This is a genomic window from Vibrio sp. AK197 (assembly GCF_053903115.1).
This window is the reverse complement of sequence record NZ_CP096429.1, coordinates 1,384,116-1,441,786: the sequence shown is the minus strand read 5'-3', so window position 1 is coordinate 1,441,786 and position 57,671 is coordinate 1,384,116. Positions and strand designations below refer to the sequence as shown.

At 46.0% G+C, this 57,671-nt stretch carries 53 protein-coding genes and 1 pseudogene (1 of these 54 only partly in view); 35 read left to right on the top strand and 19 right to left on the bottom strand.

What is annotated here, in order from left to right:
• Positions 1-1,021 carry the 5' portion of a PEGA domain-containing protein gene (locus tag M1D72_RS06580; protein WP_390192292.1) on the bottom strand. The gene continues 80 nt to the left of window position 1, outside the view, so 1,021 of the gene's 1,101 nt are visible here — the first part of the coding sequence; it begins with the start codon at positions 1,019-1,021; the stop codon falls past the left edge of the window.
• Positions 1,022-1,445: 424 nt separating this feature from the next.
• On the opposite strand from M1D72_RS06580, the gene M1D72_RS06575 reads away from it, so the two are divergent.
• The 4 genes from M1D72_RS06575 to putP all read left to right on the top strand — a co-directional run bounded on the left by M1D72_RS06575 (position 1,446) and on the right by putP (position 7,836).
• On the top strand, positions 1,446-2,270 hold the full coding sequence (locus tag M1D72_RS06575) for a helix-turn-helix domain-containing protein (RefSeq protein WP_456294997.1): 825 nt from the start codon (positions 1,446-1,448) through the stop codon (positions 2,268-2,270).
• Between the two features lie 184 nt (positions 2,271-2,454).
• Positions 2,455-5,574, top strand: coding sequence for a bifunctional proline dehydrogenase/L-glutamate gamma-semialdehyde dehydrogenase PutA (gene putA, locus M1D72_RS06570; RefSeq protein WP_456294996.1), 3,120 nt, complete (start codon positions 2,455-2,457; stop codon positions 5,572-5,574).
• Positions 5,575-5,597: 23 nt separating this feature from the next.
• Positions 5,598-6,287 carry a 1-pyrroline-5-carboxylate dehydrogenase gene (locus M1D72_RS06565; RefSeq protein WP_456294995.1) on the top strand — a complete coding sequence of 230 codons (690 nt, stop codon included), beginning with the start codon at positions 5,598-5,600 and terminating at the stop codon, positions 6,285-6,287.
• 67 nt (positions 6,288-6,354) lie between these two features.
• Entirely contained in the window at positions 6,355-7,836 is a 1,482-nt protein-coding gene (gene putP / locus M1D72_RS06560; protein WP_456294994.1) for a sodium/proline symporter PutP, read from the top strand.
• A gap of 185 nt (positions 7,837-8,021) precedes the next feature.
• On the opposite strand, the gene M1D72_RS06555 is transcribed toward putP, so the two are convergent.
• Positions 8,022-8,285, bottom strand: a complete 264-nt coding sequence (locus M1D72_RS06555) for a hypothetical protein (RefSeq protein WP_456294993.1) — start codon at positions 8,283-8,285, stop codon at positions 8,022-8,024.
• A gap of 81 nt (positions 8,286-8,366) precedes the next feature.
• On the opposite strand from M1D72_RS06555, the gene M1D72_RS06550 reads away from it, so the two are divergent.
• A complete protein-coding gene (locus M1D72_RS06550) occupies positions 8,367-8,843 on the top strand; it encodes an Lrp/AsnC family transcriptional regulator (protein ID WP_093270211.1) in 477 nt (158 codons plus the stop codon).
• A gap of 60 nt (positions 8,844-8,903) precedes the next feature.
• On the opposite strand, the gene M1D72_RS06545 is transcribed toward M1D72_RS06550, so the two are convergent.
• A complete protein-coding gene (locus M1D72_RS06545; protein WP_456294992.1) occupies positions 8,904-9,671 on the bottom strand; it encodes a siderophore-interacting protein in 768 nt (255 codons plus the stop codon).
• 93 nt (positions 9,672-9,764) lie between these two features.
• Positions 9,765-10,352 (bottom strand): LysE family translocator, encoded by a 588-nt coding sequence (locus M1D72_RS06540; protein ID WP_456294991.1) that lies wholly within the window; start codon positions 10,350-10,352, stop codon positions 9,765-9,767.
• A gap of 136 nt (positions 10,353-10,488) precedes the next feature.
• Between M1D72_RS06540 and M1D72_RS06535 the strand changes: the two genes are divergently transcribed.
• Positions 10,489-10,929 carry an Lrp/AsnC family transcriptional regulator gene (locus tag M1D72_RS06535; protein ID WP_456294990.1) on the top strand — a complete coding sequence of 147 codons (441 nt, stop codon included), beginning with the start codon at positions 10,489-10,491 and terminating at the stop codon, positions 10,927-10,929.
• Positions 10,930-10,931: 2 nt separating this feature from the next.
• On the opposite strand, the gene M1D72_RS06530 is transcribed toward M1D72_RS06535, so the two are convergent.
• From M1D72_RS06530 to M1D72_RS06520, 3 genes are all read right to left on the bottom strand, one after another.
• Positions 10,932-12,272, bottom strand: a complete 1,341-nt coding sequence (locus M1D72_RS06530) for an MATE family efflux transporter (protein WP_390192272.1) — start codon at positions 12,270-12,272, stop codon at positions 10,932-10,934.
• A gap of 215 nt (positions 12,273-12,487) precedes the next feature.
• The gene (locus M1D72_RS06525) at positions 12,488-13,111 is read right to left on the bottom strand and encodes an HAD family hydrolase (protein ID WP_456294989.1); all 624 of its coding nucleotides are present in this window, start codon (positions 13,109-13,111) and stop codon (positions 12,488-12,490) included.
• A gap of 33 nt (positions 13,112-13,144) precedes the next feature.
• Positions 13,145-13,504 carry a glutaredoxin family protein gene (locus tag M1D72_RS06520; RefSeq protein ID WP_456294988.1) on the bottom strand — a complete coding sequence of 120 codons (360 nt, stop codon included), beginning with the start codon at positions 13,502-13,504 and terminating at the stop codon, positions 13,145-13,147.
• Positions 13,505-13,902: 398 nt separating this feature from the next.
• On the opposite strand from M1D72_RS06520, the gene galE reads away from it, so the two are divergent.
• The 4 genes from galE to galM all read left to right on the top strand — a co-directional run bounded on the left by galE (position 13,903) and on the right by galM (position 18,310).
• The gene (gene galE / locus M1D72_RS06515) at positions 13,903-14,913 is read left to right on the top strand and encodes a UDP-glucose 4-epimerase GalE (protein WP_456294987.1); all 1,011 of its coding nucleotides are present in this window, start codon (positions 13,903-13,905) and stop codon (positions 14,911-14,913) included.
• Positions 14,914-14,941: 28 nt separating this feature from the next.
• Positions 14,942-16,003 carry a UDP-glucose--hexose-1-phosphate uridylyltransferase gene (locus M1D72_RS06510; protein WP_456294986.1) on the top strand — a complete coding sequence of 354 codons (1,062 nt, stop codon included), beginning with the start codon at positions 14,942-14,944 and terminating at the stop codon, positions 16,001-16,003.
• A 121-nt stretch (positions 16,004-16,124) separates the two neighbouring features.
• Complete coding sequence (galK, locus tag M1D72_RS06505) at positions 16,125-17,237, top strand: galactokinase (protein ID WP_390193265.1); 1,113 nt, start codon at positions 16,125-16,127, stop codon at positions 17,235-17,237.
• Positions 17,238-17,251: 14 nt separating this feature from the next.
• A complete protein-coding gene (gene galM, locus M1D72_RS06500) occupies positions 17,252-18,310 on the top strand; it encodes a galactose-1-epimerase (RefSeq protein ID WP_456294985.1) in 1,059 nt (352 codons plus the stop codon).
• 77 nt (positions 18,311-18,387) lie between these two features.
• Here the strand turns inward: galM and M1D72_RS06495 are convergent, their stop codons facing one another.
• The 3 genes from M1D72_RS06495 to M1D72_RS06485 all read right to left on the bottom strand — a co-directional run bounded on the left by M1D72_RS06495 (position 18,388) and on the right by M1D72_RS06485 (position 20,996).
• The gene (locus M1D72_RS06495; RefSeq protein ID WP_456294984.1) at positions 18,388-19,392 is read right to left on the bottom strand and encodes a substrate-binding domain-containing protein; all 1,005 of its coding nucleotides are present in this window, start codon (positions 19,390-19,392) and stop codon (positions 18,388-18,390) included.
• 161 nt (positions 19,393-19,553) lie between these two features.
• Entirely contained in the window at positions 19,554-19,958 is a 405-nt protein-coding gene (locus M1D72_RS06490) for a hypothetical protein (protein ID WP_456294983.1), read from the bottom strand.
• Between the two features lie 138 nt (positions 19,959-20,096).
• Positions 20,097-20,996 carry a LysR family transcriptional regulator ArgP gene (locus M1D72_RS06485; RefSeq protein ID WP_456294982.1) on the bottom strand — a complete coding sequence of 300 codons (900 nt, stop codon included), beginning with the start codon at positions 20,994-20,996 and terminating at the stop codon, positions 20,097-20,099.
• 110 nt (positions 20,997-21,106) lie between these two features.
• On the opposite strand from M1D72_RS06485, the gene M1D72_RS06480 reads away from it, so the two are divergent.
• Entirely contained in the window at positions 21,107-21,724 is a 618-nt protein-coding gene (locus M1D72_RS06480; RefSeq protein ID WP_456294981.1) for a LysE/ArgO family amino acid transporter, read from the top strand.
• A gap of 91 nt (positions 21,725-21,815) precedes the next feature.
• Entirely contained in the window at positions 21,816-22,535 is a 720-nt protein-coding gene (locus tag M1D72_RS06475) for an SGNH/GDSL hydrolase family protein (protein ID WP_456294980.1), read from the top strand.
• 110 nt (positions 22,536-22,645) lie between these two features.
• Here M1D72_RS06475 and M1D72_RS06470 read toward each other — a convergent pair whose 3' ends face one another.
• Both M1D72_RS06470 and M1D72_RS06465 read right to left on the bottom strand, forming a co-directional pair.
• The gene (locus M1D72_RS06470; protein WP_456294979.1) at positions 22,646-23,869 is read right to left on the bottom strand and encodes an aldose 1-epimerase family protein; all 1,224 of its coding nucleotides are present in this window, start codon (positions 23,867-23,869) and stop codon (positions 22,646-22,648) included.
• Between the two features lie 295 nt (positions 23,870-24,164).
• Complete coding sequence (locus M1D72_RS06465; protein ID WP_390192239.1) at positions 24,165-24,599, bottom strand: hypothetical protein; 435 nt, start codon at positions 24,597-24,599, stop codon at positions 24,165-24,167.
• A 163-nt stretch (positions 24,600-24,762) separates the two neighbouring features.
• Here M1D72_RS06465 and M1D72_RS06460 point away from each other — a divergent pair, with 163 nt between their 5' ends.
• Positions 24,763-25,188 (top strand): GNAT family N-acetyltransferase, encoded by a 426-nt coding sequence (locus tag M1D72_RS06460; protein ID WP_390192237.1) that lies wholly within the window; start codon positions 24,763-24,765, stop codon positions 25,186-25,188.
• 68 nt (positions 25,189-25,256) lie between these two features.
• Here M1D72_RS06460 and M1D72_RS06455 read toward each other — a convergent pair whose 3' ends face one another.
• Positions 25,257-26,966, bottom strand: coding sequence for a phospho-sugar mutase (locus M1D72_RS06455; RefSeq protein WP_456294978.1), 1,710 nt, complete (start codon positions 26,964-26,966; stop codon positions 25,257-25,259).
• Positions 26,967-27,314: 348 nt separating this feature from the next.
• Between M1D72_RS06455 and M1D72_RS06450 the strand changes: the two genes are divergently transcribed.
• The 8 genes from M1D72_RS06450 to M1D72_RS06415 all read left to right on the top strand — a co-directional run bounded on the left by M1D72_RS06450 (position 27,315) and on the right by M1D72_RS06415 (position 36,615).
• Positions 27,315-27,797: a MarR family winged helix-turn-helix transcriptional regulator gene (locus tag M1D72_RS06450; protein WP_456294977.1), complete on the top strand. Its 483-nt coding sequence runs from the start codon at positions 27,315-27,317 to the stop codon at positions 27,795-27,797.
• A 2-nt stretch (positions 27,798-27,799) separates the two neighbouring features.
• Positions 27,800-29,251, top strand: coding sequence for an efflux transporter outer membrane subunit (locus tag M1D72_RS06445; protein ID WP_456294976.1), 1,452 nt, complete (start codon positions 27,800-27,802; stop codon positions 29,249-29,251).
• A 15-nt stretch (positions 29,252-29,266) separates the two neighbouring features.
• Positions 29,267-30,457 (top strand): efflux RND transporter periplasmic adaptor subunit, encoded by a 1,191-nt coding sequence (locus tag M1D72_RS06440; protein ID WP_456294975.1) that lies wholly within the window; start codon positions 29,267-29,269, stop codon positions 30,455-30,457.
• Positions 30,458-30,468: 11 nt separating this feature from the next.
• Entirely contained in the window at positions 30,469-31,968 is a 1,500-nt protein-coding gene (locus M1D72_RS06435; protein WP_456294974.1) for a DHA2 family efflux MFS transporter permease subunit, read from the top strand.
• A gap of 377 nt (positions 31,969-32,345) precedes the next feature.
• The gene (gene coxB, locus M1D72_RS06430) at positions 32,346-33,464 is read left to right on the top strand and encodes a cytochrome c oxidase subunit II (RefSeq protein WP_456295613.1); all 1,119 of its coding nucleotides are present in this window, start codon (positions 32,346-32,348) and stop codon (positions 33,462-33,464) included.
• Positions 33,461-35,116, top strand: a complete 1,656-nt coding sequence (ctaD, locus tag M1D72_RS06425; protein WP_456294973.1) for a cytochrome c oxidase subunit I — start codon at positions 33,461-33,463, stop codon at positions 35,114-35,116. Before coxB ends, ctaD begins: the two co-directional genes overlap by 4 nt.
• A 9-nt stretch (positions 35,117-35,125) precedes the next feature.
• Positions 35,126-35,734, top strand: a complete 609-nt coding sequence (locus M1D72_RS06420; protein ID WP_456294972.1) for a cytochrome c oxidase assembly protein — start codon at positions 35,126-35,128, stop codon at positions 35,732-35,734.
• A complete protein-coding gene (locus M1D72_RS06415; RefSeq protein ID WP_456294971.1) occupies positions 35,731-36,615 on the top strand; it encodes a cytochrome c oxidase subunit 3 in 885 nt (294 codons plus the stop codon). The genes M1D72_RS06420 and M1D72_RS06415 overlap by 4 nt, the downstream gene beginning before the upstream one ends.
• Before the next feature lie 5 nt (positions 36,616-36,620).
• Here the strand turns inward: M1D72_RS06415 and M1D72_RS06410 are convergent, their stop codons facing one another.
• A complete protein-coding gene (locus M1D72_RS06410; RefSeq protein WP_456294970.1) occupies positions 36,621-36,848 on the bottom strand; it encodes a DUF2909 family protein in 228 nt (75 codons plus the stop codon).
• A gap of 46 nt (positions 36,849-36,894) precedes the next feature.
• On the opposite strand from M1D72_RS06410, the gene M1D72_RS06405 reads away from it, so the two are divergent.
• Genes M1D72_RS06405 through cyoE form a run of 4 tightly spaced genes read left to right on the top strand, consistent with a single transcriptional unit; the run spans position 36,895 to position 40,073 of the window.
• Positions 36,895-37,572: an SURF1 family protein gene (locus tag M1D72_RS06405; protein WP_456294969.1), complete on the top strand. Its 678-nt coding sequence runs from the start codon at positions 36,895-36,897 to the stop codon at positions 37,570-37,572.
• Positions 37,565-38,113, top strand: coding sequence for a hypothetical protein (locus M1D72_RS06400; RefSeq protein ID WP_390192210.1), 549 nt, complete (start codon positions 37,565-37,567; stop codon positions 38,111-38,113). Before M1D72_RS06405 ends, M1D72_RS06400 begins: the two co-directional genes overlap by 8 nt.
• Before the next feature lie 41 nt (positions 38,114-38,154).
• A complete protein-coding gene (locus M1D72_RS06395) occupies positions 38,155-39,186 on the top strand; it encodes a COX15/CtaA family protein (RefSeq protein WP_456294968.1) in 1,032 nt (343 codons plus the stop codon).
• Complete coding sequence (gene cyoE, locus M1D72_RS06390; RefSeq protein WP_456294967.1) at positions 39,183-40,073, top strand: heme o synthase; 891 nt, start codon at positions 39,183-39,185, stop codon at positions 40,071-40,073. The genes M1D72_RS06395 and cyoE overlap by 4 nt, the downstream gene beginning before the upstream one ends.
• A gap of 3 nt (positions 40,074-40,076) precedes the next feature.
• Here the strand turns inward: cyoE and lpdD are convergent, their stop codons facing one another.
• Positions 40,077-40,454, bottom strand: a complete 378-nt coding sequence (gene lpdD / locus M1D72_RS06385) for a prenylated flavin chaperone LpdD (RefSeq protein WP_456294966.1) — start codon at positions 40,452-40,454, stop codon at positions 40,077-40,079.
• Positions 40,455-40,849: 395 nt separating this feature from the next.
• On the opposite strand from lpdD, the gene pncA reads away from it, so the two are divergent.
• The 3 genes from pncA (at position 40,850) to M1D72_RS06370 (ending at position 45,391) form a co-directional block, all read left to right on the top strand.
• On the top strand, positions 40,850-41,467 hold the full coding sequence (gene pncA, locus M1D72_RS06380; protein ID WP_456294965.1) for a bifunctional nicotinamidase/pyrazinamidase: 618 nt from the start codon (positions 40,850-40,852) through the stop codon (positions 41,465-41,467).
• Positions 41,468-41,759: 292 nt separating this feature from the next.
• A complete protein-coding gene (locus M1D72_RS06375) occupies positions 41,760-42,527 on the top strand; it encodes a DUF1266 domain-containing protein (RefSeq protein ID WP_390192197.1) in 768 nt (255 codons plus the stop codon).
• Positions 42,528-42,529: 2 nt separating this feature from the next.
• On the top strand, positions 42,530-45,391 hold the full coding sequence (locus M1D72_RS06370; protein ID WP_456294964.1) for a J domain-containing protein: 2,862 nt from the start codon (positions 42,530-42,532) through the stop codon (positions 45,389-45,391).
• On the opposite strand, the gene M1D72_RS06365 is transcribed toward M1D72_RS06370, so the two are convergent.
• On the bottom strand, positions 45,372-47,048 hold the full coding sequence (locus M1D72_RS06365) for an Hsp70 family protein (RefSeq protein ID WP_456294963.1): 1,677 nt from the start codon (positions 47,046-47,048) through the stop codon (positions 45,372-45,374). The two genes, M1D72_RS06370 and M1D72_RS06365, sit on opposite strands and share 20 nt — an antisense overlap.
• Before the next feature lie 500 nt (positions 47,049-47,548).
• On the opposite strand from M1D72_RS06365, the gene aroG reads away from it, so the two are divergent.
• Positions 47,549-48,601: a 3-deoxy-7-phosphoheptulonate synthase AroG gene (gene aroG / locus M1D72_RS06360; RefSeq protein ID WP_456294962.1), complete on the top strand. Its 1,053-nt coding sequence runs from the start codon at positions 47,549-47,551 to the stop codon at positions 48,599-48,601.
• A 65-nt stretch (positions 48,602-48,666) separates the two neighbouring features.
• On the opposite strand, the gene M1D72_RS06355 is transcribed toward aroG, so the two are convergent.
• Entirely contained in the window at positions 48,667-48,942 is a 276-nt protein-coding gene (locus M1D72_RS06355) for a nitrogenase-stabilizing/protective protein NifW (RefSeq protein ID WP_456294961.1), read from the bottom strand.
• Between the two features lie 167 nt (positions 48,943-49,109).
• Positions 49,110-51,164, bottom strand: coding sequence for an alpha-amylase (locus M1D72_RS06350; protein ID WP_456294960.1), 2,055 nt, complete (start codon positions 51,162-51,164; stop codon positions 49,110-49,112).
• A 301-nt stretch (positions 51,165-51,465) separates the two neighbouring features.
• Here M1D72_RS06350 and M1D72_RS06345 point away from each other — a divergent pair, with 301 nt between their 5' ends.
• The 6 genes from M1D72_RS06345 (at position 51,466) to M1D72_RS06320 (ending at position 57,407) form a co-directional block, all read left to right on the top strand.
• Positions 51,466-51,819 (top strand): helix-turn-helix domain-containing protein, encoded by a 354-nt coding sequence (locus tag M1D72_RS06345; RefSeq protein WP_390192183.1) that lies wholly within the window; start codon positions 51,466-51,468, stop codon positions 51,817-51,819.
• 83 nt (positions 51,820-51,902) lie between these two features.
• Positions 51,903-52,118, top strand: coding sequence for a DUF3820 family protein (locus tag M1D72_RS06340; protein WP_045974132.1), 216 nt, complete (start codon positions 51,903-51,905; stop codon positions 52,116-52,118).
• 186 nt (positions 52,119-52,304) lie between these two features.
• Complete coding sequence (hxpB, locus tag M1D72_RS06335; RefSeq protein WP_456294959.1) at positions 52,305-52,946, top strand: hexitol phosphatase HxpB; 642 nt, start codon at positions 52,305-52,307, stop codon at positions 52,944-52,946.
• 271 nt (positions 52,947-53,217) lie between these two features.
• Positions 53,218-56,040: a PAAR-like domain-containing protein gene (locus tag M1D72_RS06330; RefSeq protein ID WP_456294958.1), complete on the top strand. Its 2,823-nt coding sequence runs from the start codon at positions 53,218-53,220 to the stop codon at positions 56,038-56,040.
• Positions 56,041-56,052: 12 nt separating this feature from the next.
• Positions 56,053-56,796 (top strand): AHH domain-containing protein, encoded by a 744-nt coding sequence (locus tag M1D72_RS06325; protein WP_456294957.1) that lies wholly within the window; start codon positions 56,053-56,055, stop codon positions 56,794-56,796.
• Positions 56,772-57,407: an imm11 family protein gene (locus M1D72_RS06320; protein WP_456294956.1), complete on the top strand. Its 636-nt coding sequence runs from the start codon at positions 56,772-56,774 to the stop codon at positions 57,405-57,407. Before M1D72_RS06325 ends, M1D72_RS06320 begins: the two co-directional genes overlap by 25 nt.
• An 80-nt stretch (positions 57,408-57,487) precedes the next feature.
• Here the strand turns inward: M1D72_RS06320 and M1D72_RS06315 are convergent.
• Positions 57,488-57,667: pseudogene (locus M1D72_RS06315) on the bottom strand (GreA/GreB family elongation factor); the annotation flags it as partial.
• Between the last annotated feature and the right edge of the window lie 4 nt (positions 57,668-57,671).

The following is a 57,671-nucleotide window of genomic DNA, read 5'->3' as shown; positions in this document are numbered from 1 at the left end:
ACCCGTCTTTGGAAACCGTCACTTGATGGCGTCCTTGTGGCAATACTACTTCAACCGGCGTACTACCGTAATCGACGCCATTGATGACCACGTCATCGTTGTATTGGTCGGAACGAACAGTGACATTGGCCCATGCTGGATCTTTGGGTTTGTTATCGTTCGCCTGACCTTTTAAACAGTAGCGATTTTCAACGTTCAGTAATTGGCAGGCAGCCACTGCTTCAGGCTTCGCTTGCAGTTGTGCCTGCATTTGAGTGAAGTAATTATTATTGCCTTCAAATCCTGAGCGAATAAATTGGCTTTCTTGAATATGAATATTGAGTTCAACACCCTGAGCGTTGCGTTTCGCAACCGTTGACTCCGTCAAGCTGTCCATTAAATTTTCGCGAAATGCTTTCACCGCTTTTTGTTTCGTCAGGTGTTTCCCTTGATTAGAACATTGGCCTAATGTCATGGTCGAAGAACAGGCGGTTTGATACTGGGTTTCGACAACTTGGCTTTCACGAAGCTCGGCATCTAAGCGTTTAACACGGGCTTCTACCTTTTGCTCTTTCAGGTAAGAGTGCTCAGAGTTCAAGCGAGCTTGTTTTTGTTTGATTTGCGACAGCCGCATTTCGCTTTCTGTCATTGCCTGCTGATTCTCAAGTTGCTGCGCTTGGTTATCTTTAACCGCTGCCCATGCTTCTTGATAGCTTTTTTGGAATGAAACTAAGTCGATATCAGGGTCGTCGAGTAAACGACTGTACTGCTTGTCTAAGGCGGATTTAGCTCGATTCCGTTTTGCATCCAAATCTTGCCCTTCGCGCTTGAGTTTGGCTTGGTCATTCTTTAGTTGCTGAAGTTGATCGGCTTCAAGATGATACTCTTGGGCCATCGCATCCAATTCTGCTTGCTTGTTTGAGAGTTTGGAGTCGATCGCGGAAATCGGATCCACAGGTGTGACTTCTTCCGCTGAAATCGCTACCGATACCCAAAGAGGGCATAGCGCCAACAAGAGCGCTGGGGTTCGACGTAATATCATAGTTCCCTGCAATCAATTAACGTGGTTACATCACCAATGTGAAAAGACAATATTTTGACGGTCCTCACAATGAAAACGGTCTATTTATAATTTTTTAATAGCTCGGTAGCACTTTTTTGCGGTCTCAGAACTTAACCGTTTGTATGTCATATGAAAGTGCTATTTCTCATTTTGAGCAGATTACTAAATTATGCAAGAACATATACGGAACTACGTGCGTGATCTTAAGCAGAAATCGCATTGACCGTAATTTCTGTGCGCTTGATCATTGTTCCAAAGTATCGAGTTAATCTAATTTCATATGAGTGCAATTCCATATATAACCAAGGCATATACAATCAAATGCTAACTGGCTCACAAAGTTTCGAGTTCTGGCGATTTTGGTATACCATCGCAGAAAGTGAAACTCAGGCAGATGGCATGAATGAAAACCCCACTCGATACCATGAAACCCAGGCATAATGATGCCAAAGTTTTGTCGCCTCGCCCGGCAGAGCTGATTACGTTACCTTCTCATATGGATTGCCATGATCACCAATACACTCAGATTGTGATTGGGCTTAAAGGTCAGGCGGAATTTGACGTGCGTGGCATTGGTAATCGAGTTGGCCCGGGGCAGGGATGTGTGGTGACGCCTTCGACCAATCACGCATTTGGTGGTGTAGAAAGCCAGTCTGATATTTTGGTGTTGAACCTACAAACGCCTACCCAAGATGACCCGTTGATGTTGCAAAAGATCAATGACCTGAGTGAATGCGATGTCTACTTTAAGCTCGATAACCAAATTCAGCGCATTATTCACTTACTGGTTGGCGAGATGGATGCGCATCCTGATGATTTGCTTTTGAGCCGTGCTTGCAATGACACCGTGATGGCACTTTTGCAACGTCATATTTCTGCATTTCAGACCCCCCGCAAGGATTCCCGGTTTGATCTCGATGTCATTGATCGTTATATCGAGCGTCATATCGGTCGCCGAATCAGTGTTGCTCAATTGGCTGGCAGTGTATTTCTTGGGGAAAGTCAATTCCACATGCTGTTCAAAGAACAGATTGGTATTACGCCCCATCAATATGTTTTGAATAAACGCATCGATCTGGCAAAAGCCTTAATAGAGCAAGGCGAGCTTACCATTGGCCAAATTGCAGAGCTAACGGGCTTTTCAGGACAAAGCACTTTCACCCATACCTTTTCACGTCTTCAGGGCTTGTCACCAAGCCAGTATAAAAAGCAATATTCTGTTAAATAATCAAAATGTAGTGAATTAAATATTATCAACTGTGCGTGAGATTGTTTTTAGTTTGTTAATAAGCAGAGGAAATAGCAAAAAGCTCGGAGTTTTTGACAAGTATTCAGCCTGCGCTCACAATACACTGCAAGCCATTGTAGGAAATCTGAAAAATTTGTTCAGATGTTGAGATTGAGGAACGCGCATGTTTACTGCGACCGATGTGTTGAAAACCGAGTTTGTTGAGCAGCCGCTTGAACAGCTTTGGTCACTGATCTCACCACTATATATGGTGGATGAATCACAATGGCTTGAACAGCTATTACCCCTTGCGACTTCCAGTGAGGCTGAGAAAAATCAGATCACTGAGCAAACCACTGAATTAATTCATGCGATCCGTGCCGATAAAAAGTCGATTCAGATGATCGATGCGCTGCTATTAGAATACAGCTTGGATACGCAGGAAGGCATTTTATTGATGTGTTTGGCTGAAGCCTTGATGCGAGTCCCCGATGCCGCGACCGCTGATGCGCTAATCAAAGACAAACTCAGTGTTGCTGATTGGAAGTCACACCTGAAGAATTCAGACTCGGTTTTCGTTAATGCGTCTACTTGGGGATTGATGCTAACGGGTAAGGTGATTGGCCTTTCTGATACACAACCGCCAAGCCCGGCTCAAGCGGTCAATAGCTTAGTTAATAAGTTATCTGAACCTGTGATTCGTAAAGCGATGCACCAAGCGATGAAAGTCATGGGGTATCAATTTGTGCTGGGACGCAGCATTGAAGAAGCACAGAAAAATGGTCGCAGCATGCGCGATAAAGGATTTACCTATTCGTATGATATGCTCGGTGAAGCCGCATTAACCCGTGATGATGCGCACAAATACTTTCAAGATTATCTCACCGCTATCGATGCGGTAGGGCGCAATCGTTACGGTGATAGTACCAGCCCTGCTGCTTCGGTTTCGATTAAGTTGTCGGCGCTTCATCCCCGTTACGAAGTTGCGAATGAAGCGCGTGTGATGACTGAGCTTTATGACACGTTACAAAAGCTGCTTGAGCGAGCCATTGACGTTGATGTTGCCATTACTATTGACGCTGAAGAAGCGGACCGTTTAGAGCTTTCTCTTAAACTATTTGAAAAAGTTTACCGTAGCGATTTGGTGCGGGGGTGGGGTAAGTTTGGCCTGGTGGTTCAGGCATATTCGAAACGTGCCCTGCCTGTATTGATGTGGCTAAATGGGCTTGCGAAGCAACAAGGTGACTTGATTCCACTGCGCTTAGTCAAAGGGGCATATTGGGATAGCGAAATCAAATGGTCACAACAAGCAGGCTATGATAATTACCCAGTTTACACCCGCAAAGAAGCGACCGATGTTTCTTACCTGGCGTGTGCGCGCTTTTTACTAAGTGAGCATGTCCGCGGTAATATTTTCCCACAATTTGCGAGCCATAATGCACAAACGGTCACCTCGATCGCGGTGATGGCCCAGCACAAAGATTTTGAATTTCAGCGCCTACATGGCATGGGCGATTCACTTTATAACCATGTAATGGCCACGCATCATCAACCCGTTCGCATTTATGCGCCGGTGGGTAGCCACAAAGATTTGCTGCCTTATCTGGTGCGTCGGTTGCTTGAAAATGGTGCCAATAGCTCGTTTGTGCATCGCTTAGTGGATGCACGCTGCCCTGTCGAGACATTAACTCAAAATCCGGTCGATGTATTACAAAGTCACACGACGCTGAGTAACCCGCAAATTTCGCTTCCACCCAATATTTTCCCTGAGCGTAAGAACTCAATAGGGGTAAACATTGATATTGAAAGTGAAGCATTGCCGTTCGAACGCCTAGTTGCTTCATTTATGGATAAGCAGTGGCGAGCGAGCCCGATGATCAATGGGATATGGCAAAGTGATGATCCTTCCGCTCAAACCTGTTATGTCGAAACCATTACTGCGCCTTATGACCGTGATGTGACCGTGGGGACGGTGGTTCACGCAAGCCTTGATCATGTTTCCGCAGCCATTGATGGCGCGCAAGCGGCATTTGATGCATGGAACCAAACCGATAAACAGCAGCGAGCAGCTTGTTTAGAGCGTCTTGCCGACCTATTGGAAGAGAACTTGGCAGAGCTTGTAGCACTGTGTCATAAGGAAGCGGGTAAAACTATCCACGATAGCATCGATGAAGTGCGTGAAGCGGTTGATTTTTGTCGTTACTACGCCAAGCAAATTACTCAATTTTCCTCGCAAAGCATTACCGATTTCTCTGGAGATACTCACCAAGTGACTCGCGAAGGACGTGGTGTGTTTGTGTGTATTAGCCCTTGGAATTTCCCATTAGCCATTTTCCTTGGTCAGATAACCGCAGCGTTGGTGGCAGGGAATACCGTTGTTGCTAAGCCTGCAGAGCAAACTAGCTTAATTGCTGCTCGAGCGGTTGCTTTAATGCAGCAAGCTGGCTTTGCGCAAGGCACGATTCAACTGTTGACAGGCCGTGGCGCAGACATTGGTGCGGCTTTGACATCTCACCATGCGATTGCTGGTGTCGCCTTTACTGGGTCAACCAATACCGCTCAGCGGATTAATTTGTCATTGACTGAGCGCGAAGCGGCGCCAGTGCCGTTTATTGCTGAAACGGGCGGTCAGAACGCGATGATCGTTGATAGCACCGCGCTGCCAGAACAAGTGGTTCGTGATGTGCTTCGTTCGGCATTTGCGTCAGCCGGGCAACGCTGTTCAGCACTGCGAGTCTTATACGTTCAAGAAGACATTGCTGATCGTATCATTGGGCTGATACTGGGGGCGATGCAAGAGTTACAAGTAGGTTTGCCTTACTTGCACGCGACGGATGTGGGGCCTGTTATTGACGCGAATGCCCGTCATAAGCTTCAGGCGCACATTGACCGCATGACCAGCACCGAAAAGAAAGTGGCGCAATTAGAATTACCTGAAACCTGTAAAAATGGCGATTTTGTCGCGCCTTCTGCATTTGAAATCAGCAGTATCAATAGTTTAACGGAAGAACATTTTGGTCCTATTCTTCATATCGTTCGCTATAAGGCCAAAGATTTGGCACAAGTTGTGAATGATATCAACCAGACGGGTTTTGGTTTAACGATGGGAGTTCATAGCCGAAATGAAACCACTTACCGGTGGATAGAGAAAAACATTCGAGTCGGTAACTGTTACATCAACCGTGACCAAGTCGGTGCGGTGGTCGGTGTACAACCCTTTGGTGGTCAGGGGCTATCAGGCACAGGTCCAAAAGCGGGTGGCCCGCATTACCTGTATCGGTTCACTCAGCCCCAATTTTCTTAATTCGGTAAGTAAGGAGAAGGTTTATGGTACATCACGTGACTCGTTTTTCAGATGCTTACTCGGCATGGGAAAATTGGAATCAAACCAGTTTTGACGCTCGTAAAGAGAGTATCTTGACGCTATGCAGTCAACTGTCTGCGCCTGTGTTGTCGGCATTTAATTATCAGATTACTCACGCCAGTCAGCATTTGGCTCAAACACATCAGCTCGTCGGGCCAACTGGTGAAACAAACGAACTTTATACCGCAGGGCGCGGTGTTGCCGTCATCATTCAAGATGAACTCAGCACTCGTGCCCAGCAGTGTGCTGCTGCTCAAGTGGCCGCGGCTATCATCGCAGGAAATGGTGTTATTCTCTGTAGCGATGACACGGCGTTTTCATCGCTACTTGAAAACGCATTTATGCAATCAGCATTGCCCGCGAACCTCATTCAGTTTGCTTCTAATGACGCTTATCAGCAGCTTTTAGAATCAGATGTGCGAATCGTGGGGTATGTCGGTAACAGCGCGGTTGAAATGCAACTTAACCGCCAACTGGCCAAGCGTCACGGTGCCATCGTGAGTTTGATTTCTGAAACGGATACCACCAACATGCCTGTTGCGTTGGATCCACAACTTTCGCTTCGCTTTATCACCGAGCGTACCAGAACCATAAATATTACCGCTGTCGGTGGCAACACCACCTTATTGGAACTGGGTAGCGAAGCTCATTAAGCTTCCCATTTGATGCCCCAGTTGGGGCATCCAAGGAAGAAAGTTTATAATTAAGAGGATAAAACATATGGAAAATAGCTTTGCTATTACCTCAACGTTTATTGCGTATCTGATAATGATGCTCGCAATCGGCGTTATTGCATACCAACGAACGAAAAACTCGTCCGACTATTTTCTAGGGGGGCGTACATTAGGACCTTGGCCTTCAGCGCTTTCTGCTGGTGCATCAGATATGAGTGGCTGGCTATTATTGGGTCTTCCTGGCTATGCTTACGCGGCTGGTCTCGAAGCGATTTGGTTAGCTGGCGGTCTGTTAGTGGGAACATGGCTGAACTGGTTGATTGCTGCGAAACGTCTTCGTACGTACAGCATTACCACCGACGCCCTCACTTTGCCTGAATTCCTTTCTCGTCGCTTTAATGATAAATCGAAATTGATTCAAATTATCTCTGCGTTCTTTATCCTGCTGTTTTTCTTGTTCTATACCAGTTCAGGTTTAGTAGCTGGTGGTAAGTTATTTGAAACTGTATTTGGTCTTGATTATACCCTTGCGGTGATTGTTGGAACGGTGTGTGTGGTTTCTTACACCCTGTTTGGCGGCTTCTTGGCGGTCTCTTGGACTGACTTAGTGCAAGGTTTACTGATGTCTGCAGCACTGGTGATTGTTCCTCTCGTTGCAATGGAAGGTGATTTGTCGACGCAGCTTGAAAACATTAACCCACAACTGCTGACGATTTGGAACGATGTGAAAGGGGAGCCGTTATCCGGCATCGCCATCATTTCTTTGGCCGCTTGGGGCTTAGGTTACTTCGGACAACCCCATATTTTGGCGCGTTTTAAAGCGGCTCGTTCGAATAAAGATTTAGGGACCGCTCGCCGCATTGCCGTACTGTGGACGGCGATTTCTATGGCTGGTGCTCTATTGGTCGGGCTTGTTGGTCTGGTATACGTGACCAATACAGGCAGCTTGTCTCTTGATGACGGTGAAAAAATCTTCATGCTACTGGTGAATGCCATGTTCCACCCAGTGGTTGCGGGTATCCTCTTAGCAGCCATTCTCGCCGCCATCATGAGTACCGCTGATTCACAATTGCTTGTGTCTTCGTCTGCGCTGGCGGAAGACTTCTATAAGCAAGTTATCAAAAAAGACGCAACATCCGAGGAAATCGTTGTAGTTGGCCGCGTGGCTGTTGTCGGTCTATCGATTGTTGCTCTAATTCTTGCAATGACACCGGATAGCTCTGTGCTTGGCCTTGTTTCCTACGCATGGGCTGGATTTGGTGCAGCGTTTGGTCCTGCCATTTTGCTTAGCCTGTTTTGGTCACGCATGAATCGTAACGGCGCATTAGCCGGTATTGTTGTCGGTGGCGTTACCATCGTAGTTTGGAAGCAGCTTTCTGGTGGTTGGTTTGACCTTTATGAAATCGTTCCTGGATTTATTCTTGCTACTCTGGCGATTGTGATCGTGAGTTTAGTCAGCGGTGAACCTGAAGAAGCGGTGAAGGCTCAACACAGAACGTATGAGAAAAATCTCGCTGAACTTGATTAAACAAGTCATGTATTTTCTCTGTAAAATTTTGCCCTGCTATGTAGCAGGGCTTTTTTATTTATACCAGTATTAGTTTCGGAATAAATATTCCAAATTTTTCAGCAAAATTTGATCAACTGGAACTATTTTGCACATTATTGGTCAATATCCGTTGTTGTATGGATTGTAAACAGAGGAGGATTCCGTCATGCCACGAGCGTATTGTCAACGTTGTCACCGTGAAACCAGTCATAAGGTGGTTTTACAACGTTGCATAGCCGAGGACCATTCGCTTGCTCAGCGATTCTTCCATTCTCTCGCCATGTTGCTTCATGGGGATCACTACGTGAAGATGGAAGAGCAAAGTATTTGCCGTGAGTGCAATACGCCTTCGCCGCACAAACGGATTGCGATGTCAGATATACACCCTGTGTGACCGCTGCTGAATCACGAAACCCATATTCTTCCATAGGCGACGACCTCCAACTCCGTTACTATCTATTTTGTTTTGTGATCTTTTCTCTAACGATGATGGTTGGAATGAACGCTTCATGGATCTAGATAGAATTGACAAAGAAATCTTACGTTTGCTGCATATGAAAGGGCGTCTGCCCCTAGTTGAGCTAGCAAAACAGGTGAATTTAACCACATCACCATGCTCTGATCGCGTTAAGCGGTTGGAAAAAGAAGGTTATATCAAGGGTTACCACGCAGAGCTCAATGCTGAAAAGCTCGGACTGGATGTTCAAGTGTTTATCCATATCCGCCTTGATCAGACCAGTTTTTCAATTTTCGAAAAATTTGCCGATGCGGTGGCAGATATGCCTGAAATTGAAGAGTGCTATTCACTTTCCGGTGATTTCGATACCATGATTAAAGTGCGAGTCAAAGACATGAAGTCCTATCAGCATTTTATGGCGCGCAAACTGGGGACCTTGCCTGGTGTTATTCAGACTCGAAGCGAAGTTGTGATTGAAGAGCACAAGACTAATTTTGGGTTAAATCCAGAGTTAATTTCAACGCTTTAACGGGCGGTGTTGTGCAGAAAAAAGCCACCATGTTTAGGTGGCTTTTTTATTCGGATTCGCTCAATTTTGGGTTTCCATATCCTGGCGTTTAATCACCTTGTGCCCATCTTCGGTGACACCTCGTTTCCAATAGCTGCTGAGGTAAATATTTTCGCGTCCCACTTCTCTTTCGTTACGGAAATATTTTCGCATCGCGCGCATTGAATCAAATTCACATGCACACCAGACGGATGTGGTGCCTGCCAACCATTCGAGATCTGGCACAACTTGGTTGATGCTTTGCTCGGTTAGCCAGATAACCTGCATGTTTTCTGGCGCGTCTAAAGGTTGCGTATCTTGTTCATCCTGTACTTGAATCACAGCATACCCTTTTGCATCGCGAGGTAGACGGCGAATTTTGGCTGAAAGGGCGGGCAGCGCTGTCATATCGGCGACCATAAAAAACCAGTCGGCGTCGATATTCATATTTTGGATGGTGCCAGGCCCAGCAATATGAATCTTTTCACCAATCGAGACGGTCATCGCCCAACGAGCAGCAAAGCCACTACTGAGATCATCGGTTTCATGGCGAACAAAATCGATTTCAATCTGGTTTTGTTCAGGTAGATAACGACGAATTGTGTAGGTTCGCATTGACGGTTTTTCATCGACAGTGAGTGAGTCAAGATCAGTGGCACCCTGAGAATTGAACAGCAGCTTAACGTATCCGCCTTCACAGTCACTTGGGTAATCAGCAAAACCATCACTTTGCAGTAGGATACGTTGCATATTCGGCGTGATGGTGTCACTGCTAACCACGGTGGCGACATTGGGTTTTGGCTTATTCATAGATTACTTTCTCACGATAATTATTCTTGTTCTCACTAAGGTTACCACCTTCTTCAACGCTGCGAAAAGCGTCTTTAAGCAAATTTACATTGCTTAATGGAGCATAGGAAAGGTTGATCCAATGAGCAATAGAGCCATTACATAGTTAAAGCTTTTCACACGCTTAGGTGTGGTCAACCAGGTTTGTAAATGTTGACCAGCGACGACCCAAATACTGGTCGACGGCAAATTGGCAAAAATAAACACGGTCGCGATAATCAGTAAATTGAGCCAAGACGAGCTCGGGTTATAGACACTGACAGCGGTTAACGCCATCGTCCATCCTTTAGGGTTCATCCACTGAAACATAGCGGCTGAAAAGAAATTCATCGGTCGATAACCATCTGTATTTTGTGTTGGCTTGCTGGTGGCGATCTTAACGGCTAAATAGAGCAAGTAAATTAAGCTAATCACTTTGAGTACGGTGTGCAGAAAAGGATAACTATTAAATGCACCAGTTAAACTAGCCCCTACGATCATTAACATCGCCGAAAATCCAAATGTGACCCCCAGCAAGTGAGGAATGCTCCGGGCGAAGCCAACATTGGCTCCCGAGGTCATCAGCATAATATTATTCGGTCCTGGGGTAAAAGTGGTAACAAAGGCGAACAGAGCCAAGGCGCTTATGTGAGCGAATTCCATAATATGTCTCTCTAATGACAGTGAAAATCAGGGTGAGTAGGCTGTTTAACTAGCTGAAAATATAATAGATAGAATTATGCTCAATTTTGTGCTTTTATTTGTTGTTAATGAGCTATTTTTGCAATGGAATTGAGCAATGGATAAATTTGACGAAATAATATTGCGCGAGCTGAAGAGTAACGGAAGAATCCCCAATGTAGAGCTTTCTGAGCGCGTTGGGCTTTCGCCATCGGCTACGCTACGCCGTGTACAAGAACTCGAAAAACGCGGTGTGATCAGTGGTTACCGTGCGGTGCTTAATCGTAATGTGATGGGGGTTGGTTTTATTGCCTATGTGTCGGTTGGGTTATCGAGCCACGGTAAAAAAGCGCAAAAAGAGTTTGAACAGCATGTTCAGTTTGTTGATGAAGTGGTTGAATGCCACAACATCACAGGGGCTAACGAATACTTGCTGCGAGTTGAGACCAATGATTTGGTCGGCTACAAGCGATTCCACGCAGATGTGTTGGGGGAGTGCCAAGTGGTGAATGCCATCACTACCATGGTAGTGATGGATTCGTCGAAAGATGAGCGTTGAGCTTAGTTTTGTTGGGCTAATTTTGCTTCGACTTGAGTCAGTGCTCGGCGATACATGAGCCAAGCACAAAGTCCAGCAAAGAGGTTGCCGACAAGAGCGCCGATAAACAAGCCTTGTAATCCGTCCAATTGAGCACCGAGCCACAAGCAAGGCAGGAAGAAAACGAACAGACGCAGCGCCGAAATGGTTAACGCGGTATACGATTTACCTAATGCGTTGGACACCGATACCATCATCATACACACGCCAAGCGGTCCAAGGCTCAAAGGCACAATCATCAAGTGCCAATTTAAAATCGACTCAACACTGTGCTCACTGGTCATGAGTTGAGCCAGTGGTGTTGCGGCAAGCCAAGTGATGATCGCAATCACCAGCTGTAAGCCAAGTATGAACTTGACGGCAATGTTAATGAGTTGGCGAATATCCTGTATTTTCCCGGCCCCCAGTAAGCGACCAATCATTGGAGGCATGGACATGGTTAACGCCAATACCGCAACAATAGCAAAAAACTCATAGCGAGAACCCAATGCCCAGGCAGCCACTGCGGCGGTGCCGAACGTGGCAAGCAACTTGGTGGCTAACATTGATGAAAGCGGAGGAAGAAGCTGGCTTATCATCGCTGGCCCCATGATATTGCTGATCGAACCTACGCTGCGCACGATATTGAGATCATGCCAATCAAAGCTTACCCAATGGCGTGACATGACTTTTGGGGCAACCACTAAAATACCGATACCAAACGCGAGTATCGTTGCAATCGCAGCGCCGTTAATGCCCAAATCAAGGGTAAAAATGAAGATAGGGTCAAGCGCCAGGTTGAGTACGCTGGTGACCATCATCATGGTGCCTGGCAACATGGTATTGCCGTTTGAGCGGCAGAGGCTGTAGAAAAAGTAAAGTACAGCGCCCGTCCAAGAGCTGACTAACCAGTATATCCAATAACTGTCTATGATTGGCATGACGCTGTCTGGGGCACTAAGCAGAGACAGTAAAGGTCCGCGCAACAGGTAAATCAGCACGGAAAACAGCGCAATTCCAATGCTCCCGATGGCAATCACCAAGCCGCCAAGTTGTTTGGCATAGCGTGTTTGTCCGGCGCCTAACGCACGAGAGATAACCGCCGTGGTTGCGATGCCTAGGCCCACTTGAAGTCCAATGATCACCATCTGAATTGGTAAGGTGAACCCTTGTGCAGCTAACGGTAAAACGCCAAGTTGACCGATAAAAGCACTATCCACCAATTGAAAGCTCATGAGCGACAGCACGCCGAATAACATCGGCCAAGTCATGGTAAACAATTGGCGGCTTAAAGAGTTGGGTGGAGCGGAAACAGTATCAGACATAATTCTCGAACTTGTGTAATAAAGAAAAGTAAACCGAGGTGTGGTTAACCTCGGTTTAGCTGCTAGAGATTATTGGGGATGAAAGCCAACTAATCAACCGTCACCGCGTAAGGTTACTGCGATTTTATATGGCACCGTAGTTTGGCATTGACGGTGTGGATTCACCAATGCTTTGATATCAAGAGATCGAAGTTGGTAAGCGGTTACTTCACTCACTATTGATGTTTACTGATATACGGAATTAATTGATCAAGTGAGTTGACGGTAAGCGAAGCATACGCGGAAAACTCTCGATGCATCGGATGGTTAGTGACGAGGCAACTTGGCGTCTTTGCATTCATCGCGGTATGTAAATCATGCACGTAGTCGCCAACATAAATCAGCTCCTCTGGCATCAGTTGCCAGCGCTCAAGGAGGGCATTTAACGCGTCTGGACTAGGCTTGGCGGCGTAGTGTTCTCGGCTAATGACGGGCGAAATCGTCAACCCATGCTGCTCAAGTTTTTGCTTCGCGGCTGCTTGGCAATTACGAGTAATGATCGCCACATGATGCTGCTCGCGAGCTAATACGTTGAGCAGTGCTTTGGCCCCTGGCATCAGTTCGCTGTGCCGAGCATCGTCAAGTTCATGATCGACCACAATTTGATGGGCTTTTTGTGCTTGTTGATGCGGAAGTTCGTCGATGTAGTTAAGAAGATCCCGTTTAGGCGGGCACCCGATTTGTTCACGAAGCCAGACAAAGTTCAGTTGCGAGCTAATCAGAGTATTATCCAAATCAAACACCATGGCTTTGATTTTGGTCCAATCGAGCTTTACTGGATGTGAAGCAATCCGCGTCATACTCTTTCCTATGGCTGCCTATCAGAGATCAGTTTAAGCGAACTCTTTTTCTAAGTACGCGACAATGTCTGAAGATTCATACATCCATTGAGTTTGACCATTTTTCTCAATGCGCAAACATGGCACTTTGATTCGTCCACCACCTTGCTCCAACTCAGCTCGATGCTGTGGATTGTTCTTCGCGTCTTTTAATGCAACATTCACGGATTGACGTTTCATCGCGCGGCGAACTTTCACGCAAAATGGGCAGGCTTCGAATTGGTACAGCGCTAAATATTTCGCCTTTTCATCAACTTGACGCTGATCTTGGGGATTGCGTTTAATGCCTCTGGGAGAAAATACCGCATTTAGTACCAAAATGAGTTTTCCTAATAACCAGCGAATGACTTTCATATTGTTTTCCAATATTGCAGTTTGAATGAATGGCCTAATACTGAGGCCCAATGAATCGGTGCTACTTTGCCAATCCTTAATTTGATAATCAACCGTCGATGCGCCAAAGCGCGATGTTTTCTGATTGTTTTTGACGTTCCTTAGCAGATCAAAGGGCTTCTCCGAGCCGCGAATGTTGTATTTGGATTAGCCTTATAATGGTGCTTTTTTGTAAACGTTTACTTCTGGTCATTAATTTATTAACTCGTGCTTTATTAACAGGGAAATTAGTACCTCTTAAATTTTTAATGAAAATTAGTGGAAACGTTTACATGTTGTGCTTTTTATCACAGAAACGATCTTCGTCGTACTGCTAAACTCAGCGCTACTAATTTGGGTAATCAACAGAGAGGTTAGTCGTGAACGTTCTCATTACCGGTGGCATGGGGTATATCGGCAGTCACACTTGCGTTGAAATGTTAGAATCGGGTTTAACACCCATCATCATTGATAACTTATGTAACGCCAAATCTGAAGTACTCAATCGCATTGAGCACTTGACTCAACAACGCCCGGTTTTTTTAGAGGGTGATGTCCGTGATGAAGCCTTTATGGACTCCGTATTTGCCCAATATGATATCGATTCGGTGATTCATTTTGCCGGATTGAAAGCGGTGGGGGAGTCAGTCAGGAAGCCTCTTGAGTATTACGACAATAACGTAAATGGTTCGTTGGTACTCACCCGCTGTATGCGCAAAGCGGGCGTCACAAGTCTTGTCTTCAGCTCTTCAGCAACGGTTTATGGCGATCCTCAATCTGTGCCAATTACTGAACAGGCCCCTACTGGAGCGACAACAAACCCCTATGGTACCAGTAAATACATGGTGGAGCGGTGTCTCATGGACTTGGTTCATGCCGAACCCGAGTGGAGTATTACGTTGCTACGCTATTTTAATCCGGTTGGTGCACACCCTTCAGGATTAATGGGAGAAGACCCACAAGGCACGCCCAACAATTTGATGCCTTTTATTGCGCAAGTTGCCGTCGGGAGACGCGAAAAGCTGTCTATCTTTGGTGATGATTATCAGACAAAAGATGGTACGGGTGTACGGGACTACATCCATGTGCTCGACTTGGCCGATGGGCATATCGCGGCGCTACAACAAGTGGGTGCAAAGCCGGGACTGCATATTTTTAACCTTGGTACGGGACAGGGCTCCAGTGTACTGGATATGGTGAATGCATTTTCTCAAGCAAGCGGTCAATCGATTGCTTATGAGCTGTGTCCGCGGCGGCCAGGAGATATTGCGAAGTGCTGGGCAAGTACTGACCAAGCTCAGCGTGAGCTTGGTTGGAAAGCCAAACGCAGTGTTACCGAAATGACCGCCGATACATGGCGCTGGCAGTCTAACAACCCTCAGGGTTATTAAGTTTTTAACAATTTGGGTAAATACGATTATGGCGAACAAACAATTTAATCCGGTTGATCATCCCCACCGACGCTTCAATCCATTGACAGGTCAGTGGGTTCTTGTTTCTCCCCATCGCGCTAAGCGCCCTTGGAGTGGGCAAGATGAAACCCCTGCACTCGAGCAGTTACCAAGTTATGAGCCTACGTGCTTTTTGTGTCCAACGAATCCACGGATTTCTGGCGATGTGAACCCGGATTATCATGGCACTTATGTGTTTGACAATGATTTTGCGGCATTGATGATCGACTCACCGGATACGCCGCCGTCAGAAGACCCATTATTTCAAGCGCAGGGGGTTCGTGGTTTAAGTCGAGTCATTTGCTTCTCACCCGATCACAGCAAAACCTTACCTGAACTCTCGGCTCACGCCATTCGACAAGTGGTCGATACCTGGAGTGAACAAGTCGCGGAGCTAGGCAAAGAGTATATATGGGTTCAGGCGTTTGAAAATAAGGGAGAAACCATGGGGTGCTCTCAACCACACCCCCATGGGCAAATTTGGGCAAATAGTTTTTTGCCCAATGAGATCGAACGAAAAGACACTAACCTGAAACAGTACTACCAGCAGCATAACCGCAACTTATTGACTGACTACGTCGAGGCAGAATTAAAGCATGGTGAGCGTGTTGTCGTCGAAACCGAACATTGGGTGGCACTCGTGCCTTATTGGGCTGCGTGGCCATTTGAAACCATGTTGCTGCCAAAAGCGGCGGCTCGGCGTTTCAGTGACTTAAACGAAGCACAGCGTGATGATCTTGCTTTAGCACTGAAAAAGCTCACGAGTCGCTATGACAACTTGTTCCAATGTTCCTTCCCGTATTCGATGGGATGGCATTATGCGCCATTCTTTGAGCAAGGAATCGATATCGAGCATTGGCAGTTACATGCCTTGTTTTATCCACCACTGCTGCGCAGCGCCAGCGTGCGTAAGTTTATGGTCGGTTATGAAATGTTAGCGGAAACGCAGCGTGATTTAACGGCGGAACAAGCCGCTCAAAGGCTACGTGATGTGTCAGATGTCCACTACAAGTCCGAACACAATGACTAACAACGGCGTAACCCAATCCGTTTTTAGTGCGCTTTCTTTAGGCTAGAGCGCTAAATAACCAAAATTGAAGAGAAATAACATGAGTGATCCAGTAAGCAACGTGTCGGCGAGTTTTGAAACGATGTTTGGCGCAAAACCGCAGTTCTTGGTCCAAGCTCCAGGGCGAGTTAACTTGATTGGCGAACATACCGATTACAATGACGGTTTCGTTCTGCCGTGTGCGATTAACTATCAGACTGTGGTCGCTGCGAGTCGACGTGAAGACAGCCTTGTACGAGTGGTGTCGGCCGATTACCAAAACCAGTTGGATGAATTTGACTTAACCCAGCCGATTGAATTTCAAGCCGATAAAATGTGGGCCAACTATATCCGTGGTGTGGTGAAATGCTTGCTTGAGCGTGATTTGACGTTAGGTGGATTAGATCTGGCTGTGAGTGGAAACGTACCGCAGGGCGCAGGGCTTAGTTCTTCTGCCGCGTTGGAAGTGGTCATAGGGCAAACGTTTAAAGAGCTTTATCAACTTAATCTATCTCAAGCTGAAATTGCACTCAACGGGCAAAAAGCAGAAAACGAATTTGTGGGCTGCAACTGCGGTATTATGGATCAGCTGATTTCTGCTGAGGGCGTTGAGAACCACGCCTTGCTGATTGATTGTCGAACCCTAGCCACCAAGCCGGTTTCTATGCCAAAAGAGTTGGTGGTCGTTATCATTAACTCGAATAAACAGCGGGGGTTAGTTGACAGCGAATACAACATGCGTCGTGAGCAGTGTGAGCAAGCAGCACAAGCGTTTGGCGTGCCCGCCCTTCGAGATATCAGTTTGGCGCAGTTCGAACTGAATAAAGCGAGTTTATCGCCAGTGGTGGCGAAACGCGCTCGCCACGTGATTACTGAAAATGCACGAACGATTGAGGCAGCAAAAGCGCTCGAAGAGGGGAATATCGCCCATTTAGGCGCCTTGATGGCGCAATCTCATGCCTCTATGCGAGATGATTTTGAAATTACAGTACCGGAAATTGATACCTTAGTTGAAATTGTTCAAGGTGTGATTGGTGACCAAGGTGGTGTGCGGATGACGGGTGGTGGCTTTGGGGGCTGTGTCGTATCATTGGTGGTGCCTGAGTTAGTGGAAGCGGTTACATCTGCTGTTGCTGAGCAGTATCAAGCTGCAACTGGACTCAAGGAAACTATCTATGTCTGCCAAGCCCATACAGGGGCTGGCCTCGTCAACTGATCAAGGAGCACAGCGTGACCCATCCACTATTTGAAACAATGACAACTGAGCCTGCGTATGATGGCAAGCCGGCGACATTGGTTGAACTTAAGAATGCCAAAGGCATGCGTTTGGTATTGATGGATATCGGTGCAACCTGGCTGAGCTGCAGTTTACCCTTGGCAAGCGGTGAGCAACGGGAAGTACTGCTGGGTGTCGACACCCTAGCGAACTTCAAGCGCCAACAAAGTTACATGGGGGTAACGGTTGGGCGTTATGCGAACCGTCTTGCTAAAGGGGCTTTTAACGTTGATGGCCAAGCGTATATCGCTGACCAAAATCAGAAAGGAAATTGCTTGCACGGTGGTGATGGTGGGTTTCATAGTTTGCGTTGGGAAATTGAATCGCACTCTGACTACCATGTTACTTTCAAGATAGTTTCCGCTGACGGCGACCAAGGTTTTCCAGGTAATGTAACCATGCGTGCTACTTATACCCTGACAGATGACGATCAAGTCTTGATTGATTACCAAGGGGAAACTGATAAAGCAACGCCGCTCAACATGACCAACCATGCGTATTTCAACTTAAATGGCGCCGAGTCTCAAACTGATACTCTTGCGCATGAATTATGGATTGATGCGCCATGGTATTTACCCATTGATGATGCTGGCATTCCAAATGCGGACTTAACGGCAGTCATTGAAACTGGATTCGATTTTCAGGAGCCGAAAACGCTTGGTCAAGATTTACTTAAAGATGAGCAGCAAAAGCCGCATCAAGGTTATGATCATGCTTACTTTTTTTCTGATCAGCGTGATGTCGCGAAGCCGATTGCGCGTCTTGTCAACCAAGACCAAAGCATTCGGATGGACGTGTTAACCGATAAGCCTGCCATTCAGCTCTATGGTGGGAACTGGTTGGAAGGCACACCGGCACGTAACGGGCAATATTATAAAACTTATGCTGGCGTGGCACTGGAAACCGAGTTTCTCCCTGATTCTCCGAATCATCCAGAGTGGCCTCAACCCAGCTGTATCATCGAACCTGGACAAACGTACCGCTTTCATACTGGCTATCATTTTCACTATTAAGTCAGTGACAACCCCAATAAGGCTTACGCAAGTAAGCCTTATTGCTATGTGCTTATTGCTGTGTGTCTGCAGGGGAATTAATCGAGCGCTTTTACCGAGTCGCGTTTGACCATGGTTGGTGAATAGCGCATGACCTCTGGCTCGGTAGGGGCATCACCTGCTGCGAGTTCCAGTGCGAGATTCGCCGCTTTTTCCGCCATCATTTGTATTGGATAACGTACGGTGGTAAGCCTTGGTTTTACGTAGCGGGCAATAAACCCATCATCGAAACCCACGATGGAAACTTGACTCGGTACGTCAAGACCATTTTCATCCAAAATAGATAATGCGCCTGCCGCCATATAGTCGTTGTAGGCGACAACACCGGTAAACTCAATTCCTTTGGTTAAAAGGTGCATCATCGCATCTTCGCCGCCGTCATTGTCGGGTTCACCACTTTCAATATAAGCATCTGACAGCGGTATTTGATGATCAGCCAGAGCTTGGCGATAGCCTCCAATACGTTCATTAGCATCTTCTATATCGTGGCTAGAAGTGATACAGGCAATTTTTTCGTGGCCCTGGCGAATGAGAAACTCGGTCGCCAAATAGGCCCCTTTGTGGTTGTCAAGATATACGCAGCGATCTTCTAATTCAGGAACATGGCGATTAATGATCACTAGGCCTTGAACTTCCTTAGAAAAATCAATCAGCTCTTGGTCTGAAAGGGCTTTAGCGTGAATCACCAATGCGTCACAGCGGTTATTGATCAGTAATTCTATCGCCCGGCGTTCATCATCGGCGCTGTGGTAGCCATTTCCTACCAGTAAATGTTTACCGTTTTGGTGGGCTACCTTATCTATCGCTTTTACCATCGTGCCAAAGAAAGGATCGGAGACATCACCTACTAATACCCCGATTGTATTGGTGCTTTGACTGACTAAAGCCCTCGCTGCGGCGTTTGGCCGATAACCCAACTCATTCATGGCTTTGGTTACAGAATCGATTGAGCTCTGGCTCGCTTTTGGAGATTTGTTGATAACTCGAGAGACAGTAGCAACAGAAACGCCAGCGGCTTTCGCTACATCTTTGATAGTAGCCATGAAATTTGAGTTCCTCAGTTAGACATTTAGGAAATTAAACACTGGATGTTTGGCTAAAGCAAACATTGAATTCCCAATCATACTCAAATGCGAATTAAGCCATCACATTCATTAACATAGTCCTGCTGTTTTAACCCGTTTGGTTAATTTATGGGCTTGATTTACGCCGAATCAGCGAGCGACTCAATGGCGACGAAATTCAGGTCGCTCGGTGGCGTAATAGTAACGCCCGACACAGCCTGTTGTGAGTAGGTTTGCCGCGCGAGTTTGGGCGATAAGAAGGTGATCGTGGCGTTTGCCAAATCGAGTACACCTAAGGCCACGTTTTTGACCTCGACGCCTGATTCGCCCGCAGGCTGATCCGTAAACTGACGCAAAATCAGCAATCGTTTCACCTTTTCCATCTCACCACGCTTTTGAGCCCAGAGCTCAAAGTCGTGGGCGTTTTCTGCGTGAAAATGAATGTTCATTTGTGGGCTACTGATAAACAGCCGGTTACTTAGGCTATTTGCTTCAAAATAGCGGGCAAAATCGCTGATTGAGCACGCGACATCGGTCGTTAACATCGGCATATCCTATGACCATTGATGGTAAGTGTTACTCGGTGTTGTTTGTTTCCACCAAGCTATGGCTAGTATATCCAGCCTTACGAGTTAACGCTTGCGCCAAGCGCTCAATGTAAGATTGCACCAATATTCAGCGAATTAGCTTGAGCGATGTAACTCACTCGTTGAGGCGTCAAATAACACGTTGGTCACCCTATCGAGTAATTTGGATTGGACTGCTGCATGTTGCCAATAAAGCGGTTCATCAAGCCACATCTCAGGGGCAAGATACACCAACTGTTGATGTTTTATGGCGTCGCCAAGTAGACCCTCAGCGACCATACACCAACCCATGTGTTGAGTCGCAGCCGTCACTAATCCGGAAGAGTTGGGCATAAAGTGGACGTTATTGGGAGAAAGTGCCTGGTGGGTGACTTTTTCCATAAAGCGGTGTTGTAAGGGGTCTTTACGGTTATAAGCAATGAGCGGCGCTTGAATAAAGGCTTGTGGTGTAAGCCCGTTTGCAAAGTACCGTTTGGCAAATTGCGGAGAGGCCACGGCATAATAGCGCATGTTGCCCAAGTTATGACAAGTGCAGCCTTGGAGCGGCGTTTTCTCCGAGGTCAACGCACCAATCGCTGTGCCATTTTTGACGTAGTCGAGGGTATAGTCTTGGTCATCAACGCACAGGTCAAAGAGATGACCATGCTGTTGGTGAAGTGCGGTTAAGGTGGGAATAAGCCATGTCGAGAGCGAATCTTCATTAACCGCAAGCGTAAAGCGCTTGGCCTGCGTTGACGCTCGAGGAACAAACTCCGCCATGACTTCGGTTTCGAGTAGGGCCATAGGTTTGACTTTCGCGAGCAGTTTTTCACCTGCAGGTGTGGGTTGGCAAGGTGACTGGCGAATCACCAGCAACTGTCCTATGCGATCTTCTAAGGTTTTAATTCGCTGTGAGATGGCAGAGGGCGTGACGGCTAAACGCTTGGCCGCCGCGTCAAAGCTGGTTTCTTCAATGACGGCAATAAATGCTTGTACTTGTGGAGAGAGTAAACTCATAGTGATGGCATCAACATTAGTAATTCTTAACTAAGATAAGATTATATCGTTTTCCTAATTAAGTCTTGTTGTCGATAATTGAAAACAACTTTTCCTTATTTGACGTTTTTATGATCATTTCTTCATTAGCAACTGGATTTACTACGGGCGCTGGCCTGATTGTTTGTATTGGCTCCCAAAACGCGTTCGTTCTTCGCCAAGGATTGCTACGCAGCCATGTTGGTTTGGTGGCCTTGGTATGTATTATCAGTGACATTTTGCTGATTGCGGCTGGCATTTCAGGGCTAGGGTTTATGGTTGAGCAATGGCCAACTATGTTGCAGTGGGTTCGCTATGCGGGCGCCTTATTTCTTGCATTTAATGCGTTTCAGGCGGCAAAACGTGCATTCGATACCCATCAATCGTTGAATCCTTCCGAGTTCATTGCTCCGAGTCGAAAGAAAATACTGCTAACTTGCCTGGCATTTACGTGGCTCAACCCTCATGTGTATTTGGATACGGTGTTCATGCTGGGCAGCTTGTCGTTGCAGTACACCGAAGGCACCCAATGGGAATTTGGGGCAGGTGCGATGCTAGCGAGCGTGGCGTGGTTTATCTCTATCACTTACGGGGCGCGTTTTTTGCTGCCGTTATTTAAAAATCCCAACGCGTGGCGCGTTCTTGATGGGCTCGTCGCGTTAGTCATGACGTATCTTTGTATTGGACTGTTAGTGGTGCCACTTAATTAAACTTAATGGTGAATCTGCCGTGTTCTCACATTCAATATTGCATTTTTCGTTAAGGTGTCGATAAACGATGGCGTTAAAAGGTATGGTCACTATGAATCTAAAACGATTATTTTTTGTGTTTACGCTTAGCACGTTGACGATAAACAGCTTTGCTGCCGATGCCAAATTTGTGCCTTACGGTAAAGCGGATAAATTTGAATCTGAAATCGCCCGCTTTGAAACACGAGACCAGAAAAATCCTCCTGCGCCTAATGGTATTGTGGTGGTCGGCAGTTCCAGTATTGGTATGTGGCATTCGCACATTAAACAAGATTTGGCTCCGCTGACGATCATTCCTCGCGGGTTTGGAGGCAGTAACATGAATGATTTACTGCATTATGCTGAACGAGTGATTGTGCCTTATCAGCCACGCGCCGTCGTGATTTATGAAGGGGATAATGATATTGCTCAGCGTGTTGCGCCGCAACGAGTTGCTGATACCTTCGCCAAGTTGGTCAATACCATTCATCAACAGTTGCCAGATTGCCGTATCTATGTGCTTTCGGTAAAACCCAGCCCCAAACGCACCAGTCACTGGCCGAATATGCAGCGCGTCAATCAATTGCTTGAAGCGCAAAGTCGCGAGGACCAAAATATCACCTATGTGGATGTTGCCACGGCGATGTTTGACGAGCACGGTAAGCCTAATTCAGCGCTTTATCGTAAAGATAGGGTTCATATGTCACGTGAAGGGTATTTAATCTGGACCCAAGTTTTAAAGCCAATTTTGATTGAAAAAGAACTTGAATATGAACCTTCTTATCAGTCTTAGCCGGTGATGCCGAGGCCAACCGTGCGAGACGCTTGTGCATGCCTCACTATCAATGATGTTCGATGTGAAAAGACCACCCCTTGGGTGGTCTTTTCGGAGTAAAAATCACGTTAGTCGCTGACGTTATTTAAATCCACAATCGGTTCTTCAACCTGCTTGACGGGGTTTCCGCCTTGAATGTCATCAACAATTTTTAGGGCTTGTTTAACATCCGATGCATTGTCGAGTAATTGATAAGTGACATCAAAATGCTTTGATTGTCCGGCCTTGATGGTGGGGACCAAACCCAGTGGACGCTGATATTTGGTGTTGTATGCGTAGCTGGTGCCGGGTTCAAGCCCCGTTACATAACCTTGTTTTTCCGTGTCAGTATTTTTCCAAAGGGTCAGTACAGGCAGTTGTTCTACATTAAACTTCACTGCCACGCCTTTATTGGCCGCCGAGTTATGCAGAACGGCCAACGAGTTGCCTTTTTTATCGGCTAACGGCTTAAGATTAAAGACCATCTCATCAAAATCTTTGGTTGGACCAAGGTAAGTTTGCCAATCCTTTAAGCCCTTTTTTGCATAGGCATTAAACGGAGAGATTTCACTGGCAGGGGCTGAGACTTGAGCGCCTTTCTCCAAAATTGGCGTACCAAAATTAGAGTGATAAATGATCTGGTATTCATCGTCGTAGTCAGCGTGATTGGTGAGTGTGTCATGCACAGAAAAACGCAAACTCCCCGGAGTGGTTTCAAATCGAGTTTGCGTGACCAGCTCTGCTTTTTTAAATGTGCGCTCTGAAATATGACCTTGAACCGAGATGGTGTAAGGGGCCTCCTCTTCAATGGTAACTTTTACCGCTGAGGCTGGGGTATTTTGCGCTCGACCATGAAGGCTTAAAAGTTGACCGTTATCATCCACGCCAGGATGCCCTGTCCATTCGTAACCGCAGCGCACCAGCATTTCATTAAACCCGTCGAGCCAACCTAATCCGTTACGACTTTCAAGGTCGATATACACTGGATTGACAATTTCTTTGACCGGAGAATCCCATCCGAGCACACGTTGACCATCTTGTTTAACGTTAAAAATGCCCATACCACGCGTCGGCACTAAAGTAATCTCCAGCTCTCCGTTTTTGATCACGATAATGTCAACGCCAGCTTGTTTGCCGCCATAGAGGCGCTGCTTTTCGACTGAGAACGGTGTCGGGCTATCAATCCCTAGTTGCTCACTGGTTACTTGCCAATTTCCCACATCTTGGTGGCTGTCGGTAAGGATAAATTCCGCGCCATAAGAAAAAACTGGGCAGGCGAGAAGTAGGGCAGCACATACAGAGGTTAATTTCATGTTGATTCCTTATTATTATCTGGCATAACTGAAACGATTCAGCTTGTAGGCTGAACCGTTTCAGCATAGATAAAGTTCCTGAATGGTTTCAAACAGAAAACTAACCTTGTGTGATGATGTTCATATCTGTCGGGCGGGGTTTGGCCAAGTTTGATTGGTGAATCACGTTCAGCAGTCATATGGCGTCATCGCTGTGTTTATGCCCAGTCAGCGCATCCATAGACACCATGTACGTTGGTCAAAATTGTCGCAATACATGGCTTTATCGCTTAAAAAACTAGGAATTGAATGACGATTAACCCTGCATGCACTGAGTGAGGCTTTCTTTTACTCGACGCGCAGAGCGAATAATTTTTTCTTGAGCGATTAAACCATCGCTCATATCGCTTTCTATCAATTGATTCACGCGTAAGCTGCTGGCGCGGATATCATCGCCTTTGACGATCGAGCGAATCATGGTATCGCGGTAACGTTTGGGAAAGTCTTGGTAAGCATCGTATGAACAGTTTGCCATACGCTCAATCCGCTGGCTGGCGATATCAAGGAGGGATTCGAATTGCTGATGTGACATCTCAAGTTTGGCGGCTTGCTCTTTGAGCTCGTCGACAAATAGCGGTGTGGTACTCTCGATATAACTTGAAATGTATTGGTTCTTGAGTTCTTCATCACTGGAGTTGGAACATCCCCCCAGTGCAAGGCAGGCGATAATAAAGAGAATTTTTTGAGTCATGATGAAATTCCGAAATACGATCAATTCGCGGTTACTCTTAGACGGCGACAATAATGCCTTCAGTCTTAAATTTTGAGTTTATCAATGAAAATCATTTTGTTGTCTGTCTGTCACGTATACTGATTGGATCGAGAGAATCACCGCTAAATGGAGGCGTGTCAAAATGTCTGTGCAGTTTATGATTAATCCGCCTAAATCGATTCGAGAAGTCATCTACAAAGGTTTGCAATCGTTCAATGCGCGTCACTTACCTGAAGGTGAGGTTTATAGCATTGCCTGCTTTGAGCAAGATGCCCAATTTAACGTGCTTGGCGGATTGATTGGCGAAGTGTTCAAAACCACGTTATTCGTCGAGTACCTATGGGTTGATGAAACGCACCGAGCGTCTGGGTTGGGTCGAGCGTTGATGTCAGAGATGGAACATCAAGTCCGTAAGCTTGGCGTGTGCGATTTATGCCTTGATACCTATACCTTTCAAGCCAGAGAATTTTATATTCGTATGGGGTTTGAAGAAGTGGGGCGGTATAGTGATTTTCCTGCTCAGGGGATTGATAAAATTTTTATGCAGAAGCGCTTAAGTCATCCATAAAAAAAGCCATCAACAGTAGGGGCTGCTGATGGCTTAAGGGTTATGTAGTATGACTTTAAGGCTGGGTCTTAAGAGGCGAGACTGGCTTGATGTTCGCTAATCAGTGTCTCCATCTCACGTTCGGCATTGGCCTGCGCTTGTTCAAACGTTTCATCGATTTCAAAATCACCTGCAATCTCATAGTAACACTTGAGTTTAGGTTCCGTTCCTGACGGGCGAACGATGACTCGAGCGCCGCGTTCAAGTTGGTAAGTCAGAACATCGCTGCTTGGCAAATTGATGGCCTGAGTCTCACCATTTGCGTAAGTGCGTAGAGATAACTTGAGATCGTCAATGATTTCAACGCGGCGCCCGGCAATCATTTTAGGTGGGTTAGCTCGCAACGCGTCACCAACGGGTGGTGTGTCGGGCGATAATGCGATGCTGCGCTGCGCGTTAATATGCATCCCATGCTGACGATACAATGACTCCAGTTGATCCCAAATCGTTTTGCCTTGGCTTTGCAGTTCAGCCGTTAACTGTGCGAAGGCGACCAAAGCGGAAAGGCCATCTTTATCCCACACTTTGTTACCGACGGTGTATCCGAGCGCTTCTTCATAAGCAAACAAGAATTGATGATCTGATGTTTGTTTTTGCATCGCCACATTGGTCAGCCACTTGAACCCTGTTAACGTCTGGTAGTACTCAGCCCCGGCAGCTTTGGCAATTTTGCTGAGCAGGGTTGACGAAACAATAGTATTGCCGACCAACTGCTTGCTAGCGTCTGTATTGCTAAGTAAGTAGTCACCAAATAAAGCGCCGACTTGGTCACCTGTTAGCATCTGATAACCGCCTTGTGGCTTTTTAACGGCCACGGCAAATCGATCAGCATCAGGGTCGTTGGCACAAGCAATGTGTGCATCGACCGATTCAGCAAGCGCCATCACCATATCCATTGCGCCCGCTTCTTCAGGGTTAGGAAAGTTGACGGTTGGGAAGCTACCATCGGGCTCTCGCTGCTCTGTAACGCTATGAACTTGCTCGAACCCTGCGTCTTTCAGCAAGGTCTCCGCCATTTGCGCTCCGACGCCGTGCATTGCCGTGTAGGCGATACGTATTGCGTTGGGTTGATGATGATTTTGCAGTAGTGGATTACCAGAAATCGCCTGACGATAGGTCTGGTAGTAGTCATCAGTCAACCATACCAATTTTTCATCTTTTTCTGCTTGAGCTAAAGACTCTAATGGGAGCGGTTTGGTGGCTGCAATATCAATTTGCTCGGCAATACCTGAATCGTGCGGAGGAATGATCTGCGCGCCATTTTCCCAGTACACTTTAAAGCCATTGTACTCGGGTGGATTATGGCTGGCTGTGACGACCACCGCTGCAGCGGCATTAAAGTGTTTAACCCCAAAGGCAACGATCGGCGTGGCAGCGACTTGGTGAGTGAGATAAACCTTGATGCCCAGTGCTGTAAGTACACTGGCGGTATCATGGGCAAACTGCTTGGAATCTGGACGACCATCATAACCAATGACCACACCACGTTGTCTAGCGTCTGTGATTTGTGCAATCAAATAGTGCCCTAAGCCTGCCGCTGTCTCTTGAATCACTAATCGGTTCATTCGGTTTGGCCCGCAGCCAACTTTTCCGCGTAAGCCAGCAGTACCAAATTCTAATCGTGAGCTAAAGCGACTTTCCAATTCATCGATCATTTTTTCATCGATCAGATATTGCAGCTCTTCTCGTGTTCTTGGGTCTGGGTCGCGTTGCAACCACTGAGTCACTTTTTCCATCATAGCGGTAACCTTCATATTGTTGATGGAGAAATTGTAAGTGATATCTATTTTCGTTTACGAGAGCGCAATCGTTAAAACCTGCAACATCACCTTAACCTAACAATTTCTCTTGGATAACTACCAATTATTAGTTCTAAACCTGTGATTTTACGAGAGCAATTTCAACCCCTAGCCGCCAATTCGTTCGCCAATATCCTGTGATCCGCCAATGTTCACCTCAATCCCTAATGTGATTGGAGTCAAAAAAAATCACTCATTAATATTTATTTACAATTGACTTCATTCACCATTAGGCGAATAATTAATTGCATAGTCAATTAATGACATGACAATTAAATGGTGAGTTTTATGTCTAACCGCAATTTGGCGCCGGACTCGATCATTGAAAACTTAGGTTTTCTGCTTGGGAAAAGCTGCCACATTAAAGATCGACTGCTCGATCAATACTTGTTACCAGAAGATATTACGTCGACGCAGGGTAAGGTTTTGTTTCAAATTTACCACCTGCGTTTTAATCGCCCGTCACACATCGGTAAGTCATTGAACGTCGATAATAGCGCGATTACACGCATGCTCGATCGTCTGGAAAAGAAAGAGCTCATTCGGCGTTTACCTGACCCTGAAGACCGTCGCTCGATTGTGATTACGTTAACCGATACCGGTGTTGATGTGGTGGAGCGAGCGCTGCCGCTTGCTGCACAAGCGATTGATGAGCTCACCCAAGCTCTCACCGCAGAAGAAATTGAACAGCTGCGCCACTGTCTACAAAAAATTATTACCTCTGCGCTGCCAGAGAATTGCCAAGATACATACTTGAAGGGTTCAAATTGATAATGCGTCACTATACAAAAATGACCGTACTGGCCTCCTTGCTTGTGCTTGCGGGTTGTTCAGCGCCAAGCAATATAAAGCCGATAAACCACGTTGCGGAGAAGTCTATTCTTGAACACAGCCAGCAACTGGCGTCCGCTCCCCTTTCGCCAGCGGTGTGGCCAGCACAAGATTGGTGGGTGCCGCTCGATGATCGTCAACTTGAACAGTTGATCGATACGGCATTGGTGAATAGCCCAGATATGCAGATGGCCAACGCCAGTTTGGTGAATGCATCGGCCATGGTAATGGCGGCAGATGCCCAGTTTGAACCGTCACTTTCTGCCGATGCCAGTATTCAGCGAGCTCGTCTTTCTCGTTCACAAGATTACGCTTTTCAAGGTAACCGCTATGGCACCATTTATAACCTGGGGTTAAGTGGTCAATACAACTTTGACTTGTGGGGCGGTGAGCGTGACGCATGGGAAGCGGCTGTCAATAACCAACGAGCGGCGCAAATTGATCATCAAGCTGCGCGCATTACGCTATCCAGCGCCATTGTTCAAACCTACGTGCAACTGGCCAACGCCTATGTGCTTGAGGATTTGGCACAAAAGGATCTCGACCGTACCAATCGTATCGTAGAAATCACGTCTCGCTTATTGCAACACGGTTTGACTTCTGAAGACCGTCTTTACACCGCGCAAAGTGGCGCGGCCAGTGCGAAACAAACACTGAAAAAGCGCCAGCTATCGGTAAGACAATTAAAAAATGCCATCGCTACTTTGGTGGGGCAAGGTCCGGATTTGGCAAACACCATTAAACGCCCAACGATAGAGATGGATACCTCGCTTGCACTGCCGCGTAATGTGCCAGCGAATTTGCTCGCTCATCGCCCAGATATTGTGGCTGCAAAGTGGCGCGTAGAGGCATCAACTAAGCAAATCGAATCAGCGAAAACGCGTTTTTATCCCAACGTTAACCTCAGCGCGATGGCGGGCTTTAAAGCGATGCTCGGCGATGCGGTATTTGATGACGTTAGCCGCGCATGGAGTGTCCAACCGGCGATCTCTCTACCGTTATTTACCACCGGGTTGAAAGCGAATCTTATCGAAAAAACCGCTGGGTATGACTCTGCTGTCGCACAGTACAACAAGACCTTAGTCAATGCGCTTGGTGAAGTCGCGGATAACATTCTGGCGATGCAATCGATCGAAAAACAGCTTGTTGATGCGAAGCAGAGCATGAACTTGGCAGAAAAGAGCTACGACATCACGGTCAAACGCTATGAAGCCGGCATGGGAAGTCAACTCGAAGTGCTTATGGCTGAGCAACAACTGATTCAAGCTGAATCGTCTTTTACTCTCTTAAAGAATCAACAACAAGAACAGCAAGTATTGCTTGTTCGCGCACTGGGTGGTGGTTTTCAACAAGACTCATCAAGCCAGGTAGCAACCACGGCAAACTCATTGTGATAAAGGTTTAACAACATGACAGAAACGAACAATCAAAATCAAACATCACCTCAAACCGCTAAACGCAAAAAGAGTTTGACCATCTTCGTGGCTATTTTAGTTGTCGCGGCGATTGGTGCGGGTTTCTACTACACCAATTATGTGGTGGGCAATCAGGAAACCGAAGATGCGTATGTGAATGGTAACTTGGTGCAAATTACCCCAGAAATTACCGGAACCGTCACCGAAATTGCGGCTGATGACGGTGATTATGTAGAGAAAGGCCAAGAGCTTGTGCGTTTTGATGACGCCGATGCGCAGATCGCGTTTGAAAATGCCATGGCGAATCTTGCGCAAACGGTGCGTCAAGTTCGCGGGCTATTTAACAATGTCGAACAAGCCAAAGCTGTGGTGGCAGAGCGTACTATCGATCTGAATAAAGCCAAAACTGACGTCAATCGCCGTAAAGATATGGTTAAAGCGGGTGGGTTGTCACAAGAAGAGCTGAGCCATGCACAAGATATGGTGAACTCGGCAGAGAAAGCCTTGGCTGTCGCTGAGCAGCAGTTGAAGTCTCAGCAAGCGATGATTCACAACACCACAGTAGAAACGCACCCTTTAGTGAAAACGGCAGTCGCACAAGTTAAACAAACGTACTTGGCGAAACAACGTACGCGTCTGGTAGCCCCAGTGTCTGGTTACATTGCGCAGCGTAACGTTCAGGTAGGGCAACGCGTTGGTCAAAGCTCGACGCTGATGGCAGTTGTGCCGCTGGATCAAGTATGGGTTGACGCCAACTTTAAAGAGACGCAACTGAACGATATGCGTATTGGCCAACCTGTTACCTTGATCTCTGATCTATATGGCGAAGATGTCGAGTTCCACGGCAAAGTTGAAAGTCTTGGCATCGGAACGGGCAGCGCGTTTTCTATTCTGCCAGCTCAAAATGCGACGGGTAACTGGATCAAAGTTGTTCAGCGTTTGCCTGTCCGCATTGAGTTAGACCAGCATGATATTGCTCAGCACCCACTGCGTATTGGGTTGTCGATGACCGTTGAAGTGAATACATCAGATACCGGCGGGGCGTTGTTAGCGCAAAGCGGCTCAACCACATCACGCTATGAAACCGATGTTTATGCTCAGTCATTAGCTGGCGTCGATCAGCTTATCGAACAGATCATCGCAGATAATGACGTTGCTTCTGAGCAGTACGCGGCGAAGAAATAGAAGGTGTCAGTATGAGTCAACAACAAGGGTTTCGACCCGCAAATATGGCTCTGTGCATCTTTGCCATCGCCCTTGGGGTGTTTATGCAAGTGCTCGACACCACTATCGCCAACGTTTCACTGCCGACGATTGCCGGTAATATGGGGGTCAGCCTTAACCAAGGTACGTGGGTCATTACCTCATTTACGGTGAGTAATGCTATTGGGTTACCTATTACCGCTTGGTTAAGCCGCCGGTTCGGTGAAGTTCATTTGTATGTTGGTGCCTTGATCGCGTTTAGTATTACTTCATTTTTATGTGGTATTTCGCAAACCATGGGTGAGCTGGTACTGTTTCGCACCTTACAAGGCTTTGCGGCAGCGCCTTTATTTCCTATGAGTCAGGTGCTGCTGATGTCGATTTTCCCCAAAGAGAAGCGACACATGGCGCTGGCTTTAATTGGTATGGTCGCCGTTGTCGGGCCGATCGTTGGGCCTATTTTAGGTGGCTGGTTAACCTACGACTATAGCTGGCCTTGGATCTTCTTTATCAATATTCCGATTGGCGTGTTTAGCGTGGTCGTGATCATGGCTCAGCTGAAAGATCGTCCGAAGCAAACTTCCAAGCCCAAGCTTGATGTGATTGGTCTTGCGACCATGGCTCTCGGAGTTGGCGCACTGCAAATTGTATTGGATAAGGGTAATGAGCTGGATTGGTTTGCGAACGCATGGATCATCGGCGGAACCATTTTTGCGGTCATCATGCTGGTGTTTATGGTGATTTGGGAACTCACTGATGAACACCCAATCATCAATTTGCGCCTGTTTGCTAACCGTAACTTCTGTATTGGTACGATTTTGCTGACCTTAGGCTACTCAGGCTTTTTCAGTATTAACTTGATTTTGCCTCAGTGGTTACAAAGCCAAATGGGCTATACCGCATTGTGGGCTGGCCTTGCTGCTGCGCCGATGGGAATTATTCCGTTCTTTATGACGCCGCTACTGGGTCGGTTTGGTGGTCATTTAGATATGCGCAAATTGGCGGCGGGTTCATTCATTGTGATTGCGATCAGCTGTTACGCACGGGCGAAGTTTAACACTGAGGTCGACTTCACCAGTATTGCTATCGTGCAGTTGTTCATGGGCATCGGTATTGCGTTGTTTTTTATGCCGATGACGACGATTTTGCTGTCTGATTTAAGTGGGCCTGACGTGTCAGATGCTGCGTCTTTATCAACATTTATTCGTACCATTGGCGCCAGTTTTGCGTCTTCGTTAACCACATGGATTTGGTCTCGAAATGCAAGCTTACATCACTCCGTTCTTGCCGAGCATATTTCGCCATACAACCCTCTGGTGGCGCCCGCACTGCAAAATGGTGATACGCAAACTACGCTGGCGGGCCTTAATGGCACGATCACGAGTCAGTCGTTTATGATGTCAACCATTGATTTATTTACGATTTTAATGGTGTTGTTTTTTACATTGGTTCCTTTTATTTTCCTAACACGTAAAGCGGTCAAACACGCCTAACTATTTCCAACCGTTCCAATTTGAGCCTCGCTTTACGCGAGGCTTTTTTCTTGCTCATCGTCACCTACACATTGAGATTCGGCTCACCCATTGAATCTGCCGGGTTGCAACCGCCGATCAAAGAGTGAGAGGTCAACAAATGAATTACATCATTCCTACCTTGCTCAATTCAACATCTTTAACTAACGTTGTTAACATAAATGCAACAAATATCAGTCATTTTTAGACCTCATTATGCTTTTTTGCTCCTTTAGGTTTAGTGATGCATCAACGACACGGTGATGCTATCGAGCAGAAACGTAGTGAAGATCAAACGCCAGCAGAGGAGAAATCTGTTGAAAAGTGTTGTCATCCGTTTGTGGCTATTTGCCGATATCATGCTGATAGGGTTTGCCGCGCCAGCGATTGCGAGTGAATCCAACTTCAACATGACCAAAGGCGTGACAGAAATCAGTGGGAAAGTCTATGACTTACATATGCTGATTTTTTACATCTGCTGTGCCATTGCGGTGGTGGTATTCGGTGTGATGTTCTACTCCATTCTTCGTCACCGTAAATCAAAAGGCGCCGTAGCGGCCAATTTTCACGAAAGCACTAAAGTGGAAATCATCTGGACCGTGATTCCAGTACTGATTCTGGTCGCGATGGCCATTCCCGCCACCAAAACCTTAATCGCAATGGAAGATACATCTCAATCCGATTTAACCGTGAAAATCACGGGGTCACAATGGAAGTGGCATTACAGCTACTTCGATCAAGATGTGGAATTCTTTAGCCTGCTGGCGACGAAACAAAATCAAATCGATGGCATTGAAATGAAAGGGGCAAACTACCTACTTGAGGTTGACCAACCGTTAGTGTTACCAGCGGATAGAAAAGTACGCTTTCTCATGACATCTGATGACGTCATCCATTCATGGTGGGTACCCGCGTTTGCGGTCAAAAAGGACACCATCCCAGGCTTTATCAATGAAGCATGGACACGGGTTGATGAGCCGGGTATCTATCGCGGCCAATGCGCCGAGTTGTGCGGCCGTGCGCATGGCTTTATGCCCATAGTGGTTCAGGTACTAGAACCAAGGGAATTTGATACTTGGCTTGAGGACAAAAAGCAGCAAATCGCAGAGCAGAAATTACAGGCCCAGTCGGCGCTGACACAATCCTTAAGCCTTGATGAATTAATGACTCAAGGCGAGAAGGTCTACCTTGAACGTTGCTCTGTCTGTCATCAACCGACCGGGCTTGGTGTGCCAGGTGCCTTTCCTGCGATCAAAGGCAGTGCAGTTGCGACTGGAAATATCGACACCCATTTGGATGTGGTGCTCAATGGTCGAGCGGGAACCGCGATGCAAGCATTTACTAACCAGTTAACCGAGCAAGAAGTGGCAGCGGTGGTGACGTATCAAAGAAATGCTTGGGGTAATGATACTGGCGACACAGTGCAAGCGGCCGATGTCAATGCCTATAAGCAAGGCGCGTCTAAGGAGGGAGAATGAAAACCTCAGATTCAAAACAAACTGCGTCAGCACCGATAACCGATGCTGAGCTGAGCCGTGCAACTCCGGCGATGGATGACGACGGTGTTGAGCACAGTTCTGACCATCATGGCGCGCCTTCTGGCATTGGACGTTGGATATATTCAACCAACCATAAAGATATTGGCACCCTATATTTGTGGTTTAGCTTCATTATGTTTTTAACGGGTGGCGCAATGGCCATGGTGATTCGCGCTGAACTTTTTCAGCCCGGCTTACAATTGGTTGACCCAGAATTTTTTAATCAGATGACCACTGTGCACGGGCTAATTATGGTGTTTGGCGCGGTGATGCCAGCGTTTACTGGGCTGGCTAACTGGATGATCCCGATGATGATCGGTGCTCCGGATATGGCGTTGCCTCGAATGAACAACCTTAGCTTCTGGATTTTACCATTTGCCTTTCTTATTTTGCTGGCATCGCTATTTACGGAAGGGGGCGGACCTAACTTTGGCTGGACGTTCTATGCTCCTCTTTCAACCACTTATGGCCCAGATAGCACCGCTTTGTTTGTCTTTTCAGTTCATATTATGGGCATCAGTTCGATCATGGGGGCGATTAATGTCATCGTTACCATCGTGAACATGCGGGCACCCGGAATGACGTGGTTCAAAATGCCTTTGTTTGTGTGGACTTGGTTCATTACCGCGTTCTTGTTGATTGCCGTGATGCCAGTACTGGCCGGTGCCGTGACCATGGTACTCACGGATAAGTACTTCGGAACCAGCTTTTTTGATGCTGCAGGAGGCGGCGATCCGGTGATGTTCCAGCACATTTTCTGGTTCTTTGGGCATCCGGAAGTCTACATCATGATTTTGCCTTCCTTTGGCATTATTTCGGCCATTGTTCCAGCATTTAGCGGTAAGAAGCTCTTTGGTTACCATTCAATGGTTTATGCAACGTGCTCAATCGCTTTATTGTCGTTTTTAGTCTGGGCACACCATATGTTTACCACGGGTATGCCTGTATTTGCTGAGCTGTTTTTCATGTATTGCACCATGTTAATTGCTGTGCCCACGGGGGTAAAAGTATTTAACTGGGTTGCCACAATGTGGCGCGGTGCATTGACCTTTGAAACGCCAATGTTGTTTGCTATCGCCTTTATCGTGTTGTTTACCATCGGTGGTTTTTCAGGTTTGATGCTGGCGATCGTTCCTGCCGACTTCCAATACCACGATACCTATTTTGTGGTTGCCCACTTCCATTATGTCTTGGTCTCTGGTGCGGTGTTTTCAATCATGGCGGCGGCGTATTATTGGCTGCCGAAATGGACAGGTCATATGTATGACCACAAATTGAGCTTGTGGCATTTCTGGTGCTCTCTCGTGTCGGTTAACATTCTGTTTTTCCCAATGCACTTTCTCGGCTTGGCGGGTATGCCAAGGCGTATTCCGGATTACGCAATTCAATTTGCAGATGTGAATCAAGTGGTGTCGATAGGTGGTTTTGCGTTCGGTGTTTCTCAGCTCATCTTCCTATGGGTGGTGATTAAATGCGTACGCGGGGGAGATGCCGCGCCAGCGAAGCCATGGGAAAGGGCAGAAGGACTGGAGTGGACAGTGCCCAGTCCGGCACCACACCATACATTTAGTGAGCCACCAAAAGTGGATTAGGGGGCGGCTATGAATGAGCAACAAAGAGCCAACAAACGATTAAGTGGCAAATTGCTGTTCGCCACCCTGCTCATGTTTGGGTTTGGGTTTGCCTTAGTACCACTCTATGACGTGATGTGCGACGCCTTAGGGATTAACGGCAAAACTAGTTCAGAGGCGCAAATTCAGCCTCAGGGAATGGTGGTGGATACTTCACGGATGATTCACGTTGAGTTTATGGCTCATATCAAGCAAGGCGTTGATTGGGAACTCAGACCAAAACAAGCTTCAATGGACGTGCATCCAGGGCAAGTGATTCAAACGGCTTACGTTGCCGTTAATCGCTCGTCAGAGCGCATGATTGGACAAGCGGTACCATCGGTCTCACCAGGTTTAGCTGCGAGCCATTTCAATAAAATTGAGTGTTTTTGCTTTCAGCAGCAAGGGTTAGATTCTCAACAAACCGCGGAGCTACCACTCATTTTCTATATTGAGCCTAACGTACCCGCGTCGATTCATACACTGACGCTCTCGTACACCCTGTTTGATATTACAGAACGGACATCGAAACAAGATGTAGCCGCTTTGAATATGGCGGCGATTGCTCCTTATGTGAAGTCTATTGGAGGTGGACAATGAGCCAAAAACTTCCTTCTTATTATGTCCCTGCTCAAAGCTCATGGCCCATCATGGGCGCCGTCGCGCTGTTTTTGATTGCTGTGGGCGCTGGGTTGACCGTTCAACACATGGGTCAAACCGGCGGGGCAGGCACGTTGAGTAAAATCATCCTGGTGTTTGGTTTTTTCATTTTACTGGTGATGTTTGCGGGATGGTTTAGCAATATTATCACTGAATCACTTTCTGGACTCTATTCCGCCCAGCTCGGGCGCTCGTTTCGCCAAGGAATGAGTTGGTTCATTTTTTCTGAAGTCATGTTTTTTGGTGCTTTTTTTGGCGCGCTATTTTACGCCAGATTGATTGCGGTGCCTTGGCTGGGCGGGGCTGGAAATAATGTGATGACCAATGAAGTGCTGTGGCCTGCCTTTGAGTCACTGTGGCCACTGACAACCACCCCCTCAGGACAAACCACTCAAGCGATGGGCTGGCAAGGTATTCCATTGACCAATACCATTTTGTTGCTGCTTTCCTCAGTGACATTACATATGGCCCACATCAGCTTAGAGAAAAACCATCGCATGGCGCTGGTCGTATGGTTGGAACTCACCATTGTTCTTGCTGGATTCTTTTTATATTACCAAGGTGTCGAGTATGCCCATGCGTATAGCGATCTTGGATTGACATTACAGTCCGGTATCTACGGTAATACCTTCTTTATGCTGACAGGCTTTCATGGATTGCATGTCGGGTTAGGTACACTATTTCTGATTGTATTGTTGGCACGAATCGCCAAGGACCACTTTACGCCGAAGCAACACTTCGCTTTTCAGGCAGGCAGTTGGTATTGGCATTTTGTGGATGTGGTTTGGCTGTGTCTGTTTGTCTTTGTTTATGTGCTTTAAATGGTTTAGTAGGGGCGGGGATTGGGGTCAATCAAACCGCTAAGCAGGGCAATGATCAACAAGACAACCACGAGGGCGGAAAGTAGGACACGCCGGCCTAAATAGTGACTCATCGGCTTATGGTTATTGGTTTCATCATCAGATTGTTTGGACATTAAAATCATCGCTTTAGCGAGGTTCACAATGATAAATAGCAGCAGTAACACTAAACATAGCTTAAACAAAACTACCATAACGGCCTCGTTTCAATGGTCTGTGTGGCTGGGGGCTGTGTTAACTGTGGGCGCTATTATCATCTTGGTCAAATTGGGGTTTTGGCAAGTAGAACGTGGTGCTGAAAAACAGCATATAGAAGCGCAGTTAGAATTACGCGCGCGATTGCCCGTCCAGCGATTATCCGCGTTGAATGCATCTCCTGTCATTGATTCCTACACCGGGATAAAAGTATCAGCATCGCTAACACCGGTTGCTGATCGGTATCTATTGCTCGACAACCAAACATTCGATGGTCAAGTTGGGTATTTGGCCTATCAATTAATGCAAACGAAAGCTGGACAATATGTGTTATTGGAAGTGGGATTTGTCTCTGCTCTTGCCTCGCGACAAGTCTTGCCTGACGTCGACTGGTTGGTATCTAGTTCTCACTATGAAGGTCGATTGTATCAACGTCAGCGGAACCCATTGAGCTACCAATTGCAAATTGAAGAAGGAAAGGTTGCGCGAATTCAAAACCTTAACTTAACTGAATTAGAAAACTTGTGGCACATAGAGCTATTGCCCTATTTGTTTCAACCACAACAAGCCGATTGGCCTTATGCGCAGCCTTGGCAACCTGTACCGCTTGCCTCAACTCGGCACTATGGATATGCCATACAGTGGTTTGGATTGGCAATAGCACTTTTGTGTTTATCTCTTTGGGCGTGGATACAATTTGTCGTGAGGAACAGGGATGACTAATCGAATTGTAAAAGGACGGTTGATGCTCATCGGGTTGGTTTCGTTATTTGCGATTCCCGTGTTTGTCGCCAAAGCCATTTTGGTTAATCAATGGTATCAACCTGGCGTAACTAACCGTGGTGTCTTGATTGAGCCGCGAGTGACTTATCAATCATTAGGCGTTGACAATCCATTTGAACAGCAAAAGTGGCAGCTTGGATACGTACTACCCGAGCAGTGCGGTGCGGTTTGCCAACAGCAACTGCATTTGCTGCAGCAAAGCCACATTGCGCTTGGTAAATATCAAACCAATGTTGAACCAGTGGTGTTTGTGACACCCCAAAGCGATACCTCACAGCTCGATGACCGCAAGTTTACTCAAGTCGCCGTGTCGCCAGAGTTTCTCTCTTTGGTGCAGCATTCGGAATATGTGATTGTCGATCCTTTAGGTCAACTGGTGATGCGTTACTTGCACTTCTCACAACCTGATGACCTGGTTGAGCAAAGCAAGGGCATTTTGGCGGATCTACGCAAAATGCTCAAATTATCACGGGTTGGGTAAACGCAGCGAAAGCCACTTTCGTACAATAATAAGGAGTCATTATGCGATTTATCTATTTAGTAAGATCAAGCATTGCACTGACTCTGATTGTTATTGTGCTCGGAGCGTATACTCGTCTTTCTGATGCCGGGCTTGGCTGCCCGGATTGGCCGGGTTGTTATGGTCACCTCACGGTCCCCAATGACAGTCATGAAGTTGCCCGCGCCCAACGCTTATTTCCAGAGGCGCACATTGAGCCCCATAAGGCTTGGCTTGAAATGATTCACCGCTACGTGGCGGGCGTGCTTGGGGTGATGATCTTTGCTATAACTGCGTTGAGTATTCGCCGGCATGATGTTTCGAAAACACTTTCCGTACTGATTAGTGTTGTGGTGATTTTCCAGGCGATGCTTGGAATGTGGACGGTTACCATGAAACTGAACCCGCTGGTGGTCATGGGGCACCTTCTAGGGGGCTTCACTTTATTGTGTTTGCTGTGTTTGTTTTATTGGCAACTAACACGCGCCTATACCTTTCATGCTCCCGTATCATTTACACCCTCGCTCAAATGGCTCTCTATTGCCGCCATGGTGTGCGTCGTTGTTCAAATCGCTCTCGGGGGATGGACATCGGCAAATTATGCCGCGTTTATGTGCAGCGAACTGCCATTTTGTGAAGGCTCTTGGACTCGTTTTCTCAACTTCAAAGAGGCGTTCACTCTGGTTCAACCACCGCGAGAAAGTTATGAATTCGGCACGTTGGACTATGGCGCTCGAATGACGATTCATTTCACACATAGAATTGGCGCGCTGGTGGTGTGTGCCATCTTACTGGCTTTAATTACTGCGATTTATCGTCACTCTCTTCATGCTCGCAAACTTGGCTTAGTGGTCGCAGGGTTACTGGTCACACAAATTGCGCTGGGAATAAGTAACGTGCTGTTTAGCTTGCCGTTACTAACCGCAGTGGCACACAATTTAGTGGCGGCGTTACTGCTCGTGAGTGTGTTGTACACCATGATGATGATATGGCGCGCTGGCCATTTTGCCGATAAAGCGCAGGCTACACCGAATTCGAGAGGGGAATTGTTATGAACCGATACGACGTGGCTTACGCTTCCCAAAGTGCAAAATGGCGAGCCTACCTCTCGGTGACTAAATTGAAAGTGGTTGGGTTGATGTTGGTGACCGCTTTAGTTGGGATGTGCTTGGCTAATCCCGCTGCGGATGCTTGGCGAATAGTCCCTTTGGCGCTTCTAGGGATTGGTCTAATGGCCAGTTGCGCCGCTGCGTTTAATCATATTATCGACCAAAAAATCGATGCCAAAATGGCTCGAACCTATCAGCGTCCTTTGCCGTCTGGCGCTTTGAAAGCGTCGCACGTTTTGATCTTTGCTTGCATACTGGGTGCACTTGGCTTTGCCTTATTAGCGGTGTGGGTAAATGCTCTGACCGCTTGGCTTACGCTTGCCAGTTTGGTCGGCTACGCAGGGGTTTATACCCTGTACTTAAAACGAGCGACACCGCAAAACATTGTTATTGCCGGTATCGCGGGTGCGATGCCGCCTTTGCTAGGTTGGACAAGCATCACCGGAGAAATGCACGCGAATGCTTGGTTGCTGGTGATGATCATTTTTATTTGGACGCCCCCTCATTTTTGGGCACTTGCGATACATCGCCGTGCTGACTATCTCAATGCCAACATTCCAATGCTACCGGTCACGCATGGTGTCGACTACACGAAAACTTCGATTCTGCTCTACACCATTTTATTGGCGGTGGTGTGTGTGTTACCCGTTCTTATTGGCATGAGCGGCTTACTGTATTTTGTTGCCGCATGCCTATTAAATGCTGGGTTTGTTTATCATGCGTGGGAACTAAAATATCGCTCGAAGAGTGGCAGTGCGATGAAGACGTTTAAGTTCTCTATCTACTATCTGTTACTGCTGTTTATTGCGCTCTTGTTTGATCACTATTGGTAGGCGTCAGCCTTTTTGAGCGTCAATTGCGCTGAACAGCTGTTGCACCAACTCATCGACGGCATTTTGCACTGCTTGAAATAGGTCGGCTTCGATATGATTGAAATGGATACCACACGCGACGCAAGTTAGCGCATTTAATTTCACTGCGACCGTTTCGGCGACCTGTTTGGCGACTTGATCTTCTTTGTGCCCGCACACCGTTATGACCGATGTAGAAGCGCTCACTTTATTTGAATCGCTGAGACTTGGGCGATTTTGCGCGAGTGCCACTGCGCCGATATGAGGGACATCCCCGCCAAAAAGTGAAATATTCATATCGCTGCCATGCCAAACTGCGATTAGCTTAATGTGATGGGTGCCTACTTGAGCTGAAAATTCCATACGATAACCACTTATCTATGTAATGAGAAGGCGCTATTGTGACGCGATTTAATCGAGCTCGCTAGCGTTTAATGCTCAGTATTTACTTTATCTAACGCTCTATAACTAATTGGTTTGTTGCTAATGGAATAAGCTCAGTATGCCGTTGCCAATTATTGACGTGGAACTTGGAAGCTTATCTTGTACTTAGAGATTGACGATGACGTCATTGGTGCGTGAAAAACGCAGTATTTAAGTGGGTAGACAAGGCGGAATCGATAAACGAGATTGCTTAGCATCGTTGATAGGAGAGACATAAAATATCAGTTTACACTGCGAGTGGTTATCGCCAGACTAATAGTGACCATATTGATAACCAGTGCCAAAGTTTGGCGCTAAAAGAAAAGGATTCTGCAATGACTAAGACTCTGTTATTAGTTGATGTGCAAAATGATTTCTCTCCGACCGGAGCTTTACCAGTTCCCGAAGGCGATCAAATCGTCTCTGTCATTAATCGTTTACTTCCGCACTTTGAGCACGTAATTGCAACGCAAGATTGGCACCCTGCGGGGCACGCCAGCTTTGCTTCCGTTCATGGTAAAAATCCTGGTGAGGTGATTGATCTCAATGGTATCGCTCAAATTATGTGGCCTGATCACTGTGTTCAAGGTTCTTTTGGTGCTGAGTTTATTGAGCAATTGAATACGGATGCCATTGAACACGTGGTACAAAAGGGGACTGACCAAGCAATTGATAGCTACAGTGGCTTTTTTGATAATCAGCGTCTTCAAGCGACTGGGCTAAGTGATTATCTGCGTCGTCAAGGGCTAACGGACGTGTACATTGTCGGCTTAGCAACCGACTATTGCGTTAAATTTACCGCGCTTGATTCAGCGGAGCAGGGATTTAATACTTGGGTTATCAAAGATGCCTGCCGAGGCGTTAACATGCAAGATGGTGATGTAGAAAAGGCTTTCCTCGAGATGGAAGCGGCAGGCTGCCAATTAATTGATTCATCTGCGATTGGGGGCTAAAACCATTACTGGCTGATACCCTCATCCTCACGAGTTTTATGATTGATACGTGACGATTGGACTGAGCTTTTTATCGCAATTTACATTGTAAACAAGCGCTCAGTTCGGTCGTTAAATACACAGCAGTGCGATCTTAATACCAACTCGCCTTAATGAAATATTTTTCTTAACTTCCTGTCATAAAAGGCTTTTGAAACAAGCTCTCAGTTTCTAATTGTGTTTTTACTCAAATTTAGGCAAGCACGATGTAAATCGTTATCTTAAGCGTTCCTCATTTTATAAAGAGCGCTTAATGTCCGACTCATTTTCTTTCGATTTAAACGCCCCTTACGTTCGTTGGTGGTTAGCAATGACTTCACCTCAGATAAGTTATGGTCGCCATAGTTATGATTATGAACGGCTCGGAATGACTCGCGATCAGGGAATAGAAGCCTCAGAGTTATGGCGGCAAGAGCTCGTCGAAATTTGGGGAATTGAACATCGGTTTGAGTGGCTTGAGATGATTTTTCGTTTGGCGGAAGCGCGCGTGCATGGTCAAACTTGGCGCAGTGAATTTGGTCGCCGAGCGTGTTTGACCTCAAGCGAATGGCAGCAACGCGTCTCCGAAGTCGCTGGGGTTGTGGCACAAGCAGAAATGCGTTTTCTTGATACGACTTATCGCCAAGTTGGTGTTGTTGGCTTTCAAGCGTGGGATTACTGCCGAGCGACTTTTTTAGTCAGGGCGGGGTATGAATTAGAGGTACTCAGCCAAAGCGAATTAGCGTATTTGCTGAACTTTATTGGTCAACGTGTACAAGCGCATTTCCATAGTTGGGAACACTACATTAAAAGCTTCATCTTGGGACGCACCTATTGGCAATATTCTGTGCAAGATGATCCTGAGAAGTCGATTAGTGGTTTGCTGAATGATGGTTTATACCAAGCCGTTAGCGAGTTTTTCTACAACCTAAAGCAAGATAAAGAGGCGCTGATTTTTGCTATTGATTGGCAAACACCATTGCCATCTTTAATGATGCCGGATTCATTGGATCGTGATCTAGAGACCATGTTGGAGATGTAAAAATGACGCCTTGGGAGATTCTTGGGTTAGAACAAACAGCGGATGAATCAGCGGTGAAGCAAGCGTATCGTGTTCAATTGCGAAAACACCATCCGGAAGTGGATCCTCAAGGCTTTCAGCGAGTTCGTCAAGCTTATGAAGCTATCCTCAATGGGTTACAGCATCCTCAGCCTGAACTGGTCAGTGAATCGTTACCAACAAGCAGTGAATCTCCCATTGACCCACTTGACGATCTAAAACGTCAGTTTGCACGCATACTTCAAGACCCCGCCAAGCGAGTCATGCCGGTATGTTGGCAAACATGGCTTGAGCCGATTTTATGGCAACCCATTGATCAGCAAGAGCGCCTATCGCACTGGGCAATGCACCAAATTATCGTCCATCGCTGGTTGCCCGGTGAGATTGTCGATGTGTTGTGGCAGGGCTTAAGCTGGCAACTGCTGTTTAATCATGACCATTCAAAAGCTAACTTGGCTGAGTTTCTAGATGAGTGGCGCAAAACCAAGCTGATCGTCAGTTTAGATAAAATTGCGGCGTTATCCGATGCTGAGCAACGTGCACTGCTCAGTTTTATGATGCCGTTTCAACATGTGTTAGCTCACGGCCGTCATGATGCGCTTTATGCGTTTCTTAACCAGCCAACGGTGTTTCGGTTTCCCAAAAGTAAAGAACTTAAGCTCTCATTACTGAAAGCATTCAACGCTTGCCAGACATTTCCGCGTGCCAGTATCAGGCCCTTTATTCATGACTTAATTGAACTCAGTGCAAGTACGTTAAACGTTACGCAATGGGAAATTGTGGGAGAAGCATGCGTCAATATTCATGATCTCGATGGTGTGGTTGGGGTCGCGAAGCAATTGATTAGGTTGGAAGCATACACTCAAGCGGCTGATGTGCTTTATCAAGTTTGTTTACCGGATAACCCTTCGTTAGCTTTGTGTTTTGCATTTCTCAAACAGCAGTGGGAGCCGCTGCCGAGTATTTACTGGCGCTCTGTGGAAGGTTTTTTTCCCTCATCCACTCAGTTGGCTGAGCGTCGCCGCGTCAATTGGCTGTTTGCTCAGTTAATTGATCAGCCCAGCGATGAGTTTTCTCATCATCTTGATTTTATGGATCAAAATGGCTTTCTTGGGCTGATGGTGAAAACATTGTGGGCAACGCAGTTTGGTAGCTGGGTGTGGATAGAACAACTGGCTCAGCAACTGTTTGCAACACTCAACCGGTGTGATGAATTAGAGGCGTTAGCAGTCCAGTTAACCTTAGTATGGGCTGAACCCATTTGGGAGCAGTTTCCGTCTGGTTCGTCAGTGGCTAAAAAATTGAGCACCTATCAGAGCGATATATTCTTGCTGTGTGAGCCATTAACCGATGAAGAATGGCATTCGCTCAATGCATCGCAGTGGATTGAGTGTGTGAATCGTCATCCGCTTATTCCTGATAGTTGGTTGTCGCGGTTACACGCTCAAAATATCGTGTCTCGGCAACTTTGTTGTCAGCCGCATATTTTCACGCCATTTGTTTCGAAAATGCTCTACTACCGTTTGATTTTTCCCGAGTATCGACTGAGCGAGAGTTATATCAACCAAATTTTTGAAGGGGCATTTGATTGGATGATTACGTTGTTCAGTCAACCTTTTGCCAACGGGTTACCGATATCATCACGATTAACGTTTTTGCCTGAGCTTCCTACACCCCAAGCCAACGGGCCGCTGGGACTATTGCCTGACTTGGATGCCGATCATTATTCACTCGCTCAGTTTGAGCGCTTTCCTCGTGAAATCAGTTTTATTGCCCTGACGGAGCAACACTATGACTATTTTGTCAAAGCGCACTCTAAACAGCAGTTATTTGTATTGGCAGAGCAAGGGGAAATATTAGCTTTGGCGGCGCTTGCTCAATGTCTACAGGAGCAAAATTTTGATCTGGCGGTCGTCTATTGGAATTTGTTTCATGTCGCGGTTGCGCAGAGACCTCTGTTCCATTCGATATCACGCCAGCGCCAGCACGCCTTGTTCGGTGTTCGGCACCATCTTGAGTTGGATCGCGATACTTATCACATTGATAAAGCGGAATTCTTACAATCAATGCTGACCCGTAATTCGCAAAATTTTCCAACGCTTGCGGATATAGAAGCAACGCCACCTAGTGAAGAAGCAAAATTTTTCCACATGCCGATGGCCTATTTGCTGGTCATTTTGCATCGAGGCATCGATGACCAAGGCTATTCAATGTCGCCATTGATGGCGTTCTCGAAGTACTACCACAAGCTTCCAGATGATTATCAGAAAACCATCGATATTGCGGTGGGGCGTTTACAACGGATGTATCAGAAAACACTGGATAAAGACCGGAAACATCGAGGGTTGTGCGCAATTAAGTTTAGCGCGGTGAAGTTAAAGCTTGCGTGTTTAGCGTTTGCGGGCTTTTGGTTTGGCGTCTTGCCAACGGTTCGGATGACTCATCCTGAGCAACCAAGTTTATTCGCCGCCAGTGTGTTTTTACTGCTGGTCTTTCACTGGATGTTGGTCCGCCGATTGTGTAAATACATTATCACGGGTCGAATGCGTATCCAGTATCGCTGGTATTCGGTACTAACGATGGTGGGCGCGTTACTCATGAAATCGGTGTTTTTATCTACACTCAATATTGTCGGGCATCTATGGTGCGCATACGGAATCACTAAGTTATTTGTCGCCGGCGGATGGGAGAAACGCTGCGTGACGACTGGTCGCATTGATATTCGGGCGATCATTGGTTTTAAACCGCCCCGCAACAGTCTGTTTAAACGAGGCATTTCGGCTTTGCTGAAATACCTCCCCGCCGTGAAATTGAAGCCGAAAGCCGCTAAAGGTTCAGCTCCTTAAGCTGCTTTTCAATTTCTGTGCGGGCTTGGCGAATGAGTTCATTATCCTGCGTTTCAAGGATTTGCGTGAATGACAAGAGCAATTCTTCAACTCTGTGACGTTCCCACCCCAGTTTTTCTTCGTAGAGGCGGCTGAGTTTTTCACTGAGTGTAATGTTAGGCAATTGGTCACGTTGATGAATCTTGAGCCGAGCAAGGCGAGCGTGGCTTTGCGCTTTCATTTCATCAGTAATACCAACAGGGCTTCGATCAATCACTTTTTGAATCGTCTCATTGGTGGAAAGAATGGTCACATCAACCTCAAGCAAACCATTGATATCATAACTAAAACGCACATCTATGGCTTCTTTGCCCTTATCATTCTCTGGTACCTTAACCTCAAAATTGTCGATAAAGATATTCTCTTTCACCCACAAACGTTCTCCTTGATACACTTCAATGTTAACGACAGTTTGCTGATCGTGAAGCGTGTAAAAGCGTTCGACACGCGAAGTGGGCACCACGGTATTACGTTCGATGATTGGCGTGAAAATGCCCGTTTGATTGTCGCGTGAGGCTGCAATACCAAGGCTGAAAGGGGCGACGTCAGTCAATACAATTTCTTCCACCGCTTCGTCGCGCAGGCGGCAGGCTGCTTGTGTCGCGGCCCCCATGGCGACTACGAGGTCAGGATCAAGCTCCATACTTCCAAAGCGGCCAATAAGCCGCGTCGCTAATTGTTGGACTTGCTTCAAGTGGGTCGCACCGCCAACAAAGATCAATTCATCGATTTGCTGCGGGCTAATTCGAGCATCGCCCATGGCTTGACGCAAAGGCTGAGAAAGACGAGTCAGCGTGTCTTTCCAAATGGTATCAAGTTGCTCGTTGGTCACCGTTAGGGTGCGATTAAAAGGATCCGTTAATTCGACGGTCATTGGGTTTTGTGGCTGCTTTTTGGCACGCTCACAAGCAGCCACGAGTTTGGCCTTTTCGGCAAGGGTTAATGTTTCAGGTGAGCGTTCAAGTTCTTGGCAGACAAACGCCAGCAATTGATGGGTAAAATCCTCGCCGCCTAGCTGGTTGTCTCCTGCTGAAGCTCGCACATCGACAAAGCCTTGCTGATGCTCGACCACGGTGACATCGAAGGTGCCTCCTCCCAAATCGAACACTAAGAATCGGCGATCATGGGTTTGATGTAGGCTATGGGCGAGGCAAGCCGCTGTGGGTTCGTTAATTAAACGCACGGCGTCTAGGCCTGCGAGTTCAGCGGCCAGTTGTACTTGCTTACGCTGCTGATCGCTAAAGTAAGCTGGGACAGAAATCACGACCTCTGAGATAGAGTGGCCTAAATACGCCTCAGCATCGGCTTTGAGTGATTGTAAGACCAAAGAGCTCAGTTCAGTAGGCGTATATTGTTGAGAGCCTAAAGTGATCACTTTGTCCGTGCCCATATAACGTTTAAAGGCGGCAACGGTTTCTTGAGGGCGAGTAATAAGACGTGAATGGGCCGCTTCACCCACTAAGACTTGGCCGCGTTCATCAATGCTTACCACAGACGGAGTCAGGTAGTGTCCAAGCGCGTTTGGAATGAGTTCTGCGCTCTCGTTACGCCATATGGCAATGGCGCTATTGGTCGTGCCCAGGTCAATACCGATTGCTGATGCGCTTTGTTTCTTCATTTTTTGTTCCACAGTCTGTCTAAATCGAATACCAATTCGCTCTATGCGTTTACATGATCAACGCTCACGTTATTTTTTAATGCGGCGCAACTGAGCAGTAGACAAAGTGTTTAATGATGCTTTGGTCAGAAACGGGAGCAATGTTTTGTTGTAATTTAGAGACGTTAATTCGGTAAAATTTATGCTGTGATCCTATGCGCAAATTTTATTGTGATTAATATCACGAAATAGTTACGGGCTTTTTTACTGTATATCGACTTTATGGACAGTCTGATGTTGTATTTAATTTTAACGTATTGAAATATCTTACAAAATTAACTGTAAATTTAAATATACACCAAGCCAATTTTGTAAAGTTAGTATAAATATTGCGTTTTTTTAAATTTAGTGCTTGCGTATTTTCGTCATCCTAGATAACTTACTCGTGACTAAACGAGAATCCCACTAGAATTGATGTTTTTATCACCAGTTTTAGAATAAGAATGACAGGAAGCCCAAGCATGTTTCAGACCGATGATGTAAGAATTAAACACGTAAAAGAACTGTTGCCACCCGTGGCCATTTTAGAAAAATACCCAGCGACAGACACTGCGGCTTCAACCACTTTTCAATGTCGCCAAGCGATTTCAAATATCCTTCAAGGCAAAGATGACCGCTTGCTGGTCATTGTTGGCCCTTGCTCTATTCACGATACCAAAGCGGCACTGGAATATGGTGAGCGTTTGAAAGGGCTGCGTGATGAACTCGGTGAAGATCTCGAAGTGGTGATGCGTGTTTACTTTGAAAAGCCTCGTACTACAGTCGGTTGGAAAGGTCTAATCAACGACCCGTACTTAAACGATACATACCAAATCAATGATGGTTTGCGAACTGCTCGTAAACTACTGCTTGATTTGACCGATATGGGCATGCCAACGGCCACTGAATTCTTAGATATGATTTCGCCACAATACATCGCTGATTTGATTAGTTGGGGAGCCATAGGTGCACGTACGACGGAATCTCAAGTGCACCGTGAATTGGCGTCAGGCTTGTCTTGTCCTGTTGGTTTTAAAAACGGCACTGATGGCAACATCAAGATTGCGGCTGACGCGATTCGCTCTGCGGGCTCTGAACACAACTTCTTGTCAGTGACAAAATTCGGCCATTCGGCGATTGTTGAAACCAGTGGTAACCCCGATTGCCACATCATCTTACGTGGTGGTAAAGAGCCAAACTACAGCGCTGAACATGTCGGTGAGATTAAGCAAAAAATGGAAGCCGCGGGTCTGGCTCAAAAAGTAATGATCGACTTTAGCCATGCAAATAGCTCCAAGCAATATCAACGTCAAATGGTGGTTTCTGATGACGTCAGTGCACAAGTCTCAGGTGGTGAAGATGCTATCTTTGGCGTAATGATTGAATCGCATCTTGTCGAAGGTCGTCAGGATCTGGTTGACGGCCAAGCGTCGACATACGGTCAGTCGATTACGGATGCATGTATTAGCTGGCAAGATACTGAAAACGTGCTTCGTCAATTGGCCGATGCGGTGAAAGCGCGCCGCGCGAAGTAATGACATCGCTGATGACCAAAGCCTCCATTTGTGGAGGCTTTTTTGATCGCATTTCATATTCAGAATTAGCGCCTCTGGCAGGAAGTACAACCGCGGCATGCTGATCGGCTGTGGCGGTCAAGTCGTCCGCGTTGCACTTTGCAGTACGCGTTTTTGAGCGCGCGCCGCGCTGAAAACCAATCATCGGGTTTAGCAATAATCAAATAGGCATTAAAGCGTTTGACTAACTCAGTGCGATATTCATCAATAAAGCGGCTATCGAACTCAATTTCAAAGTAGTCGAGAGCTTGCTCTATCGATGTAAATTGCGCAATGGTTTGTTGGATATCGGGCGGACTCATAATCTAAATCGGCTGAGAATGTCGTTTTAAGATAAGTGAGCGAAATCCTCAGAACTTTGATTTAGACAAGATATTCTGCATTTTATGGACTTATTTTGTCGAAATCGTGTTTTTAAACCACACACAGCCCCATTGATGGGGCTGTGTGTGGTTTAGAGGGGGCTGTGTTATCGACCCACAAAGCCGATAATGACTTTGTCATTTTGGAGGGTCCGAGAAAAAACATACGCATTATCTTGTTGAATCTCTTTATGCACTCCAGCGCCAATCGCAGGGTGATGCTGGCGGAATTGACCCACTGTTTGCCAATGTTTTAGCAGTGCGCGGCGGTCTTCATCAAGTTTCCAAACCATATCTGAGCGCGTACCTTGATGGAAGTCATCCGCGTATGGGCCAAGCTCTCGACCGACCTCGTCACCGTAATACACTTGTACACCACCTGGGCTAAGTAACAAAGCATTGGCCGCGTTACGTTGCATTTCAAACGAGTTAAAACGGCTGAAAAATAGCTCCGTATCATGCGATGACATGTAACTCACTGGCATAAAATCCGGTGAACTTTGCATCTCGTTGGCATAGTTTTGATAGGTATCCGCCATCTGGCTAAAGCATGCGGCTCCGTTATCGAGGCGTTTTTGTAAGTCGAAGTTAATTAGAGCGTCAAAGCCATCATCGACGTACGGGCTGCGATACGCTGAATGCCCCCAGACTTCACCCATCATCCAAAACGGCGCGCCTTGTTGATGATTCGCTTTACGCCATTCTGTTAAGCTCTCAGACGCCTGAGATTTAAGGCGCTTCCAAACCTCGCCCTCGACGTGTTTCACGGTATCTACTCGAAAGCCATCAATACCAAAGCGTTTTACCCAATCGGTTTGCCATTCGATTAGGTAGTCGGCAACCGTATAGTTGTCTTTTGCTGTGACGCGAGTACCGGGATTATTCAACAGCCATTGTGGTGGTGTCACGTAGGCGGTTGATTCAGTGCGAAAATCGGGTAATCCTGCCAACGTCATCGTGATATCACTTGATCCAGGAGAAGGATAACCAGGAAGGCCTGCACGAACCCAATCGCCGCCCCACCAATCTTTCCAGTTCGGGCTATTGTAATTGATCGCTTGGTGAAAACTGTGCCAGTTTTCACCAGACTTTGGCACCCAATCGCTCCATTTTTCTGGTAATTGAGCCGCATCAACCACGTGTACTTTATCCATTTGTAAATCGGCAAGAGTCGCATAACCTGAATGGTTAATCACGGCATCAAGCAGCACTTTCATGCCGCGTTTATGAGCTTCTTGCACTAAGGTTTTTAAATCGTTTTCATCGCCAAGGTTGGCATCAATTTTAGTGAAATCACGAGTCCAATAACCATGATAGGCATAAAACGGGAAACTGCCACTGTCACCACCACCAACAAATCCATGAATTTGCTCCACAATTGGCGATAACCAAATGGCATCCGTACCCAAACTGGCAATGTAGTCGAGCTTGTCTATCACACCTTTTAAATCGCCACCGTGAAAAGTACCAATCTCTTGTTTACCGTCACTTTTACGTCCGTAGCTGTGATCGTTACTATTATCACCATTGTTAAATCGGTCAAGCATCACAAAATAAATGTTGGCTGATTTATAGGTAAACTCGGGCTTTTCGGTTATTTGGGCTTTTTCAAGTAAGACTAAACCGCCGCTGTTTGCTGCGGGTGTCAGAGTGACTTTGCCGTGCTTTACCTCTACTGTTTGACCGCTTAATGCATCTTTAAGCTTCGTTCCATCGGAAAAGGTCTCGCCAACAGCAAGTGTGACTTCACCGCCTTGATACGTTTCACATTGGACATCGGGAATCGGGCGAGTAAAGGTGGTTTTAGTGCTTTTTTTGGTTGCACGGCGAATCGCTAGGGTATGGGCGCCAGAGTCAAAATCAAATGCGTAGTCCCCACTAAAACGGACTTTAAGTTTGAATTCAGTCTCCGTTCCACAATTGAGCGCAATGGGCTTTGAAAAGCGGATTTTTGCGCCACTGGGAGCAATACAATTGCCCATCACCCCCGAAATTTTGAAGGTGTAGTCATCTTTCGGTAACGGAATGACCAGATCATCACTGGCATCCAGTGGGAAATTACGACTCGTTGTGGTTGTTGAAACCGTAATATTTGGCGCGGCGAGTGCACTAACGCTAATAAGACTCGCGGTGATAGCGTAGCAGAGAGTAGAAAGTTTCACGTTCAGTCCTTGTTACTATTTTTAGAATTTTAAGAAGCCGGATGACCATTGGCTTTAGATATCACACCATGGTACCGCTGCTTTTTTGAGCTGACATCATTCCCGCTGTCTACGCCCTAAAATTTGCACTAATTCACAAAGCAAACGGAGCAAGGATGAGACATCATTGCGGTGATTGTCTAAATAGATGCCACGTTCTATACAAATCGATAAACCTTGATAAAAACTTCACGTCCGCCTGACATGCGGTATGGAGAATTTTCTGACACTCGTTCCACAAAAAATCAGCGAAGGAAGAGTTATGGAGTTTACTCAACAAGACAAAGAAGCGTTGTACAATGTCTGGATGTCGCAGAAAGCGAAAATGCGTATTACTCAAATGGAATTCGCCAAAAAACTTGGGCTTAGCCAACTGGAGTTTTCCGAGTTGTTAAGGGGCAAACGCGAGCTTTCGATGTCATTCATTGGGCAGTTTTGCCACCTATTACATGTTGAGCCTGAACGTGTTGTTCCCTCTTTAAAATCCAGTATCACGGAAACGCCAAAAGTGGTGTACCTAGAAAGTCGAATGTCAGTGGATGGCGAAATCCAACGAGCATACATCGAAGGTAATCAAGTGGTTGTTGAATACGCACATACCGTTAAGCAGTCTTAAGTACTTGCTGTGACACCCAGTCACGCTTCTTCTCCAAGCTGTGTTAGAGTAGGGTACTTTGATACTGCGTTACCTCTGAGCTCATGTTAGAAAAAGAGAATTTATTAAAGCTGGCCCGCGTTCAAATGCCGTTTGGCAAATACGCAGGGCGAGTGTTGATTGATCTTCCAGAAGAATATCTGCTGTGGTTTGACAAAAAAGGCTTCCCCAATGGCGAACTTGGCGATCTTCTAAAGCTGTGTTTGGCCTTGAAGATTGAAGGTTTAGACAGCGTCGTCAAACCACTCAAAAGAATGTAATCCATAAAGCCCGCTATCAAAATGCGGGCTTTTTCGTTGTGCGTTGAACATAAATCGCATCCCTCAATGTGTGAAGTCTTGATAAAAAGCCCATTTGTTGACGACGATGATGTATCCACTGCCTTTGATTCGTTTAAGGTGTTTATTTTAAGGTATGAAGTTAGACATTTTCTGTTTGAGGTAAGTATGAATAAAAAAGCCGTTATTTTTGATATGGATGGCGTGATCATCGATTCTGAGCCACTGTGGCAAACCGCGCAGATTGAATCGCTAGCGCAATTTGGCGTCACCATTACGCGCCGAGAGTGTGAGCAACTGACGATGGGGAAACGTATTGATGACATCGCGAAAACGTGGTGTGACAAATGCCCACTAGGTATTGACCCAAGCGATTTAGAAACCATGATCTTAACTCGCTTGTGTGATTGCATCAGTGTGGAAGGAGAACCGATGGCAGGTGTTTATCGTGCTCTTGATTTCTTTATTGGGCGTGGAATGAGAGTGGCGTTGGCGACATCGTCGAACCATGTGGTGATCAAAGCGGTATTTGACCGTTTAAAGCTGTGGGATAAGTTCAGTATCATTTGCAGCGCTGAGGATGAAATCAATGGTAAGCCGCATCCAGATGTTTACCTGTCTGCCGCTAAAGCGTTATTTGTTGAACCTGATGAGTGCTTGGTTATCGAAGATAGTTTTACTGGCTTAACCGCAGCGACTCGCGCCAATATGGTGACTTACTTGGTCTCACCCGCATACCAAGATCAGAAGTTTGAGGTTGCTAATCGTCGCTTCGAAAATTTGAATCAAGTAGTAGACGCGCTGAGCTAAGTTAACCTCTTTGCTTAAATGAATGCCCAGTGCCGCGCTAGCCAAACGCTAGCGCTTTTTCTTGCTCGTAAAACGCTTCTAGATCAAGCCAAGCAAGACTTAAATCACGCTTTTCGCGATGCACGTCAATCGACATATGGATTTCATTATTTGAACGACATTCACACTATAAGAAAGCGCATTTTACCTAGTACTTTAGTCAGAGTGAGAAAGTGAGTTTTGGTAAATTATAACCACTATTTTTGCTGAGCTGATTTTAAGGACACAAACTGTGGGAGTTACAGTCAACGCCAATGGATTAAGTGTTGTTCACCAAGGGTCGGGTGGCGAAGCCAACGCGACACTTCCGGACGTGTGTTTGACCCAATGTGGGCCGCCTGTGGTACCGATCCCCTATGGCAATAACGCTAAATCGGCAGACCTAGCCGACGGCACCACCACCATTACCATGGATGGCGGCAACAGTGTGGCGATCAAAGGCAGCAAATTCTCTAAAAGTACGGGAGATGCTGGCGGCGACAAAAAGGGCGTAGCATCTGGGACGATTGAAGCCGAAGCCGAATTCATCTCTGCTTCTCCGACTGTTAAATTTGAAGGTGCAGGCGTGTGCCGCTTGTCCGATCAAATGACCATGAACAAAGCCAACACCATGTGTCTAGGTGGCGCGCAAAACCCATCAGTATCGGTATCGGAAGATGCAGAAGGAACCTATACGGTGGATGTAAAATGCCGTTATCCAGATGGCGACCCCTTTAAAAATGCCGATTTTGATATCACAGATGCGTCTGGAGGTGTTGTTGCCTCAGGTCATTTAGATGCTAATGGAAAAGCCGCCGTTTCTGGTTTAAAAAATGGTCAATTCAATGTTGTGATGAAGGAAAGCCAAGACGATTTCTTATTAAAGCCCGTTTTAGTCACAAACTTAAGATACGTTGCAGAGATGGGGCATGATGACTTTTTTGAGCTGACTTCTCAGGGACAGCAGACATTTTGGCAGCCAAATCGTATTTCACCACCTATTGAAGGTTGGGGAAGTATGGGACAGTCTTTAACCGCGGATAGGTATTTTGCTGATATCGTCAAAAATGAAGTAACACTGCATTTTCAAAAATACCATCCTGATTTTTCTTTCTATATGCTTGCGGAATCCTTAGTTGCAGGGATTGAGAATCTTTCTGAGGATAGCTTTGACGCAGTGTTAGCTTATGGGCTACCTATGATTCTGGAAGAGGGAGAAATCCTTTCGGTATTATTCCGTCTTCCCAAGCATGAAACAGTTGACCACATGTTAGCGTATATGCGAGCAAGAGGAACAGGTAATCCCCAAAGCTATTTAGCTAGCTATGATTGGGAATCGACTAAAAAAATTCTCAGTAACGAGTTAGAAAGCTTACTTAACAAGATAAAAGATCGAGTCCAATCTTTAGCTGAAGAAGCGAGTCGTCGTCAATATACCTATCTATCCAAAGACATCTTTGATCAACATATCGGCACAATTGACACCTACTCGAAAAAGCTGAACGACAATTTGACTAACGCTTTTGAGCGCCTAAAAACGAAATCGGAGCAGTTGTTAAGCGATGTTTCTAAAGTATTCGTGATTCAAGATCCTGAAAACGCGTATTCTGCAGAAGCTGGTAAAGCTGATGCGGTGGTCAACGCGATTCTAAAAATCGACTTAGAGGAACAGAAGTGGATTAAGATCTGCGCGGTACATACTGACTTGTGGCAAACCCCTGTTTACGCCTCTAACTTGAAAGTTACGGTAAACAACTCCGTCCTTCACAAAGATAAATTGGAGTTAACCAAAACTCCTCAGCGTAGTACGGTTTCAGAGAGCGTGGAATTAGCGCTAGAAACAGGAAAAGTGGAAGGAGGGGTTATCGTTATTGATAATCTCAAGGCTAATGCCGCAACGGTAACTCTCGAGTTTGAAGGTGAAGAAGGCGTTGAGAAAAAAATATCAAAGCTACAGGAAGATATTGAAGCGTATTTAGATGGCCTTTACAACACCGTAGTTGAGGATATGAAAGGGTTCCAAAAGCAATGGGATGAAGAGGGTATTCTTTGTTTAGGGGATGGGGTTATTGCTGGTGTTGAAGCGTGGGGAGCTGACGCAGTTGAGCTATTTTCGCCAGAAGTGTGGAGTAGTTTAGGTCATGACATCGCTGAAACAACATCTGGTGCTTTTGATAAGCTTTATATTTACGCTAATCAAAAATATGAAGATTTAAAAAAGTATACACATGATGCAATGGAAGATAGTGAGGAGCAGATTAATAACACGGATCTTCCGAGTTGGGCAAAAGCCTTACTGTATTACACGAATGTTCCTCCAAGTTTAATGCGTGCTGCCGGTTCGGATATTTATGAAACCATTGATGAAGCGATCGCAGATGTTCAGTTGTGGTGGGATGATAATGCTGATGATATTGCAAGGAAAATAAAAGTAATTGCCAAATATCGCAAAGAAATTTGGAATTTTCCCTCATTGATTATGGAGAACGACATCGATCGTGTTGAAAAATTCATTGATACAGTGTTAGTAGAGTTTGATCCCGAGCTTGCCGCCGAGATTAAAAAAAATGAATTCTTCCCTAAAGCCCTTTCGTTAATAAACGATCATGATAGCGTGATGCCTTACTTTACATATTTAAATCTGATTTTAGAAGCGATACCACCTAACTTCTATTTTTATTATGTTGGTAAAGCTGCGGCATATATTGCTATCGAAATTGTATTAACAATAGCAATAGGTTTTGTTACTGGGCCAGCAGGAGCCGTTGCTAGGATATCAACGGTTCTTACGAAATTAGCTAAAGGCTTAAGTGAAACTAGAAAACTCGCTCATGCCGCTAAAGCGTTAGAGACGTTTACTGATACTGTTAATGGTTTGGTTGATATTCTTCCTGATTATGAAAAGTTAGCCGAAAGCTTATCATTAAGACGTAAAGCTGCTTTGAGTAATAAAAAAGTCAATAACACCCATAAGTATGAAGAAGAACGAGAGGCGAGAAATGGAAAATGTCGTTTCTGCCACAGTTCTGAACATAAAACGCCGCGACTTTATCGTGGTGAAATTGATTATGTATAAGGTTGAGTAGTGATGGGTATATTAGCTAGTCAAGATGCCAAAGAATCAGATTTTATCGATGGTACTATTGAAAAAAAAAGTTACCGTAAGCGCTGGGTTAATCATGTAAGTAAAATTCCAGGCCATCCTTTTAATAAAGGTATCCATATGGATACTCATCATTTAATTTCAGCTGAAGCAGTTAAGCTTAGTAAGCGGGGCGACGATTTAGTTGAAAAGGGATATAATATCAATTTATTGTCTAATTTAGTCGGTTTTCCCGCTACTCTTCCCGGAGCTTGTCAGCTACATTGTCAATTACATCGTGGAGATCATACATTTAGTAGGCCAGCGGAAGAACCATATCATGATTATGTGGCGAGTAAGTTGAATGACCCTGACATGAGAATGAAAATTAAATCATGTTATGGGAAAACAAAAAAAAGAGAAAAGGAAATTGAAATTCATAAAATTCTTGACCCTTTAAGTAATAAGATTTTAAAAAAAATAAATAGCGTTAAAAAGGGTAGGTATTTTTCTTTGCCACTAACAAAAATATCGCACTATTTTATTTCTGGAGGTCCTGGGTGCTGTGGTCAACATGATGTAAATAATGCTGTTGAACATGTTAACGAAACTTGCGATAATGACAGATTACATTTTAAATCTAATGAAAGAGATGGTAAAGATAAAAGATATGTTAATTCCAACGTAAGAGGGAATAGTAAAATAATCACATACAAAGGAACAACATGGGTGCCAAAGGTGGGTCAATGAACAAATACAATGAAAGCTACTATATTATTTTTAATAAGTATGATGAAGATACTCTATATCTTACTAGTTTAAAAGAATCTGATATGAGAGACTATCAATATAAAAAACTAGAATCTGGTCCTCCTTTATTTTTTGAAAACGCTTATAAAGATAAAGATATTTTGTCTGGTGTTAGTCGCCCAATTAAAAAGGCTCATTTGAATATTACATACCCGATAATTTCAGGGGATATAAAGAATTCACTAGGAGATATCGAGAATGATTTTTTTCAATTATATCCAGCAGTTATTATAGATAATAATAATTATCTTGAACCATATTGGTTTTTTAACGTATTTAAAAAGATGGACGTTTTAGATTTAGAACAATGTGAAATAGATGATTATGATCCCGAAGAAGACACTCATGATATAGAAAGGTACTATTTGAGTGATGAAAAAATGTCTCAGATTCCAGAGGGGCAACGTCTTGTGTTTATGCCTAAATATAGCGATGTAGGGCATATCATAGTGCACGAAAGTATCGTCAAGGTATTTAAAAAGCATAACGTGGATACGCTTAATTTTGTCAAAGTGTCTGAATGGGAAATGGGTATGCAGTTTATCGACTAATTAGTAATCTTCCCTACTTTGCCGAGCGTTAAACTAAGTTTGAGGCTAGGGTGATAGGCGGACGTCTATCACCCTGAGCGTCACTCTAACTGATAAGAAATAGAATTCACAAACCACTCTTTATCGCCGTCTGGGGTGGTGACCACAAACTCGTCGTCGACTTCTTTTTTCAGCAGTGCGCGGGCCATCGGTGAGTCGATGGAGATATAACCTTTGGCATCGCCGTAGATCTCTTCAGGGCCGACGATGCGAGACTTCCTAACC

What these genes read in the sequence shown, in the direction of transcription:
- aroG (WP_456294962.1), top strand. Translation starts at nt 47,549, where the DNA reads ATGTTTCAGACCGATGATGTAAGAATTAAACACGTAAAAGAACTGTTG.
- ctaD (WP_456294973.1), top strand. Translation starts at nt 33,461, where the DNA reads ATGAAAACCTCAGATTCAAAACAAACTGCGTCAGCACCGATAACCGAT.
- M1D72_RS06415 (WP_456294971.1), top strand. Translation starts at nt 35,731, where the DNA reads ATGAGCCAAAAACTTCCTTCTTATTATGTCCCTGCTCAAAGCTCATGG.
- M1D72_RS06445 (WP_456294976.1), top strand. Translation starts at nt 27,800, where the DNA reads ATGCGTCACTATACAAAAATGACCGTACTGGCCTCCTTGCTTGTGCTT.
- M1D72_RS06525 (WP_456294989.1), bottom strand. Translation starts at nt 13,111, where the DNA reads ATGACGCGGATTGCTTCACATCCAGTAAAGCTCGATTGGACCAAAATC.
- M1D72_RS06420 (WP_456294972.1), top strand. Translation starts at nt 35,126, where the DNA reads ATGAATGAGCAACAAAGAGCCAACAAACGATTAAGTGGCAAATTGCTG.
- M1D72_RS06575 (WP_456294997.1), top strand. Translation starts at nt 1,446, where the DNA reads ATGAAAACCCCACTCGATACCATGAAACCCAGGCATAATGATGCCAAA.
- M1D72_RS06435 (WP_456294974.1), top strand. Translation starts at nt 30,469, where the DNA reads ATGAGTCAACAACAAGGGTTTCGACCCGCAAATATGGCTCTGTGCATC.
- M1D72_RS06565 (WP_456294995.1), top strand. Translation starts at nt 5,598, where the DNA reads ATGGTACATCACGTGACTCGTTTTTCAGATGCTTACTCGGCATGGGAA.
- M1D72_RS06340 (WP_045974132.1), top strand. Translation starts at nt 51,903, where the DNA reads ATGTTAGAAAAAGAGAATTTATTAAAGCTGGCCCGCGTTCAAATGCCG.
- M1D72_RS06450 (WP_456294977.1), top strand. Translation starts at nt 27,315, where the DNA reads ATGTCTAACCGCAATTTGGCGCCGGACTCGATCATTGAAAACTTAGGT.
- coxB (WP_456295613.1), top strand. Translation starts at nt 32,346, where the DNA reads ATGCTGATAGGGTTTGCCGCGCCAGCGATTGCGAGTGAATCCAACTTC.
- pncA (WP_456294965.1), top strand. Translation starts at nt 40,850, where the DNA reads ATGACTAAGACTCTGTTATTAGTTGATGTGCAAAATGATTTCTCTCCG.
- M1D72_RS06375 (WP_390192197.1), top strand. Translation starts at nt 41,760, where the DNA reads ATGTCCGACTCATTTTCTTTCGATTTAAACGCCCCTTACGTTCGTTGG.
- M1D72_RS06485 (WP_456294982.1), bottom strand. Translation starts at nt 20,996, where the DNA reads ATGAGTTTACTCTCTCCACAAGTACAAGCATTTATTGCCGTCATTGAA.
- M1D72_RS06540 (WP_456294991.1), bottom strand. Translation starts at nt 10,352, where the DNA reads ATGGAATTCGCTCACATAAGCGCCTTGGCTCTGTTCGCCTTTGTTACC.
- M1D72_RS06345 (WP_390192183.1), top strand. Translation starts at nt 51,466, where the DNA reads ATGGAGTTTACTCAACAAGACAAAGAAGCGTTGTACAATGTCTGGATG.
- M1D72_RS06325 (WP_456294957.1), top strand. Translation starts at nt 56,053, where the DNA reads ATGGGTATATTAGCTAGTCAAGATGCCAAAGAATCAGATTTTATCGAT.
- M1D72_RS06480 (WP_456294981.1), top strand. Translation starts at nt 21,107, where the DNA reads ATGATCATTTCTTCATTAGCAACTGGATTTACTACGGGCGCTGGCCTG.
- M1D72_RS06550 (WP_093270211.1), top strand. Translation starts at nt 8,367, where the DNA reads ATGGATCTAGATAGAATTGACAAAGAAATCTTACGTTTGCTGCATATG.
- M1D72_RS06400 (WP_390192210.1), top strand. Translation starts at nt 37,565, where the DNA reads ATGACTAATCGAATTGTAAAAGGACGGTTGATGCTCATCGGGTTGGTT.
- M1D72_RS06365 (WP_456294963.1), bottom strand. Translation starts at nt 47,048, where the DNA reads ATGAAGAAACAAAGCGCATCAGCAATCGGTATTGACCTGGGCACGACC.
- M1D72_RS06460 (WP_390192237.1), top strand. Translation starts at nt 24,763, where the DNA reads ATGTCTGTGCAGTTTATGATTAATCCGCCTAAATCGATTCGAGAAGTC.
- M1D72_RS06510 (WP_456294986.1), top strand. Translation starts at nt 14,942, where the DNA reads ATGGCGAACAAACAATTTAATCCGGTTGATCATCCCCACCGACGCTTC.
- M1D72_RS06490 (WP_456294983.1), bottom strand. Translation starts at nt 19,958, where the DNA reads ATGTTAACGACCGATGTCGCGTGCTCAATCAGCGATTTTGCCCGCTAT.
- M1D72_RS06545 (WP_456294992.1), bottom strand. Translation starts at nt 9,671, where the DNA reads ATGAATAAGCCAAAACCCAATGTCGCCACCGTGGTTAGCAGTGACACC.
- M1D72_RS06440 (WP_456294975.1), top strand. Translation starts at nt 29,267, where the DNA reads ATGACAGAAACGAACAATCAAAATCAAACATCACCTCAAACCGCTAAA.
- M1D72_RS06395 (WP_456294968.1), top strand. Translation starts at nt 38,155, where the DNA reads ATGCGATTTATCTATTTAGTAAGATCAAGCATTGCACTGACTCTGATT.
- M1D72_RS06535 (WP_456294990.1), top strand. Translation starts at nt 10,489, where the DNA reads ATGGATAAATTTGACGAAATAATATTGCGCGAGCTGAAGAGTAACGGA.
- cyoE (WP_456294967.1), top strand. Translation starts at nt 39,183, where the DNA reads ATGAACCGATACGACGTGGCTTACGCTTCCCAAAGTGCAAAATGGCGA.
- lpdD (WP_456294966.1), bottom strand. Translation starts at nt 40,454, where the DNA reads ATGGAATTTTCAGCTCAAGTAGGCACCCATCACATTAAGCTAATCGCA.
- M1D72_RS06455 (WP_456294978.1), bottom strand. Translation starts at nt 26,966, where the DNA reads ATGATGGAAAAAGTGACTCAGTGGTTGCAACGCGACCCAGACCCAAGA.
- M1D72_RS06320 (WP_456294956.1), top strand. Translation starts at nt 56,772, where the DNA reads ATGGGTGCCAAAGGTGGGTCAATGAACAAATACAATGAAAGCTACTAT.
- M1D72_RS06555 (WP_456294993.1), bottom strand. Translation starts at nt 8,285, where the DNA reads ATGGAAGAATATGGGTTTCGTGATTCAGCAGCGGTCACACAGGGTGTA.
- putP (WP_456294994.1), top strand. Translation starts at nt 6,355, where the DNA reads ATGGAAAATAGCTTTGCTATTACCTCAACGTTTATTGCGTATCTGATA.
- M1D72_RS06530 (WP_390192272.1), bottom strand. Translation starts at nt 12,272, where the DNA reads ATGTCTGATACTGTTTCCGCTCCACCCAACTCTTTAAGCCGCCAATTG.
- putA (WP_456294996.1), top strand. Translation starts at nt 2,455, where the DNA reads ATGTTTACTGCGACCGATGTGTTGAAAACCGAGTTTGTTGAGCAGCCG.
- M1D72_RS06470 (WP_456294979.1), bottom strand. Translation starts at nt 23,869, where the DNA reads ATGAAATTAACCTCTGTATGTGCTGCCCTACTTCTCGCCTGCCCAGTT.
- M1D72_RS06475 (WP_456294980.1), top strand. Translation starts at nt 21,816, where the DNA reads ATGAATCTAAAACGATTATTTTTTGTGTTTACGCTTAGCACGTTGACG.
- M1D72_RS06410 (WP_456294970.1), bottom strand. Translation starts at nt 36,848, where the DNA reads ATGGTAGTTTTGTTTAAGCTATGTTTAGTGTTACTGCTGCTATTTATC.
- M1D72_RS06465 (WP_390192239.1), bottom strand. Translation starts at nt 24,599, where the DNA reads ATGACTCAAAAAATTCTCTTTATTATCGCCTGCCTTGCACTGGGGGGA.
- M1D72_RS06495 (WP_456294984.1), bottom strand. Translation starts at nt 19,392, where the DNA reads ATGGCTACTATCAAAGATGTAGCGAAAGCCGCTGGCGTTTCTGTTGCT.
- galK (WP_390193265.1), top strand. Translation starts at nt 16,125, where the DNA reads ATGTTTGGCGCAAAACCGCAGTTCTTGGTCCAAGCTCCAGGGCGAGTT.
- M1D72_RS06355 (WP_456294961.1), bottom strand. Translation starts at nt 48,942, where the DNA reads ATGAGTCCGCCCGATATCCAACAAACCATTGCGCAATTTACATCGATA.
- M1D72_RS06370 (WP_456294964.1), top strand. Translation starts at nt 42,530, where the DNA reads ATGACGCCTTGGGAGATTCTTGGGTTAGAACAAACAGCGGATGAATCA.
- hxpB (WP_456294959.1), top strand. Translation starts at nt 52,305, where the DNA reads ATGAATAAAAAAGCCGTTATTTTTGATATGGATGGCGTGATCATCGAT.
- M1D72_RS06520 (WP_456294988.1), bottom strand. Translation starts at nt 13,504, where the DNA reads ATGAAAGTCATTCGCTGGTTATTAGGAAAACTCATTTTGGTACTAAAT.